This window comes from Burkholderia orbicola, from assembly GCF_900100915.1.
GTDB lineage: Bacteria > Pseudomonadota > Gammaproteobacteria > Burkholderiales > Burkholderiaceae > Burkholderia > Burkholderia orbicola.
The window spans coordinates 2334534-2392204 of record NZ_FNKW01000002.1 but is presented as its reverse complement, the minus strand read 5'-3'; the positions used below and the strand labels follow the sequence as shown (position 1 = coordinate 2392204).

Below are 57671 nucleotides of genomic sequence, written 5' to 3'. Positions count from 1 at the left end.
GAATCGGCCGCGGCCGCCGTTCATCGCGCGCGCTCGTCGGCGACATCGCCGAGCAGGCCGGCAAGCTCGGCATCGAGATCTGCGACGTGTCGGGCCACGTCGAGGAAGTCGCGGCCCGGGTCGCCCGACAGGCTGAGGTGTGCCACACGCTGCGCGAATCGGCCGCCCTCACGCTGCGCGGCAACCACCGGATCGCCGAGGCCGCGCAGCAGGTGCGCGACGTCAGCGCCAATGCGTCGAATGCGGTGCGGCAGTCGCAGCAGACGATCGAGGCATCGCTCGCGGACATTCACGGCCTCGTCGAGGGCGTCACCACGATCAGCGACCAGATGGGCGCGCTGCGCGATGCGCTCGACCACGTGCGGACCGTGTCCGAGGAAATCTCCGTCATCGCGCGCCAGACCCACCTGCTCGCGCTGAACGCCGCGATCGAGGCCGCGCGCGCCGGCGAGTCGGGTCGCAGCTTCGCGGTCGTCGCGGCCGAGGTCAAGAACCTGTCCGCGAAAACCGGGCAGGCGACGGCCCAGATCGAGACGACGCTCGCACGGCTCGCCGAGCAGACCGAGCACCTGCTCGCGGAAGGCACCGACAACGCCGCCCGCGCGCATCGCGTGCGCGAGGGCACGCGCACGATCGGCGAGGTCGTGCACGCGACCGGGCACGCGATCACCGAGCTGGCCGGCGAGGCCGAACAGATCGCATCGCTGACGGACGAGATCGAGGCGCAGTGCCATCGTCTCGACGAACAGGTGGGCGAGATGGCGTCCGGCGTCGAGAACTCGGCCGACAATTTCTCGCAGGCCAAGGACCGGCTCGGCAATCTGCTCTCCGTCTCCGAGACGCTGATCGAGCTCACCGCCGCGACCGGCATCGAATCGCCCGACACGCGCCTGATCGACACCGCGCGAAGCACGGCCGCCGCAATCAGCAAACTCTTCGAGGACGCGGTCGGCCGCGGCGACATCACGCTCGACGCGCTCTTCGACACGCACTACGAACCGATTCCCGGCACCGACCCGCAGCAGTTCATGACGCGCTTCACGGCGTTTACCGATCGCGTGCTGCCCGCCATCCAGGAGCCGGTGCTCGACGTCGACGCACGCGTCGTCTATTGCGCGAGCTTCGACCGGCAGTGCTACCTGCCGACCCACAACCGCAAGTTCTCGCTGCCTCAGCGCTCGGACGCCGCGTGGAACGCGGCGAATTGCCGGAATCGCCGGATCTACACGGACCGGACCGCGCGCATGTCCGTGGCGCATGACAAGCCGTTCCTGTTGCAGACCTATCGGCGCGACATGGGCAACGGCCAGTTCGCCCTGATGAAGGACGTGTCCGCGCCGATCGTCGTCGGCGGACGGCCATGGGGCGTGCTGCGGATCGGCTACAGCGTTTGAACCGGCGCGCGCGGGCCGCGCGCCTTACTGCTCCAGCCCCACGCCCAGCGGGCGCTGGTCGCTGCGGCCGTGATCGTCGACCACCCGCACCGTATAGCTGCCGGCCGTGCGCGGCTGCCAGAACAGCGCGTCGCCCGGCGCGCTGCGGCCGACGTACGCGTCGTTGACGAACCAGTACAGCGCATGCGCGCTCGCATCGGCAGTCGCGTTGAACGCAATGCGCGTTTCGTCGGTGGTCTTCACGCGCATCGCATACGTGCTGCCGCGCAGCGGCGACGTGATGCGCGGCGGGTCGCCTTCGACCTGCCCGGCATCGCGACACGCCGCATTCTGCGGCGGCCGCCGGCGCGGAATGCCGGCCTGCGCGAACACCTGCTGCAAGTCCGACGGCCAGAACTCGAAGACTTCCGTATGCGTGCGCTTGCCGTCGTACGGCGGGCACGCGGCCTTCCCCGTCGCGTCGTCGATCACGACGGGCCGATGCACGGTGCTCACGCGAATCGGCGACGTGCCCGGAATGAACCACGTCCAGCCCTGCTGCGGACACCATTCGTTCGGCAGGTCGCCGCTCGCGAGACAGACCCGCACGCGCTTCAGGTTCGGCGGCAGCGCGCGCGGCGGCTCGACGAGCGTACGTTCCGCATTCATCGCATCGACGACCTGAAAGAACAGCGGCGCGGCCGCATCGACCCCGACGAACGCCGTATTGGTCGAATTGTCGAAGTTGCCGACCCACACGACCAGCACGTACGGACCGAACACGCCGGCCGTCCACGCATCGCGGAACGACCATGACGTGCCGGTCTTCCAGTACACGGGCACGCTCGACGGCTGCGCGCCGCTCGTCTCGTCGGGGCGCAGGTGCTGGCGCAGCATGTCCATCGTCATGTAGCTCGCTTCGGCGCTCAGCAAGCGCCGGCCGGGCAGCGCGGGCTCGTCCGCGCGCAGCCGCAGCGGCCGGAACTCGCCGCGATTCGCGAGCATCGCGTAGAGCGCCGCGAGATCCTGCATCGTCACTTCGCCGCCGCCGAGCACGAGCGCGAGCCCGTAGTGCTGCGCGCTCGCGAGCCGGCGCACGCCGGCGTCCTGCAGGAAGCGGTACAGGTCCGGCGACTTGAGCTGCGATGCGACCCACACGGCCGGCACGTTGCGGCTGCGGTTCAGCGCGTCGGTCGCGGTGATCGGCCCGAGGAAATGGCCGTCGAAATTCTCCGGCGCGTAAGGGCCGAACGAAGTCGGCACGTCGCGCAGCACGGTCTGCGGATGCAGCACGCCCTGATCGAAGCCTAGCGCATAGATGAACGGCTTGAGCGTCGAGCCCGGCGAGCGCCGCGCGAGCGTGCCGTTCACCTGCCCGTCGATCGTCCGGTCGAAGAAGTTCGCGGAGCCGACCAGCGCCTTCACGCCCATGTCGCGCGTATCGACGAGGATGGCCGCCGCGTTGCGCACGCCGCGCGTATCGTTGCGCGCGACGTAGCGTGAAATCTGCCGTTCGAGCGTGCGTTGCAGGTCGAGATCGACGGTCGTCACGAGCCGCGCGCCGCCATCGCTGCCGTCATCGTGATCGCCATCGGCCGCCGTGGCGCCCGGCATCGTGCGCCACGCGCTGCGCGCGGCGAGCGCCTGGCCGACCGCATGCGGCGCGTCGAACGGCAGCGCGGACAGCGGCCGCATCGCGAGCGGCAATGCGAACAACGGCGCGAGCGACGCATCGCCCGGATGCTTCGTCAGCCAGCGCGCATACAGCCGGTTGCGCGACGCGGCCAGCGCCCGGTTGATCGCGTCCTGCCCGCCGCGCACGCGCCGCGCCGGGTCCTGCGGAATCACCGCGAGCGCGAGCGCTTCGGGCAGCGTCAGCGCGTCCGGCATCCGGTCGAAATAGACGACGCTCGCGGTGCCCGCGCCTTCGACGTTGCGGCCGTACGGCGCGTCGTTCAGATACGCTTCGAGAATCTGCCGCTTCGAGTAGAACAGTTCGAGCTGCACCGCGCGCGCGACCTGTTCGAGCTTGCCGGCCGGCGTGCGCGTGTTCAGCTTCCACAGCGAGCGCGCGAGCTGCATCGTCAGCGTCGAGCCGCCCTGCGGATTGCCGCCGCGCACGTAGGTGATCCACGCGCCGCGCAAGAGCCCGTACGGATTGAAACCCGGATGCCACCGGAACCAGCGGTCCTCGTGCAGCATCACCGCTTCGACGAGTTGCGGCGACATCCGGTCGAGCGGCACCCACAGCCGGTAGCGATCGTCCTTCGCGAGCGTCAGGCGCAGCAGTCGGCCCTGCGCGTCCGTCACCGCGACGGACGACGGTTTCCAGTCGCGCAGCGGCGGATGCGGCCACAGCCGGCACGCGGCCAGCGCGCCGAACACGAGCAACGCGCCCGCGAGCCAGTTCTGCCAGCGATGCAGCCAGCGGCCGGCGCCGTGCAGCCCGCGCCGGAGCAGGGATGCGTCAGCCACGCGCGGCCGCTCCTGGCGACGTGCAACGCGAAGGAAACCGCCTCGTCATCGCACGCGCTCCACCGTCAGCGCCGTGCCGCCCGGCGCCTGCGCCTGCACGCGGCGGTCGTACATCGATTCGCCGTAGGCCGGCGGCGCAACGAAGCGGCCCGCGTTGCTCGCCTTGATCCGGTAGACGAACTCGCGCACGTCGGTCGTCGCGGTGCCGTAGATCACCACGCGATCCTCGCGGATATCGGCGAACTGCGGCTGCCACGTCGAGCCCTTCACGCCGATCGGCGAATGCCACGGCGCATCGGCCACCGGCGCCGACGCACTGCCGTCGCCGTTGCCGTCCCCCTCCTGCGTATCGGTCGCGGGCGGCGGTGCGATCACCGGATCGAAGCCGCCCGGCAGCAAGTCGACGATCGCGACGTTGCCGATGTTCGCCGAACCGGTCGCGCGGATCTTCAGGTGCACGTCGATCTCCTGGCCGAGCGCGATCCTCGCGAGCGGCTTGCCGTCGGTATCCGTGTAGTCGCGCACGATCTCCAGCCCGTTCCGGATCGCCTTCGTCGACGTGCCGCGGTCGTAGCCCGACTGGCTCGCGACCCACCACGCCGGCAACATGCTGCCGTTCACGAAGTCGACCCGCGATGCGCCGGCCGACCACGTACCCGAGCGCACCAGGTTCGCCTGGATCGACGACACGTCCTTCGGCGCGGCGCCCGCGCGCACTTCGTTGATCGCAAGCTGGTCGAGCTGGCCCGCGTTCGATGCCGCGTACGCGTCGAGCGCGAGAATCGTCATCGCCGACGACAGCGTGTTGTAGCGGTTGTCGACGAGCGGCGCGGCGAGGTTGTCCATCGCACGCGGCGACAGCTTGCGCACGCGCTCGGGGAAGTGCTTCGCGAGCAGGTACAGCACGCTCGCGTCGCGCGTCAGCGGGTCGATGTAGTAGCCGGCCGAATAGTCGCCGTCGGACGCGCGCTTGCGTTCGAGCAACGCCTGCGGGCCCGCGATCAGCGCGGCGGCCTCCTTGTCCTGCTTGAGCAACTGATACGACGCGGCGAGCCACGCGGCCGCGAGATCGTTGCGCCATTCGTTCGGATAGGCCGCCTGCAGCCGCTTCTGCACGGCCGCGAGGCTGTTGGTCGTCACGTTGCCCTGGCGCGTCAGCAGGTACACCGCGTACGCGCGCTGCCGCAGCAGATCGAGCGAGCCGAGCGAATCGTTCGCGGCGAGCCGCTGCAAGTACGCATTGCCCGCATCGAGCATGTCCTTCGGCACCGCGACGCCACGGTCGCGCGCGTCGAGCAACACGTGCATCGCATACGCGGACACGAACGGATCGGCATCGGGCGTCGCGCTCCACAGGCCGAAGCCGCCCTGTGCGTTCTGCCGGCTGCGCAGCACGCCGAGGAACTGCGCGATCGCGCTCGCATTGGCCGCGTCGACGCCGGCCTCGGGCGCATGCATCGCGCTCGTCAGCGCGCGCACCGACAGCCATTTCGCCGCGAACATGCGTGGCACGGCCGCGCTCACCATCTGCTCGCTGCAGGCGTGCTCGAAGTTGACGAGATACGACGACAGCCCTTCGGACAGCACCAGCGGCGCGGTCGAAATGCTCGCGTCGCGCGACGCGTATGCGTCGTACATCGACCGCAGGTTCGGCACGCCGGCCTTCTTGCCCGGGTCGAGCCGCGCGATGTCGAGCTGCGTGCGGAACGCGGCGGCCGGCCGCACCGACACGTCGACACGCTGCTGCGCGCCCTTCGCGCCGTAGCGCGCGCCGAACGACAGCGCGCCCGAGCCGAGCGTGTCGGTCGCCTTCACGCGGAACAGCGCGACGCCTTCGTGCTGCGGCGCGAGCACGACGTTCTGCGTCGCCGGCCCGATCACCTGCAACTGCGGGCCCGTCTTCAGCGTGACCGCGACCGGCACCGGCTGGTTGCCGACGCCCGTCAGGTTGTTCGCGACGCCAACGCTGACGTCGGCCTCGTCACCCGGCGCGAGCGTCGTCGGCACGTTCGGCGACAGCACGAAATCGCCGCGCACCGTCGTCGCGCCTTCGAACGTGCCGACCAGATCCGGCGACACCGACACGGCCATCACGCGCAGCTTCCCGTTGAAGTAGTCGGGCACCGTGTAGCTCAGGCGCGTGTCGCCGTTCACGTCGACGATCCCCGACCAGTAGACGACCGGCTTGTCGCGCTTGCGCTTGAACGGGTTCAACTGGCGGCCGATCGCGTCGTCGGCGTCGCCGCCGGGCGCGGCCATCGCCATCAGCTTCTCGAAGTCCGGCAGGATCAGGTCGAGGATCTGCGACGTGCCCACTTCGAGCATCCGCTTGCGGAAGAAGAACTTCAGCGGATCGCCGAGCTTGTAGCGCGCGACCTGCAGAATACCCTCGTCGACCGCGAACACGACGACCTTCGCGGGCTTCGCCGAATGCACGGTGAAGTTGACGGTATCGCCCGGCTTCACGAGCGCCGGCGCATCGACGCTCACCGTGTTGCGGCGCGCGTCGAGGTTCACCGAGAACGGCACGACGCCGTAGCTCAGCGGGCTCATGAAGATCTCGTCCGACGACGGATCGCGGATGTACTGCACGTTGATGTAGCCGTTGCCTTCGAAGCCGGCCGGCACCGTGATGTGCTGGATGGAACTCGTCGTGTCCGCATGGAACCACGCATGCGCATACACCTTGTCGCGCTCGATCGTGATCAGGCCGCTACCCGCATACGGCGCACGGATCGCGATTTCCACCTGCTCGCCCGGCTTGAAGTCGTGCTTCGCGAGGCTCACCTGCAGCTCCGCGTTGCGGTCGAGCGAACGCGTGACGTTCGCGGCGCCCGTGACCGAATACTCGATCCGGTTCACCGCCGCGCCATCCGCGCGGCGGATCACGAGCGCATAGCTGCCCGGCTTGTCGGTGCGCAGCGCGTAGTCGAGCCCGGCTGCGGGAATCGACAGCGGCTTGTCGTCGACCGGCACTTCCTTCAGCCGCGAATCGTATTTGTATGCACCGGAATCCTGCCTGGTCAGCACCGACACGTAACGCTGCTCGACCAGCTGCGCGCGCAGGTCCTTCACGTCGATCGCCTTCGCGCCCGGGTCGATCGCGACGAGCCGCACCGTGCGCGGGCTGCCGCGCTTCACGTAGCCGAGATCGTCGACCGACTTGTAGCCGACGAGCCAGTCGTTGTTCGACACGAGCGTCTGCGCGTTCGCGGCGACGTTGCGCCCGCCTTCCGCTTCGTACGCCTTCGCCTGGAAGTAGAGCTGATAGGTCGCGTCCGCGTACTTGTCGAGATCGAGATCGAACTCGGCATGGCCCTTGTCGTCGGTCGTGCCGTCCTGCAACGTGGACGTATAGCCCTCCTTCGCGCGGCGTGCGTCGAAGAAGTGATAACCCTGCCAGCTGCGGAACGACGGCCACACGGGGCGCAGCGTCAGCGTCGCCGCGACGCGGCGTTTCTCGGCCGGCGTGCCGAACAGGTTCTGCGCATCGACGAGGCCCTTCAGCCCCTTCGGCTTCACCCACCCTTCGACGACCTGCTGCGACAGCTTCGCGTCGACCTTCATCCGGTCAGGCAGGAATTCCTTCACCTGCACCGTCGTGCTGCCGATCGGCTCGGCGCCCGGCTGGCCGTCCTTGACGATATACAGGTTGACCGTCCACGTCCCGGTCGGCGCCGTTTCGGCGGTCGTGTAGCCGAGCTCGGTGAAACCCGTCGCGTCGACGGTTACCGGCTTGCGCTCGACGGTCATCCCGCGCGGGTCGACGATCTCCGCCTGCAGCGGCACGCCGGCCGGGCTGCGCGCCCAGCTGGCCGCGCGCACGATCAGGCCGATGTGGAACGGATCGCCGGGCCGGTACAGCCCACGATCCGAGAACAGGTAAGCGGACAATTGCCCCTGGCCCGTCGCGTTGCGCTCGCCGTCGACGTCGAAGCGCGAGAAGTCGAGCTGGCGGTCGCGGCCGGCCACCGGCAGGAACGACAGGTCGGTGTCCTTCTTCACGACGTACAACTGCGGACGCTTCTCGCGGTCGAGCCCCTTGAACGCGGGGAAATGCACGACGCCGTAGGCGCTGGTCGTCTGTGTGAACAGCGCCTGGCCGTTCACCGCGAGCACCGACACGGTTGCGCCCGCAACCGGGCGGCCCGTGCGGACCGACTGGATGAACACGTCCTGGCTGCCATCCAGCGCCTTCTTGACCAGCATCCCGAGATCGGTCACGACGATCAGGCGGGTGTCGCCGAGCGTGTTGTCGCCGTCGTCGCCGTTGCCGCTGCTGTCGCCGGAATCGGCGTTGTCGGACTGATCCTGGCTGCCGTCATCCGATGCCGAATCGCCATCCTTCGCGTCGTCGGTTTTCTTCTTCTCGGCCGCCGGATCGTACTTCGACAGATGCAGCAGGAACACGCCGCGCTTGCCGTCCTTCAGGTACTGGCCGAGGTCGATGCCTTCGTAATGTGCCCGGCCGGGATCGCCGGCCGGGAACGCACGGGTCTGCACGAAGCGCTCGACGATGTGATCCTCGCTGAACGAATACGACAGCTCGGGCCGCGCGTACGTGCCGTTGTTGAAGCTCACGAGATGCTGGATCTGGTCGGGCAGCACGCGGCCGATCTCGACCTTCATGCCCGGCAGATTGCGCGACACGACCGACAGCCGCTTGCTGCCGCTCATCGACAGCAGCGAGCCGTCGGCCATGAAGCGCAGCAGCTTCGGATAATCGGGCACCGTGAAGGCGTTCGTCACCGGCGCGCCGAGCCGGTAGCCGCCCGCGGACTTCAGGTCGCCCTCGAAGCGCACGACGACGCGCTCGCCCGGCGTCGCGTGGTACTTGAAGCTCTGCAGCGTCGCGAAATCGTTCTCGGTCGGCACGACGTCGAGCGGCAGCGGCTTCGACTGCTTCAGCACCGCGTCGCTGATGTCGGCCACGTTCCATTCGTACGGCGGATCGTCGTCCGCCTGCTCGACGCCCGGCTTGCGCTTGGGCAGCACCCACGCCTTCGCGCGTGCGGCGAGCTCGGCGCCGCGCACGCCGTCGGAGGTTTCCGCGACGAGCACCTGTTCGGGCTCGTAGCGCTCGTTGTCGACCAGCGTCGGCGCGATATTGCCGATCGACAGGCTGTACAGCCCCGGCACGCCGACCGACGCGTGCAGCACGTCCGGCGTGCCGTTGCCGCCGCGCGCGCTCTTCACGCCCTTGTCGACGTCGAGCCGCACCGCGAGCGGATCGCGCGGAATCTCGAGCGGCTGCGAGTAGACCCACGCGCTCGTCTTCATCTTGTCGTAGTTGACCGTGTAGCGCAGCGGCGACACGGTCTTGCCGTCGCGGCCGACCAGCACGAGGCCGATGCGCTTCTCGAACTCGGCCGGATCGACCGGGTAGTTGAAGCGCAACTGCAGCAATGCCTGCTTCTCCGCCGGATTGTCGGGGTTCTGGTAGAACTGGCTGTCGCCGAACGCCGCGGCGAACGCCGGCACGTCGAACGCGAAACGGTCGTCGTGCATCGTCACCTGCGGCGCGAACACCCGATGCACGGCGAAGCGCACCTCCACGTGTGCGCCGACCGGCCAGTCGGCCGCCGGCGTGAAGCGCAGCGTCTTGTCGTCGGCCCACTCCCACGCGCCCTTCAGCGCGGGCGTCATCTCGATGCCGTCGCCGGCCGGCTTGCCGACCTGCTCGATCGGCGCGGCCGATTGCGAGAACGCCACTTCCAGCGGGTGCACGGTGATCTTCGGCTTGTCGGTGTCGTCGACCTCGTAGGTCGTGATCGCCGGCGCCTTCACGGTGAAGCCGACGGTTTCGGGCTCGGGCGGCTTCGGGCGATGCTTGAACCAATAGCCGCCGTAACCGAGCGCGGCCGCGAGCAGCACGAGGCCGCCGGCATGCCACGGGCGGCGACGCACGGCCGCGGCGGTGACGCCCATCCATGCGGGCGCCGTCCACGACACGTCGCCGACCAGCGGCCGCAACGCACAGCCGAGCAGCCACCAGACGAAGCCCGCCACGCGAATCGGCAGGAGCAGCAGGAAGCGCAGCAAATCCATTTTGTTATTTCCTTGTCAAGGACATGCTGCCCCAGCGGCAACCTTCCCCGAATCGTTATGGGTCTGTGACGGCGCGGCCCGGTTGCGCCGTGAATACTTGGTATGTTCGACCGGATGCTGCGCGCCATTATCGATCAGACCCGAAACGATGGAAACAGCGGTGTGCCGGCGCGCAACGCCGGCCGACGACCGGCCGGTCGGGCGGATTTCCACGGGTTCCCGGGTCCACCGCCCGATCTCTGCACATGGCGGCGCCGCGTTCGCTAGAATGCCCGGCTCGGCAGGATCGAATCGAATTGACGTCCCCCTCTCCCTAAAGGGAGAGGATTCCCACACCTGGCGATGCACGTCCGCATCGGAGAATGTTCAGCGCAGCGTTGATATCTCGATCATGCACGACACCACAGTCACTGCAGGCCCACTCTCTTATTCTCAGTCCCGCAATACCTTTCGGCCGCGCCGTGCTGTCTTGCGACCCGCACGCCGAACAGGACTGGGTAGAACCGCTTTCGTCGACTTCCTCGAACGTGGCCCCGTGCGCCATCGCCTTGTAACGGAGCTTGTTTCGGAAGGACGACCAGGATGCGTCGTAGACGCTCTTCGCCATCCTGGTTCTGGCGAGTTTTGCGGCCGACACGTTGCCAACCGCGATGTAATCGAAGCGCCGCACCAGATCGAGCGCGAGCTTGTGCTGGAAATCGGCACGGGCATTCGCGACCTTGGCATGCAGCTTCGCGATATGCCGCTTGTGCTTTCGCGCCCGTTGCGCTTTCGCCAGCTTCTCGGCCGCTCGTCGACCGAACTGGTCATTGGGCAGCTTCTCTCCGGTCGAAAGTGTGGCGAAGTCTTTCAGGCCGAGATCGATGCCCACACCGGAACGAACCGGGCGGGCCTGCACATCGGGCATCTCGATCACGATATTGAGAAACCAGTTGCCGCGTGCATCCTGCGCAAAGTTGGTCCCATCCTTGATCTTGCCTTCGGGAAGCGGTCGGCTGGTGAACACGCGAAAGGAGTTGCCGGCAAAGCGAAACGCGTCGCCTTCGCGCTTCAAGTCACGGCCCTTCAGCGGCACCCAGCCCAGCGATTTTCTGCCGCGATAACGCAGGTACGGGCGACGGTGCTGGCTGCGCGACTTCGCGTATTGCTCGCACGTCGCGTTGACCGTGCCGGAGTGAATACCGAGTTCCTTGCTGCTGCCGGTCGTCAGCACGTTCAGGTCGAATCCCGTCGGCCATTTCTTGCCCCACTTGAGCGCGTGCTTCTGCGTGTCGTTGCAGAAGTTCCAGACGTAGTTCACCGCGCGGCTCTGCTTGTTAAGCAGTCCGTTGAGCGACTTCACGCGGTAGCGATAGACAAGGATCATGCCGGCCATTTTAACGGTGGAATGCCGCTGGCAAACAGCAGCGCTCCTTTCCTCCCCGCCCTGAAGGACGGGGAGGAAAGGAGCAACTGATGAAAGGAAACCGCTTGAAACTCCCGTTCGAATGGCAGATCGGGCTGCGCTACGCGCGCGGCGGCCGGCGCTCGGCCGGCGACGGCTTCGTGTCGTTCATCGCCGGCGCCGCGATGGCCGGCATCGCGCTCGGCGTGGCCGCGCTGATCGTCGTGCTGTCGGTGATGAACGGCTTTCGCACCGAGGTGCGCGACCGGATGCTGTCGGTGCTCGCACACGTGGAAATCTTCTCGCCGTCCGGCGCGATGCCCGACTGGCGGCTGACCGCGCACGAATCGTTACAGAATGCGGCGGTGCGTGCCGTCGCGCCCTATGTCGACGCGCAGGCGCTGCTGACGAACGCGGGCAACGTGACGGGCGTCGCGCTGCGCGGCATCGATCCCGTGCTCGAGCCGCGCGTGTCCGAGATCGCGCGCAAGCTGAAGACCGGACGCCTCGACGCGCTCGTGCCGGGCGAGATGGGCATCGTGCTCGGCGCCGCGCTTGCGGACGCGCTGCACGTGAAGATCGGCGACCGCATCACGTTCTTCGCACCCGGCAACACCGCGCGCCTGGGCGACGCGATGCCGCGGTTCCGCCAGTTCAACGTGGTCGGTACGTTCGAGTCAGGCCACTACCAGTACGACAGCGCGCTCGCGTACATCCATATCCGCGACGCGCAGCAACTGTCCAACGTGAACGCGCCGACCGGCATCCGGTTGCGCATCGACGATCTGCAGCGCGCGCCCGAGATCGCGCTCGCGCTGTCGCGCACGCTGTCGGGCAACCTGTACCTGCGCGACTGGACGCGGCAGAACCGCACGTGGTTCGAAGCCGAGCGGCTGCAGAAACGGATGCTGTCGCTGATCCTGATGCTGATCGTCGCGGTCGCCGCGTTCAACCTCGTGTCGTCGCTCGTGATGACGGTCACGCAGAAGCAGGGCGACATCGCGATCCTGCGCACGCTCGGCGCGCCGCCCCGCTCGATCATGAAGATCTTCGCGATCCAGGGGATGGCGATCGGGCTCGCCGGCACGCTGGCAGGCGTCGCGCTCGGCTGCGCGATCGCGGTGAGCATCCCGGTGGTGCTGCCGGCGGTCGAGCAGTTGCTCGGCATCCGTTTCCTGACGCCGTCCGTGTACTTCCTCAGCTCGCTGCCGTCGAAGCTGTCGGCAATCGACGTGATCGAGATCGCGTCGGCCGCGTTCCTGATGTCGTGCGTCGCGACGCTGTACCCGAGCTGGCGCGCCGCGCGGGTGCGGCCGGCCGAGGCGCTGCGCGACGAGTAGGCGCGATCGGCACGATTGGCGCGAATGGCGCGGCGTTACGCGATCTCGTGGAAGCCGACGCTGTTGCCGCCGTCCGGCGTGTAGCCGGCGAGCACGTCGAAGCCGACGTTGACGAGCTCCGTGCGCATGCCATAGGACTTGTTGCCGGACGAGTCGACGAAGATCGCCGCGCCCGACGATAGCTGGCGCGCGGCGTCCAGCAACGCGAGCGTGCCGCGCGCGGTGCCGGCCGACGGCTCGATCGTCAGCGTCGTGCCGTCCTGCGTGGTGAAGTGCCCGCCGGGCGGCACGGGCGGCGGGTTCTCCGCGACCGATTGGTTGAGCAGGCTCATGAAGTGAAAGCGCGCGTCGGCGCCCTGGCTTGCCGCCGCGCGATCGCTGTCCGTGAACGTGTCGCCGCGCACGGCCGCACCCTGCGCGGCGATATCGACGGCCTGCTCGTGAAAATCGCGCGTCGCGAGCACGAGGCCGGCGTTCGAATTCAGCGTCGACTCGATCCATGCGCGATCGCTGTCCGTCATCGTCTTCGACACGACCTTGATCCGGCCGGCGTCTGTCGCGAAGTCGAACTGCGCATCGGCCAGATCCGGCCGCTTCGCGACGAGGTCCTGCAGGCTCGTCGCGAGCGCGTCGGTCACGCCGCGCAGCTTCATCGACAGGTCGCCCACCATCGACAACTGTTTCGTCATTGCCGCCTGCTGCGCTTGCGGATCGATTGCCCGGATGCTGATCGGTTCGTCTTGCGGTGCGCCGGACGCCGTCGTGTCCGTCGTCTGGCGCCCGTCGAGCGCCGCCTGTGCCATTTGTGCGAGCGTAAGGCCGCCCGCCGCCGTGACCGTAATCGTCATTGCCCTCTCTCTCGTTTTAAGCGTGTTTTTCATTGTTTACGGACGGATTGCCGGGAAGTTGAGCGCGCATGTCACACACGCGTCGAAACTTTGTTTGACTCGAACTAAAAAAGTTTGACACAGACATTTCACTGAGATAACTTTTGCGCAAGCTTCCGGAAAGCAATCCGGCCAGCGTGCCGACTCGCGTCGCGCTTTCCTGCCGTTGCAGCACCGCCGTTCGCAACACTCCCGCCTCATCGCATCGCGCCGTTCCGTTTCATCCGAACCCTGAAGGAAGCCCGGGCATGCCCGCATTTGATTCGCAGTCCTGCATTCGTAGCGCACCGCCGCACTGACGATTTCCGTTCGGGGCGACGCGTTCGCCTCGACGCCGGCCGGATGCGCGCCGCCGGACGCGCACCGGCACCGGGCGAGACGCTCATCCATCTCGCCCGCCGTTTTTGATGGTGCAGTTCCGCTTCATCCGACGCAGCACCCGGCCAGGCCGCAGGGGGCGTATCGCGAGCCGGCCGGTTCCAGACAAACACAAGAGACGAGGTCGATTCAATGAACATTCATCGAACCGGAGTGCGGCGCGCATGGCTGCCCGCGCTCGTGGCGGCCGCGACGCTCGCCGCGTGCGGCGGCGACGACGGCGGCAGCGTGGCGGGCGTGTCAGCGCTCGCGCAGGGCCAACAGGAGGGGGCCGCCGCGGCGGCCGATACAGCCGGTGCGCAATCGCTCGCGTCGCGCTTTTCGCCGTCGGGCGTGCCGTACGCGAACCCGGCGAGCGGCGGACGCTACAAGCCGGTGATCAGCAACGGCCAGGTGCAGCCATCGCTGTCGGGCGGCACGATCGAGGAGAACGCGTGGGTCGACACGCCGGTCGATTCCGACGGCGACGGCACGCGCGACCGCATCCACGTGCGCATCGTGCGGCCGTCCGAAACCGCGAACGGCGCGCGCACGCCCGTCATCGTGCTCGCGAGCCCGTATTACGCCGGGCTCGCCGACAGCCCCAATCACGACGTCGACGTCGAACTCGACGGCACGCCGCATCCGGCCGCGACCGCCGGTGCCGCGGCATCGGCATCCACCCGCATCCTGGCCGCCGCGCCGCAATCGCGGATGCTGCAGCAGGTCGAGGCGGCCGCCGCCGGCCGCTCGTGGATCGAAAGCTACTTCGTGCCGCGCGGCTTCACGATCGTCTACGCGGATTCGCTCGGCACCGCCGGCTCGGACGGCTGCCCGACGATCCTGACGCGCGACGAATCGGTGGCGATGGCGTCGGTGATCCGCTGGCTCGGCCGCGACGCGACCGCGAAGGACGCGAACGGCAAGACGGTCGTCGCGAACTGGTCGACCGGCCACGTCGGCATGTACGGGGTGTCGTACGACGGCACGCTGCCGAAGATGGTCGCGAGCCTGCGCACGCGCGGGCTCGACGCGATCGTGCCGATCGCCGGGCTGTCGAACATGTATGGCTACTACCGCTCGGGCGGCCTCGTGCGTGCGCCGGAAGGCTATCAGGGCGAGGATGTCGACGTGTACATCAAGGCGCTGCTGACCAACGCGCATCCGGAGCGCTGCACGCACCTGATCGACGAAGCGCTGCAACAGGAAGACCGCAAGACCGGCGACTATTCGCCGTTCTGGGCCGCGCGCGACATTCCGACCGCGTTCGCGGTCGCGCCGGCGCTCGTCGCGCAGGGTCTCACCGACGACAACGTGCGCGTCGATCAGTCGACGTCGTGGTATCTGGCGATGCGACGCCAGGGCGTGCCGACCCAGCTGTGGCTGCATCGGCTGAAGCACACCGATCCGACCCGCGTGCCGGGAATGGCCGACGCGTGGACCGCGGAGGTGAACCGCTGGTTCACGCGCTACCTGATCGGCTTCGACAACGGCGTCGAGCAGGATCCGCGCGCGGTGGTCGCGCAGGCGGACGGCACGCTGCTGAAGGAAGCGGACTGGGCCGCGCGCCACGCGACGCCGGTCACGTACTTCGCGGGCGGCGACGGCGCCGGCACCGGCACGTTGCTGCGGCTGCCGAGCGGCGGCCCGCTCGCTCGCTTCACCGACGATGCGCGCATTCCCGCGCTCACGCTGGCGAACACGGCGACCGGCGAAAACCGCAGCCGCTTCGAAACGGCCCCGCTGACGGCCGCGGCACGCCTGTCCGGCGCCGCGACCGCTCGCGTCAGGCTGACCTTCACGGGCGTCGCGAACGTGACGGCCTTGCTGGTCGACCGCGCGCCGGACGGCACGGCGACGATCGTCACGCGCGCATGGACCGACCCGCGCAACCGGCTGTCCGAGTGGGTGTCGCAACCCGTGCTGCCCGGCATGCCGTACGACCTGAAGCTGACCTTCATGCCGCGCGACTACAAGCTGGAGGCCGGGCACCGACTCGGGCTCGTCGTCCTCTCCAGCGACTACGAGGCGACGCTGCGGCCGACGCCCGGCACGGGCCTGACGCTCGATCCGGCCGGCACGTCGGTGACGGTACCGCTGGCTTCGCCGTCGACGGGCGCGTAGTCGTGCGCCGGCGGCCGTCGTAGCGGCGGCGCCGCCCCCCGCCTGCATGCCAGTCGATGTGGGCGGGGGATCGCTGCAAGAAGGGAGCACCTGCGCTAGGCTGCGGCAATCGAATGCCTACGGTGAGCCCCGATGATTCCCCTCAGCGCCAAAGCCATCGTCCGCGATGGCCGTTCCGTCCTGTTCCTGCGCAATCCCCGCGACGAGTGGGAGCTGCCGGGCGGCTGGCCCGAAGCGGGCGAATCGCTCGAAGACGCCGTCACCCGCGAAGTGCAGGAGGAATGCGGAATCGTCGCATCGGCGATCCGCTACGTGGGCAGCCGTTCGTGCGAGGTCGTGCCGGGCAAGCGCGTCCTGATCGTGTGCTTCCAGTGCGAGGTCGATCGCCGTGAAATCGTGCTGAGCGACGAGCACCACCAGTTCGGCTGGATCGACCTCGATGCCGCCAAGCCGGCGAACCTGCCGGATTTCTACTGGGCATTCTGCAGGCAGACGGACTGATTCGACGCCGCCGCCCGGCGCTCACACCGGCGTCAACACCGGCTGCCCCGTGAAATGCCGCGCTGCGTTGTCGAGAAACTGCCGCACCGAGCGATCGAGCGCCTCGGGCGACCAGCCGCCCATGTGCGGCGTGAGCACGACGCTGTCGAGATCGGTCAGCGCACGCGGCGGCTCCGGTTCCCCTTCGTACACGTCGAGCCCCGCGCCCGCGATGCGCTCTTCGCGCAGCGCGTCTGCCAAAGCAGCGGTATCGACAACACTGCCGCGCGACACGTTGACGAGAAAGCCGCCCGGGCCGAGCGCATCGAGCACGGTGCGATCGATCAGGTGCCGCGTGCCCGCGCCGCCCGGTGTCGCGACGATCAGGAAATCGGCCCACTGCGCGAGCGCGTCGACCCGGTCGAAATAGCGGTACGGCACGGGCTTCTCCGAGCGGTTGTGATAACCGATCTCGATGTCGAAGCCGGCCGCGCGGCGCGCGCACTTCTCGCCGATCTTGCCGAGCCCGACGATGCCGAGGTTCTTGCCCGACACGTTCGGCGGCATCGACAGCCCGTCGCGCCACACGCCCGCACGGGTCTTCGCATCGAGCTGCACGACGTTGCGCACCGCCGCGAGCAGCAGCGCGAACGCGTGATCGGCGACGCAATCGTCGTTGGTGCCGGCGCCCGTGACCACGGTGATGCCGCGCGCCTTCGCGTGCGCGACATCGATGTGCTCGTAGCCCGCGCCGAGCGCGCTGACGAACGTGAGCTGCGGCAGCCGGTCGATCTCGGCGGCGGTCAGCCCGGTGCTGCCGTTGGTCAGCACCGCGCGAATCGTGCCGCCGTGTTCGGCGATCGCGCGTTCGCGCGCATCGGGCGTCTGAGCATAACGCACGTCGAACGACGCGGCGATCTCGCGATGCGCGTCGCCGCGCAGTGCGATGAGGACCAGCAGCTCGGGCTTCATGTCAGCAAATGTCCGCAGGCGGGGAACGAATTTCAGTGTAACAAGCCCGCATGACGGATGCGGGTTATCCCCACACCGGCTGTGGACACGCCGCCGCACGCGGTTTGCCAAAGCCGGCTCAGTCAAGTAACTTTCGGCGTACGCCCCCGTCCTGGAGATTGGCCCCGATGAAGCTCGCCCTGCCCGCCCGGATCCTGGGCCTCGCGTTCGCCGCCGCCATCGTGGCGCCCGGCGCACACGCCGACACGCCCGTCGTGGTGTCGTCGAAGATCGACACCGAAGGCAACCTGCTCGGCAACCTCATTTCACAGGTGCTGAAGGCCCACGGCATTCCCGTCACCGAAAAGATCGCGCTCGGCACGACGCCGATCGTGCGCAAGGCGCTCACGAGCGGCGAGATCGACGTCTACCCCGAATACACGGGCAACGCCGCATTCTTCTTCAACAAGGCCGACGACCCGGTGTGGAAGAACGCGAGCCAGGGCTACGACACCGCGAAAAAACTCGACTACGCGGCGAACCATCTCGTGTGGCTCGCCCCGGCGCCCGCGAACAACACGTGGGGCGTCGCGCTGCTCGCGCCCGTCGCGCAGTCGCAGCACCTGAAGACCTTCTCCGATTTCGGCAAGTGGGTGGCCGGCGGCGGCAAGGTGAAGCTCGCGGCCTCGGCCGAATTCGTGAACAGCGCGTCGGCGCTGCCGTCGTTCGAGAAAGCGTACGGCTTCAAGCTGAAGCCCGAGCAGCTCGTCGTGCTGTCCGGCGGCGACACGGCCGCGACGATCAAGGCCGCCGCGAACCAGACCGACGGCGTGAACGCCGCGATGGTCTACGGCACCGACGGCGGCATCGCATCGAGCGGCCTCGCGGTGCTCGACGACGACAAGCACGTGCAGCCCGTCTACGCGCCGGCGCCGGTGATTCGCGAAGCCGCGCTGAAAGCGCATCCGCAGATCGCCGACTTGCTCAAGCCCGTGTTCGCGAGCCTCGACCTGAAGACGCTGCAATCGCTGAACGCCCGCATCCAGCTCAACGGCGAGCCGGCGGCCGGCGTCGCGAAAAGCTACCTGAAAGCGAAGGGTTTCGTGAAATGACGGAGCGCGCGGCCGCGTCCGCGCGGCGCGTCACGCTCGACAAGGTCGGCATCCTGATCGGCATCCTGACGATCGTCGCCGTGTTCGGCCTGTCGTTCGCGGTGCTGCGGCCGAACCGGATCGCGGCCGGCACCGGGCTGTCGGTGTTCGCCGCGCTGCCGCCGATGCAGGGCGCCGCACTCGCCGCGCTATGGACCGTCGGCGCGCTATGGGCGATGACGGCGAGCCGCCCCGCGTGGCGGCTCGCGGCCGGCTGCGCGGGGCTCGCGACGCTCGCGTATGCGGTCGGCGCGGCCGCGACGCATGTCGTCGCGCCCGACGACATGCTGGCCCGCGTGTCGCCCGATGCCGGCGTCTGGCTGCTGCTGTTCGCGTGGGCCGTGCTGATCGCCGACGCACTCGCGCGCCTCGCGTTCGGCCCGTGGCGGCGCCTCGCCGCGCTCGCCGTCGCGATAGCAGCGGTTTCCGTGCCGCTCGCGAGCGGCTGGTGGGACGGCCTCTCCGTGATGCGCGAATACGCGGTGCGCAGCGACGATTTCTGGCGCGAAGCGATCCGTCACGTGTCGCTCGCGGGCGGCTCGGTCGCCGCCGCGCTCGTCGCGGGCGTGCCGCTCGGCATCGCCTGCGCGCGCATCGCGGCGGTGCGCACCGTCGCGATGCCCGTGCTCAATATCGTGCAGACGATCCCCAGCATCGCGATGTACGGGCTGATGATGGCGCCGCTCGGCCTGCTCGCCGCGCACGTGCCGCTTGCGGCCGCGCTCGGCATTCGCGGGATCGGCGTCGCGCCGGCCGTGCTCGCGCTGTTCCTGTATTCGCTGCTGCCGATCGCATCGAGCGTCGTGGTCGGGCTCGAACAGGTGCCGCCGCACGTGACCGAGGCGGCCCGCGCGATGGGCATGACGCGCATGCAGCGGCTGCTGCGCGTCGATCTCGTGCTCGCGCTGCCGGTGATCCTGAGCGGCGTGCGCATCGTGCTCGTGCAGAACATCGGCCTGACCGCGGTAGCCGCGCTGATCGGCGGCGGCGGGTTCGGCACCTTCATCTTCCAGGGGATCGGGCAATCGGCCGCCGATCTCGTGCTGCTCGGCGCGATCCCGACGATCGCGCTCGCACTGGCGTCTGCGGTCGTGTTCGAAGCCGCGACGTCGCTCGCGAAAGGGCGTGCAGGATGATCGAGATCGAACGGGTCGGCAAACGCTTCGGCGACGCGCTCGCCGTCGACGACGTATCGCTGACGGTGCAGCGCGGCACGATCACCGCGCTCGTCGGCGCATCGGGCAGCGGCAAGTCGACACTCCTGCGCATGATCAACCGGCTGATCGCGCCGACCAGCGGCACGATCCGCATCGATGGCGTCGATACGGCGACCGTCGCGCCCGAGCAATTGCGGCGCGGTATCGGCTACGCGATCCAGGGGCACGGGCTGTTTCCGCACTGGAGCGTCGCGCGCAACATCGCGACCGTGCCGCGCCTGCTCGGCTGGCCGGCCGAGCGCATCGACGCGCGCGTGAACGAACTGCTCGACCTGTTCCACCTCGCGCCGGCCGAGTTCGCGGGCAAGCTGCCGCACGAACTGTCGGGTGGCCAGCAGCAGCGTGTCGGCGTGGCGCGCGCACTCGCCGCCGAGCCCGCGATCCTGCTGATGGACGAACCGTTCGGCGCGCTCGATCCGATCATCCGCAACAAGGCGCAGGACGACCTGTTCGCGCTGCAGCGCCGCCTCGGCATCACGGTCGTGATCGTCACGCACGATATCGAGGAAGCGCTGAAGCTCGGCGACACGATCGCGGTGATGGACGGCGGGCGGCTGCTGCAGGTCGCGTCGCCGGCCGAGATTCTCGGCGGGCCGGCACCGGGTGTGGTCGAACAGCTCGTCGCGGGCGTCGACCGGCCGCTGCGCCTGCTCGCGCTGACGCCGATCGACACCGTGGCCGAAGCCGGCCACGTCGATGGCGAACCGATCGCCGCGACGCGCACGCTGCGCGATGCGGTGTCCGAATTGTTGTGGCGTGGTGTCGATGCGCTGCCCGTGGACGATACGGCCAACGGCACGCCCAACGCACGCGGCCCCCGCCGCATCACGCTCGACGCGATCCGCGCACACGCGAGGAAGCCCGCATGACGACCCGCGGCAGCGTGCAGTTCAAGCAGTCGTCACTTCCCGCGTACGTCGCCCGCGCGGCCGCGCTCGCGCTGCTGCTCGTGCTGCTGTTGCGCCCCGCGTGGCTGCAGGGTCTGTTCGCGCCGTTCGCCGACAACGGCGCGCCGGTGATCTACGATCGCGCGAGCCTGCTCGATCTCACGCTCGCGCATCTCGGCACGGTTGCGCTGTCGAGCCTGATCGGCACGATCGTCGCGGTCGCGGCCGGCATCGCGGTCACGCGGCCGTTCGGCGCGGATTTCCTGCCGGTCGCGCGCAGCGTCGTCGATATCGGCCAGACCTTCCCGCCGGTCGCCGTGCTCGCGCTCGCCGTGCCGGCCGTCGGCTTCGGCTTGAAGCCGGTGCTGATCGCGCTCGTGCTGTACGGGCTCCTGCCGATTTTCGAAAGCACGATCGCGGGGCTCGAGGACGTGCCGCGCGACGTCGTCGACGCCGCGCGCGGGATGGGGATGAGCGGCTGGCAGCAACTGGTGTCCGTCGAGCTGCCGCTCGCGTTCCCGGTGATCGTCAACGGCATCCGCCTCGCGGTCGTGATCAATCTCGGCACCGCGACGATCGGCTCGACGGTGGCCGCGCGCGGGCTCGGCGACGTGATCATCGCGGGCCTGCAGACGTCGAACACCGCATTCGTGCTGCAAGGCGGCGTGATCGTCGGCTTGCTCGCGGTGCTCGTCAGCGATGCGATCGGCGCGATTGCGCGGGCGGCGAGCGCGCGGCGCGCGTAGAAGCCGTCACGCAATTTTTCGAAGGAGCAACCATGGCTGTTCTCGACACCGGCCCGTTTTTTCATGGCACGAAAGCGGATTTGCGGATCGGCGACTTGCTGACGGCAGGCTTCCGATCGAACTACCGGGATGACGTCGTGATGAATCACATTTACTTCACGGCCCTGCCCAAAGGCGCCGGCCTGGCTGCGGAAATGGCCAAAGGCGATGGTCGGCCGCGGCTCTACGTCGTCGAGCCCACCGGCGAATTCGAAAACGACCCGAACGTCACGGACAAGAAATTCCCCGGCAATCCGACGCGATCGTATCGAAGCACATCGCCTTTGAAGATCGTCGGCGAACTCGATAGCTGGGAACCGTACGATCCGGCGTTCATCGAGCAGCTCAGAATCCGCATCGAAACCGGTATCGGCGAGATCATCAACTAGCGTTCCTTTCGCGCCGATTCGCAAATCGGGCCCGAACTGCCGCCGGAATCGGACACGCGTGCCGACGACATTTCCGCGATACCGCGGGCGAATCGCAGGAAAGGACGGAAGCGCCCGGTTCATCCGGACTCCGATGCGTGTCCGCGCAACGATCGGCGCGTCGATCATCGCGAACGTGACAAGCCTACACGTCGCTTTCATTCGAACCCGCCCTCGACCACCCGCCGCGATTGGTCGATATACTATGCGCCTCCCATTTCCCCACACTCCACCATGCGACGACGGTTCTTCTGGCTGATCGTGCTTTCGCTCGGCATTGCGCAGCACGCCGCGGCGCAGCAGACGCCCGCCTTGCCTGCCTCTGCGCCCGAAGCAGCCGCATCCGCGCCAGGCGACGCATCCGCACCGCTCGCCAACGATCAGCCCAACGAAGCAAACCGCCGCATCACGTCCTACCTGACGAAGAAATTCGGCGTCGCGAAGGAACGCGCCGCGAAGCTCGCCGATATCGTGAGCGTCACTGCGACGAAATATTCGCTGCCGCCGGCACTCGTTTACGCGATTATTTCGATCGAATCGCGCTTCCAGGAAAAGGCGCGCGGCCAGCATGGCGCGACCGGGTTGATGCAGGTCGTGCCGTCCGCGCACCGCGGCATGCTGCGCAACGTGAAGGATCTGACGGAGCCGAATGCGAACGTCGAAGTCGGCTCGCGCATTCTGTCGGGCTACGTGAAGGCGGCCGGCGGAAACGTGCAGGCAGGGTTGAAGAGCTACAGCGGCGGATCGAGTGCGTATGCGGCGAAAGTGATGCAGCGGGTCGATTCGTTCCGGTTCGTGCTCGAACCCGAGGACGACGCGAAAAGCGCGAATACCGCGAACGACGCGAACAACGCGAAGGCGCACATGGTGCCGGTCAGCGATCCGTCACCGGCGCCGGCCGCGAACCGCAACACGAAGTAAGTGCATGCAGGAACGTAAACGAGTACGGCGACGCATTCGCGCCGCCGCCCCATGGAATCGCCGGATCACCTCCCTCGTGCCTTGATCCGGCCCCCTCTGATCAAAGCTGCCCCGCCGCCCCCGTCCACCGCAGGTAATCCCCGCGCGTCCAGTCGAGCGACACGCCGACGCGCTTCGTCCCGGGCCGGATCTTCGGCTTGTACATCGACAGCGTCAGCGATTCCAGCGCCGGCCATTCGCGGAACGACAGCACCGCGAGATCGGCAACGAGCGTTTCCAGCAGCCGCGTATGCGGCTTGTGCGCCAGAAACGACGCCACGCGTGCGCAGTACCCGTCGTAGTCGATCCACTCGCCCTGCTCGCTCGGCTCGCAGCGATAGCCGAGCCGCGCGTCGATCACGACCGGCTGCGGCGCTTCATGCTCGTGCGCATGAATGCCGATCCGCGCGGGCACCTTCAGTTCGTCGACGAACACGCTCCAGCCGCGCCCGCGCAGGCGCGGCGCGTCGATCGCCACGAACGGTTCGTCGAACGGCTTCATGAGACGAGCGGCGCCGCGGCGTCGAGCATGATGCGCACGAAATAGTCGGCGAAGCTGCGACGCAGGACGATCTCGAACGTGTCGTCGCCGGTCGGAATCAGCGTGATCGGCGACTTGAAGTAGTGCGACTGCGCGCACTGGCCCGGCTTGAACACGCGCGGATGCAGATCGAGCGGGCAGCCGCGCGCGATCACGTCCCGCACGCGTTCGCCGCTGATCTCGACCACCGTGTAGCCGCTGCCGACGTCGACAGCCGCCGCATACGAGCCCTGCACGGCCTCGGCCAGCTTCGCTTCGAGCACGCCGGCCTGGACCGGCCCGTTCGATCGCACGAGCCATTCGTCGGGGCCGAGCCACAGCACGTCGTATTCGGCGCCGCGCGCCACCGTGTTCGGCGCCGCGGGCGGCAAGCAGCCGACCACGCGCTCGAACGCGGCGACGAATGCCGGATCGCTCAACTCGCCGCGCACGTTGACGAGATCGAGGAACGGCCGCTCGCGCAGCGTGAACTTCTTCGACGCACGCGCCTGGTGCGCCTTCAGCACGTCGGCCGCGCCGACGAACGGCGATTCAAGCGTCACGCCGCCCGCACCCGCCACCTGCGTCTGGTTTCTCGTTTCATTCCACATGCTGACGCACCCCTTCGGTATCGTAGAAAACCGGGCTCGAGATCTTCGCGGTGATGCGGCGGCCGTTGGCCAGCGGAATCACGACGCTCTCGCCCATCTTGTTCAGGCCGCCCTTCACCACCGCCAGCGCGATCGAGCGCTTCAGGATCGGGCTGTAGTAGCTCGACGTCACGTGGCCGATCATCGGCGTCGGATCGACCGCCGACACCTGCGTGTCCTTCGCGATGATCTGCGCGCCTTCCGGCAGCACGAACTGTTCGTCTTCGGTCAGCAGGCCGACGAACTGCTTGCGGCCTTCCTTCGCGGTATCCGAACGCGACAGCGAACGCTTGCCGAGGAAGTCCTTCGACTTCGCGACGACGCCGCCCATTCCGAGATCGAACGGCGTGATCGAGCCGTCGGTATCCTGGCCGACGATGATGTAGCCCTTCTCCGCGCGCAGCACGTGCATCGTCTCGGTGCCGTACGGCGTGATATCGAATTCGGCACCGGCCGCCATCAGCGCTTCCCACACCGCGCGGCCCGCGTTCGCCGGCACGTTCACTTCATAGGCCAGCTCGCCCGAGAAGCTGATCCGCATCACCCGCGCCTTCGCACCGGCGACGGTGCCGTTGCGGTAGCTCATGAACGGGAACGCTTCATTGCCGAAGTCGATGTCCTGGCACACCTTCTGCACGACCTTGCGGCTCTTCGGGCCGACCACCGCGAACGTCGCCCAGTGATCGGTGACGGACGCGAGCCGCACCTTCATGTCGGGCCATTCGGTCTGCAGCCAGCGCTCGAGCCACGTCAACACGCGCGCCGCGCCGCCGGTGGTGGTCGTCATCATGAAATGCTGGTCGGCGAGGCGCACGGTCACGCCGTCGTCGAACACCATCCCGTTTTCGTCGAGCATCAGCCCGTAGCGGCACTTGCCGATTTCGAGCTTGTTCCACGGGTTCGTGTACATCCAGTTCAGCAGCTTCACCGCGTCCGGCCCCTGGATGTCGATCTTGCCGAGCGTCGACGCGTCGAGAATGCCGACGCCGTTGCGCACCGCGAGGCATTCGCGCTTCACGGCAGCATGCAGATCCTCGCCGTTCTTCGGGAAGTACCACGGGCGCTTCCAGTTGCCGACGTCCTCGAACATCGCGCCGTGCTCGACGTGCCATTCGTGGACGGCCGTCTTGCGGATCGGGTCGAGGAAATCGCCGGTCTCGCGGCCCGCGAACGTGCCGAACGACACGGGCGTGTAGTTCGGGCGGAACGTCGTCGTGCCCGTTTCCGGAATCGTCTTGCCGAGCGCGCCCGCGAGGATCGCCATCCCGTTGATGTTGCCGAGCTTGCCTTGATCGGTGCCGAAGCCCATCGCCGTGTAGCGCTTCACGTGCTCGACCGACTCGAAGCCTTCACGCGCGGCGAGCAGGATGTCGGCCGCCGCGACGTCGTTCTGGAAGTCGACGAACTGCTTCGGCCCGCGCGCGGCCGCCTCGCGGCTGCCGACGAGCCACAATGGCTGTAGCGCACCTTCGACGGCTTCGGCTACTTGCGGTGCGGCCGGACGCTGCGCGGCCGTGAAGCCCGCGGCCTTCGCTGCTTCCACGCCCGCATCGACCGCGAGCCGCAGCGCACGGGCGAGCCCGAATTCGCCGGCCGCCGCACCGATGCTCGCTTCCGCCTGCACCGGCTTGCCCGGCAGGAAACACGCCTTCTCGTCGTTCCAGCACGCCTTGCCGCCCGACTGCGCGAACAGGTGCAGCACCGGGCTGAAGCCGCCCGACATCGCGACGAGGTCGCACGGCAGCGTCTGCAGCTTGCCGCCGGTCTGGCCGTTCGAGTAGGACGCGACGTCGACCGACGATACGCGCCACTTGCCCGAAGCGGCCGTGACGACCGCACCGCTCATCACCGTCACGCCCTGCCGCTTCGCAGCGGCCGGCAGCGCGCCGTTCGACGATGCGCGCGAATCGACGACCGTCACCTTCGCGCCGCACGCCTTCAGGTCGAGCGCGGTCTGGTATGCACGATCGTTGTTCGTGAACACGACCACGTTGCGGCCCGGCAGCACGCCGAAGCGATGCACGTAGGTGGACACCGCGCCCGCCAGCATCACGCCCGGCAGGTCGTTGTTGCCGAACACGATCGGCCGCTCGTGCGCGCCGGTCGCGAGGATCACGCGCTTCGCGCGGACCTTCCACAGCAACTCGCGCGTGCCCTTGCGCATCGACACCGGCAGGTGATCGGTCAGGCGCTGCGTGACCGTCACGAGGTTGTGGTCCTGGTAGCCGAACGCGGTGCTGCGCGACAGGATCGTCACGTCGGGCAGCTTGCGCAGTTCGGCTTCGATCTTCTCGACCCACTGCAACGCGGGCTTCGCGTCGATCTCCGCGCGGCACGACAGCAGGCTGCCGCCGAGTTCGCGCTGGTCGTCGACGAGGATCACGCGCGCGCCGGCCGTCGCTGCCGCATGCGCGGCGGCGAGGCCCGACGGGCCACCGCCGACCACGAGCACGTCGCAGTGCGCGTAGCACTTGTCGTAGCGATCGGCGTCGAGCACTTCCGGCGCCTTGCCGAGGCCGGCCGCTTCACGGATCTTCTCTTCGTACTTCGGCCACATGTTGCGCGGCCACATGAAGGTCTTGTAGTAGAACCCGGCCGGCATGAAGCGCGAGAGCTTCTGGTTGATCGCGTACTTGTCGTTCTCGAGCGTCGGCTCGGCATTCACGCTCGTCGCGACGAGCCCCTGGTACAGCTCGATCTCGGTCGCGCGCGCGTTCGGCACCGTATACGGGCCGGTTTCGAGCTGCACGACGGCATTCGGTTCCGCCACGTCCGCCGTCACGATCCCGCGCGGACGGTGGTACTTGAAGCTGCGCGCGACGAAATGCACGCCGTTCGCGAGCAGCGCGGACGCGAGCGTGTCGCCCTGGAAGCCCTGGTACGTGCGGCCGTTGAACGTGAACGTCAGCGGAATCGCGCGATTGATGCGGCCACCGGTGCCGAGGCGGTCTTTCTGGCTCATTTGCTCGTGCCCTCTTCGTGTGCGTTGCCGGCAGCGGCGCCCTGGTTGGCAGCCCCGCCGAACTTTTCGTAGCCCTTGATATCGTAGGTGACCGTGTCGCGCGTCACCTTGAACCAGCGGCGGCAACCCTGCGTGTGCAGCCATTGCTCCTTGTGCAGCCCGCGCTTGTTCTCGCGCATGAACACGTATTCGCCCCATTCGCGGTCGGTCATGGTCTCGTTCGCCACCGGGCGCACGATGTCGGCTTCACCGCCGCACGTGAACTCGGATTCGGCGCGCGGCCCGCACCACGGACATTCGATCAGCAACATGTTTCTTTCTCCAATGGTGACTGGGTTAGTGCGCGACGGCGGCGGCGCCGTGCTCGTCGATCAGGTGACCCGTATAGAAGCGGTCGAGTGCGAACGGCGCGTTCAGCGGATGCGGTTCGTCGCGGGCGATCGTGTGCGCGAACACCCAGCCCGAGCCCGGCGTCGCCTTGAAGCCGCCGGTGCCCCAGCCGCAGTTGAAATACAGGCCCTTCACGTCGGTCTTGGTGATGATCGGGCACGCGTCCGGCGACACGTCGACGATGCCGCCCCACTGGCGGTTCATCCGCACGCGCGAGAACACCGGGAACATCTCGACGATCGCCTGCAGCGTGCTTTCGATGATGTGGAAGCTGCCGCGCTGACCGAAGCCCGTGTACTGGTCGATACCGGCGCCGATCACGAGGTCGCCCTTGTCGGACTGGCTGATGTACGCGTGCACCGCGTTCGACATGATCACGGAGTTCACCACCGGCTTGATCGGCTCGGACACCAGCGCCTGCAGCGGATGGCTTTCGATCGGCAGACGCACGCCGGCCATGTCGGCGAGCGTGGTCGTGTTGCCGGCGGCCACCACCGCGACCTTCTTCGCCTTGATGAAGCCCTTCACCGTATCGACGCCGACCACCGCGCCGCCTTCGCGGCGAATGCCCGTCACCTGGCAGTTCTGGATGATGTCGACGCCGGCGCGGTCCGCGCCGCGTGCGAAGCCCCAGGCCACCGCGTCATGGCGCGCGACGCCCGCACGGCGCTGGATCGATGCGCCGAGCACCGGATAGCGGCTGTTCAGGTTGATCGTCGGCTCGATTTCCTTGATCTGCGCGGGCGTCAGGAATTCCGCGTCGACACCGTTCAGCCGGTTCGCGTTCACGCGACGCTCGGTGTCACGCACGTCCTGCAGCGTGTGCGCGAGGTTCATCACGCCGCGCTGGCTGAACATCACGTTGTAGTTGAGATCCTGCGACAGCCCTTCCCACAGCTTCATCGCCTTCTCGTACAGCGCGGCCGATTCGTCCCACAGATAGTTCGAGCGCACGATCGTCGTGTTGCGCGCGGTGTTGCCGCCGCCGATCCAGCCCTTCTCGAGGATCGCGACGTTCGTGATCCCGTGCTCCTTCGCGAGGTAGTACGCGGTCGCGAGGCCGTGACCGCCGCCGCCGACGATCACGACGTCGTATTCCTTCTTCGGCTCCGGGCTCTTCCACTGCTTTTCCCAGTTCTCGTGATACGAGAGGCCGTTGCGGAACAGGCTGAATATCGAGTAGCGGCTCATGTTTGGATCCTTCGTTAGCATTCGATGACGTTCACGGCGAGACCGCCGCGCGACGTTTCCTTGTATTTCGTCTTCATGTCGGCGCCGGTTTCGCGCATCGTCTTGATCACGGAATCGAGCGACACGTAGTGCTGGCCGTTGCCCTTGAGCGCCATGCGCGACGCGTTCAGCGCCTTGATCGCGCCCATCGCGTTGCGCTCGATGCACGGGATCTGCACGAGCCCGCCGACCGGGTCGCAGGTCATCCCGAGGTTGTGCTCCATGCCGATCTCGGCCGCGTTCTCGACCTGGTCCGGCGTGCCGCCCATCACGGCGGCGAGCGCGGCGGCGGCCATCGAGCACGCGACGCCCACTTCGCCCTGGCAGCCGACTTCCGCGCCGGAGATCGACGCGGTTTCCTTGTAGATGATCCCGATCGCCGCGGCCGTCAGCAGGAATTCGACGATGCCGGCTTCGTTCGAGCCCGGCACGAACTTCACGTAGTAGTGCAGCACCGCGGGGATCACGCCGGCCGCACCGTTGGTGGGCGCGGTGACAACCCGGCCGCCGGCCGCGTTCTCTTCGTTCACGGCCATCGCATACAGGTTGACCCAGTCGAGCATCGACAGCGGGTCGCGCAGCGACTCTTCCGAACGCGAACGCAGGCGGCCGTTCAGCTCGGCCGCGCGGCGCTTCACGCGCATCGGCCCCGGCAGGTCGCCCTCGACCTTGCAGCCGCGCTCGACGCAGGCGGCCATCGTGCGCCAGATCGCGAGCAGCCCGGCGCGCACTTCGTCGGCGGGGCGCAGCGCGCATTCGTTGCGCAGCATCAGTTCGGCGATCGACAGCCCGTGTTCGCGGCACTGGCGCATCAGGTCGTCGCCGGTGCGGAACGGATACGGCACCTCGACCGCCGCGCGCACGCCGTTCACGCGATCGCCGTCGCGGTTCACGACGAAGCCGCCGCCGACGGAGTAATACTCTTTCTCGACGAGCAGCTGGCCGTGTTCGTCGAATGCCTGGAAGCGCATCCCGTTCGGATGCACGATGCTCGTGCCGCTCATCAGCTTGCGATAGAAGCCGATGTGTTCCTTCTCGTCGAAGCGCACCGTCTGCTTGCCGAGCAGCGACAGCGACTTCTCCGCGCGGATCGCGGCGAGCCGCGGCTCGATCAGGTCCGGATCGATCGTGTCCGGCAGGTGGCCCTCGAGGCCGAGCAGCACCGCCTTGTCGGTGCCGTGGCCCTTGCCGGTCGCGCCGAGCGAGCCGTACAGCTCGACCCGCACGCGGCGCACGAAGCCGAGCAGGTTCGCGTCCTCCACGTGCGACGCGAAGCGGCACGCGGCGATCATCGGGCCGACCGTATGCGAACTGGACGGGCCGATGCCGATCTTGAACAGGTCGAACGCGCTGACGTTCATCTGGCTTCCTTTGGGTTGCATGCGTGAAATGTCGTTGGGCCCCAGTACATCAAAGCGTAAAATCGGCCGATAGAACAAAAACGGCATCGGCGTGGGATAGCGCCGCCAAGCGCCGCGCCGGCCGGCCCGAAAGTGCGTTTTGGCGATGGTTCGCGACGGAAAACCACAAGTCCGGCCACGGCCGATCGGCGACGCTGGCTGCATCCGCGCCGCCTCCGGCCGCCGCAACCCGCAAACCGAGTGAAACGAGTGAGACCGCCTGCCCGGCGTGACGAGATTGGCCGCGATGACCCCCGACGTACCCGCTTCCCCCCTCGCAGAACCCGCGCCGCGGCGCATCCGCTTCGGCATCGTGCTGCTGCCGAACTTCACGCTGACGGCCTTCTCCGGCTTCGTCGACATGCTGCGGCTGTCGGCCGACGACGGCGACTACAGCAAGCCGGTGCGCTGCGCATGGAGCGTGATCGGCGAGACGCTCGCGCCGGTGCGCGCGAGTTGCGGGATCCAGATCACGCCGTGGGAGACGTTCGACGCGGCCGAGCCGTTCGACTATGTGGTGGTGGTCGGCGGGCTGCTGCATTCGGGGCCGCAGGCCGGCCCTGAAACACTCGACTTCATCCGCCGCGCGGCGGCGGGCGGCGCGACGGTCGTCGGCATCTGCACCGGCGTGTTCACGCTGATGCGCGCCGGCGTACTCGACGGCTACCGCACCTGCGTGAGCTGGTTTCATTACTGGGATTTCATCGAGCGCTTTCCGTCGGCCGATCCCGACCTGCTGATCGCCGATCGGCTGTTCGTGATCGACCGGCGCCGGATCACGTGCTCGGGCGGCCGCGCGTCGATCGACGTCGCCGCCGCGATCCTGCTGCGCCATTTCGATCATGCGACCGTGCAGAAGGCGCTGCGCATCCTGCTGGTCGGCGAGATGCAGAAAGGCAACGCGCCGCAGCCGCATCCGCCGGGCCTCGAACCGGCGACGCATCCGAAGGTCAAGCGCGCGATTCTTCTGATGGAACAGCACGTCGGGCGTGCGCTGCCGCTCGAGGAACTGGCGTGCAAGCTCGACCTGTCGACGCGGCAGCTCGAACGGCTGTTCAAGGCGGAAACCGGCAAGAGCCCGCAGGCCTTCGCGAAACAGGTGCGGTTGCGCACGGCCGCCTGGCTGCTGACGAGCTCGGACCGCACGGTCGCCGATATCGCGTCGAGCTGCGGATTCGCCGATGCGTCGCACCTCGGGCGCGAATTCCGCAAGCAGTTCGGCGTGCCGCCGGCGACGTATCGCGAGCGCGGCGGCGACGTGGCCGAAGTCGATGCGGCGCTCGATGCGTCGGCCGACCCGGTCGAGGACATCGCCGACTGACGCCCCCGGGACACTCGCCCCCCTTCTTGGCCAATCGCAGGAACGGCGCACGTTCGCATCGGTTTCGAATCTTTTGGAACCGGTTCCAATAAACTTAGCCGACGTTGACTTCCGTAAACGAGGGTTATCCCGGATGCTGTCATTCGCTCAAATTTGTATGATGACCACATCACCTTACAAACCTGAGCATCATGTTCGAGAAAATTCCCGCCCGCGCGATGAGCGACCATGTCGCGCAGCAACTGCTCAAGCAGATCGAAGTGGGCAGCTTCTCGGCCACCGGCAAGCTGCCGACCGAAGCCGTGCTGGCGCAGGAATTCGGCGTGAGCCGCACCGTGATCCGCGAGGCGATCTCGCGGCTGAAGAACGAAGGCGTGGTCGAGCCGCGCCAGGGCAGCGGCGTATTCGTGAACCAGCACGGTGCGATCCGGCCGCTGCGGATCGACTACGCGGAAGCCGTAGAGGCGAGCTCGCTGCCGCACCTGCTCGCGGTGCGCCGCGCGATCGAGGCTGAAGTCGCGGCCGAAGCCGCGCTGCACCACACCGCCGACGACATGGCCGACATCGACGACGCGCTGCGCAAGATCGACGCAGCGGTGGCCGAAGGGCGCGACGGCGTCGCGGAAGACGTCGCGTTCCACCGCACGATCGCGGCCGTCACCGGCAACCCGTATTTCCTGAAGACGCTGCAGTTCCTGAACCAGTACCTCGAAGCCGGCGTGAAGGTCACGCGCAGCAACGAAGCGACGCGCGAGGATTTCTCGCGGCAGGTGCGCGAGGAACACGCGGCGATCGCCGACGCGATCCGTGCACGCGACCCGATGGCCGCCCGCAACGCGGCGCGCACGCACATGTACAACGCCGCCCGCCGTCTCGCGGAAGCCGGCATCTGCTGAAGCCGGCGGCGCCCGCCGCCGTTGTCCAGAACCTCTCTCGAATCGATCAAGGTTGACCATGTCACGAAATGTTGGAGTCATCGGCCTCGGCGCGATGGGCCTCGGCGTCGCACGCTCGCTGCTGCGCGCCGGCCTGCGCGTGCACGCATGCGACGTGCGCGACACCGTGCTGCAGGCGTTCGCCGCCGAAGGCGGCATCGCGTGCGCGACGCCGGCCGAACTCGGCGCGCAGTGCGACGTCGTCGTCACGCTCGTCGTCAATGCCGCGCAAACGGAAACGGTGCTGTTCGGTGAACACGGCGCGGTCGCGGCGATGCAGCCGGGCGGTGTCGTGATCGCGAGCGCGACCGTCGCACCCGAATTCGCGGTCGCGCTCGGCGCACGCATCGAAGCGGCCGGCCTGCAGATGCTCGACGCGCCGGTGTCGGGCGGCGCCGCGCGCGCCGCCTCCGGCGAGATGACGATGATGACGTCGGGCCCGGCCGCCGCGTATGCCGGCTGCGAGGATGTGCTCGCCGCGATCGCCGGCAAGGTGTACCGCCTCGGCGACGCGCACGGCATCGGCTCGAAGGTGAAGATCATCAACCAGCTGCTGGCCGGCGTGCATATCGCGGCGGCCGCAGAGGCGATGGCGCTCGGCCTGCGCGAAGGCGTCGATGCCGATGCGCTGTACGACGTGATCACGCACAGCGCGGGCAATTCGTGGATGTTCGAGAACCGCGTGCCGCACATCCTGAACGGCGACTACACGCCGCTATCGGCCGTCGACATCTTCGTGAAGGATCTCGGCCTCGTGCTCGATACCGCGCGCCGCAGCAAGTTCCCGCTGCCGCTGTCCGCCACCGCGCACCAGATGTTCATGAGCGCGTCGAGCGCCGGCCACGGCGGCGAGGACGATTCCGCCGTGATCAAGACTTTCCCCGGCATCACGCTGCCGCCCGCCCGCTGATTCGAACGACGTTTCCGCCATGACCGCTTCCGCTTCCCGTCCCCTGCTCGGCTGCATCGCCGACGATTTCACCGGCGCGACCGATCTCGCGAACATGCTCGTCAAGAGCGGCATGCGCACCGTGCAGACGATCGGCGTGCCCGCCGACGGCGCCGCTGCCGATACCATCGTCGACGCCGACGCGATCGTCGTCGCGCTGAAGTCGCGCACGATCCCCGCCGCCGACGCCGTTGCGCAATCGCTCGCCGCGTACGCATGGTTGCGCGCGCAAGGGTGCCGGCAGTTCTTCTTCAAATACTGCTCGACCTTCGACTCGACCGATGCGGGCAATATCGGGCCGGTGGCCGACGCGCTGCTCGATGCGGCCGGCGGCGACTTCACGATCGCGTGCCCGGCGTTCCCGGAAAATGGCCGCACGATCTACCGCGGCCACCTGTTCGTCGGCGACGTGCTGCTGAACGAATCGGGGATGGAAAATCATCCGCTCACGCCGATGAAGGACGCGAACCTCGTGCGCGTGCTGCAACGGCAGACGAAGTCGCCGGTCGGCCTGATCCGCTACGACACGATCGCGCTCGGCTCAGCCGCCGTGCGCGCGCGGATCGACCAGCTGCGCGCGGAAGGCGCCCGCTTCGCGATCGCCGACGCGCTGTCGGACCACGATCTGTACGTGCTTGGCGAAGCGTGCGCGGGCCTGCCGCTCGTCACCGGCGGCTCGGGCATCGCGCTCGGCCTGCCGGCGAATTTCCGCCGCGCGGAGCAGTTGCCCGAGCGCGACAACGCGGCGTCGCTGCCGCGCATCGACGGCCTGTCGGCCGTGCTCGCCGGCAGCGCGTCGAAAGCCACCAACGCGCAGGTCGCCGCATGGCGCGCGACGCGTCCGAGTTTCCGCATCGATCCGCTCGCGGCCTCGCGCGGCGAGCCCGTCGTCGATCAGGCGCTCGCGTTTGCGCGCTCGCACCTGCCCCAGCCCGTGCTGATCTATGCGACCGCCACGCCCGACGAAGTGAAGGCCGTGCAGCAGGCGCTCGGCGTCGACGCGGCCGGCCATCTCGTCGAAAGCACGCTCGCGGCGATCGCCCGCGGGCTGCGCGAACTCGGCGTGCGCAAGTTCGTCGTCGCCGGCGGCGAGACGTCCGGCGCGGTCGTGCAGGCGCTCGACGTGAAGTCGCTGCAGATCGGCGCGCAGATCGATCCGGGCGTGCCGGCCACGGCCACCATCGACGCGCAGCCGCTCGGCCTCGCGCTGAAATCCGGCAACTTCGGCACCACGGACTTTTTCGACAAGGCGCTGCGCGCGCTGGACGGAGCCGCACGATGAGCGACGAAGCGAAACTGCGCGAAGAGATCTGCGTGGTCGGCGCGAGCCTGTATGCGCGCGGCCATGCGGTCGGCAGCGCCGGCAACATCAGCGCGCGCCTGCATGACGGCTGGCTGATCACGCCGACCGACGCCTGCCTCGGCCGGCTCGACCCGAACGACATCGCGAAGGTCGGCACCGACGGCCAACCCGTCTCGGGCGGCAAGCCGTCGAAGACGCTCGCGCTGCATCGCGGCATCTACGCGCGCAACGCGGAGGCGAACGGCGTCGTCCACACGCATTCGACGCATCTCGTCGCATTGACGCTCGCCGGCGTGTGGCGCGACACCGACGTGCTGCCGCCGATCACGCCGTACTACGTGATGAAGGTCGGCCACATCCCGCTGATCCGGTATCGCCGCCCCGGCGACCCAGCCGTCGCGGCCGAAGTCGCGGCGCTGGCCGACCAGGTGCGCGGCGTGCTGCTCGATCGCCTCGGCCCCGTGATGTGGGGGCCTTCGGTATCGCACGCGTCGTATGCGCTCGAGGAGCTCGAGGAAACGGCGCGCCTGTGGCTGATGACGCAGCCGAAGCCCGAACCGCTGACCGACGCGGCACTCGACGAACTGCGCCAGACCTTCGGCGCGCGCTGGTAACGCGTCGTGCCCTGATCGCACAGTAGTCCATACCGATTTACATGCCCGCCGTGTGCGCGGGCCTTTCCGTCAGCACACACACGATCCGGCGGCGTACGCGCCGCCGGCACACCATAGTCCTGGAGACGACGATGACTGCTCTCGACGCGGCCGCAAGCCGCTCGCCCGCCGCGGCCGCCCAATCGGGCGAACTCGACCGCACCTACAAGAAAGTGTTCTGGCGCATCGTGCCGTTCCTGATGCTCTGCTACGTGATCGCGTATCTCGACCGCGTGAACGTCGGTTTCGCCAAGCTGCAGATGTCGCAGGATCTCGCGTTCAGCGAAACCGTGTTCGGACTCGGCGCCGGCATCTTCTTCCTGGGCTACTTTCTGTTCGAACTGCCAAGCAACCTGCTGATGCACCGCCTCGGCGCGCGCATCTGGATCGCGCGGATCATGATCACGTGGGGCCTGCTGTCCGCGCTGTTCGCATTCGTGCAGACGCCGACGCAGTTCTACGTGCTGCGCTTTCTGCTCGGCCTCGCGGAAGCCGGCTTCTATCCGGGCGTGATCCTGTACCTCACGTACTGGTTCCCGTCGCATCGCCGCGCGAAGATCATCGCGGTGTTCATGTCCGCGATTCCGGTGTCGGGCATCTTCGGCAATCCGCTGTCGGGGTGGATCATGGAGCGCTTCCACGGCGGCTCGGGCTTTCACGGCTGGCAATGGATGTTCATGATCGAGGCCGTGCCGGCCGTGCTCATCGGCATCGCGACGATCCTGTATCTCGACAACAGCATCCGCGGCGCGAAGTGGCTCGACGAGCGCGAGAAGCAGCTGCTCGAGGACGAAATCGCCGCGCAGCCGCAGGAACAGCAGCAGCACGGCCATTCGCTGAAGGCCGTGTTCTCGGACCCGCGCATGTGGTGGATGTCGCTGATCTATTTCGCGTTCGTCACCGGCCAGTACGGGCTCACGTTCTGGATGCCGACGCTCGTCAAATCGACCGGCATCACCGATACGCTGCAGATCGGCCTGCTGTCGGCGATTCCGTTCGTCGTCGCGATCGTCGTGATGAACCTGTTCGGCCACAGCGCGGACAAGCGGCGCGAACGCCGCTGGCACCTGATCGTGCCGGCGCTGATGGGCGCGATCGGGTTTGCGGTCGCCGCGTCGTACTCGCACAATACGGCGGTGTCGATCGTATTCCTGTCGCTCGCGGCAGGCGGCGTGCTGACCTGCGCGCCGCTGTTCTGGTCGCTGCCGACCGCGTTCCTCGCGGGCTCCGCGGCCGCGGCCGGGATCGCGATCATCAACTCGGTCGGCAACCTCGCCGGTTTCGCGAGCCCGTACGTGATCGGCTACCTGAAGGACGCCACGCACAGCACCGCGTCCGGCATGTACGTGCTCGCCGCAATGCTCGTGATCGGCGCGATCGCCGTGTGGCTCACGCCGGCCAAGCTCGTGAACCGCTGATCCGCCGCTGGACGACTCATCATTCGACGCGGGGCGCCCGGCGCCCCGCCCCATTCATACACAGGACCCGCTGCCATGCCACGCTTCGCCGCCAACCTCTCGATGATGTACACCGAGCATGCGTTTCTCGAACGCTTCGCCGCTGCCGCCCATGACGGCTTCAAGGCCGTCGAGTACCTGTTCCCGTACGACTTCGCCGCCGAGGACATCCGCGCGCGCCTCGACGCGCACGGCCTCGAACAGGCGCTGTTCAACGCGCCGCCGGGCGACTGGGCCGCGGGCGAGCGCGGCATCGCATCGCTGCCGGGCCGCGAGGACGAATTCCGCCGCGGCATCGACCAGGCGCTCGACTATGCGCGCGTGATCGGCAACAAGAAGCTGCACGTGATGGCCGGCATGGTGCCGCCGGGCGCCGATCGCGCGCGCCATCGCGACACGTATCTGGCGAACCTGCGTCATGCGGCGCAGGCGGCCGCCGCGCACGGCATCACGATCCTGATCGAGCCGATCAACCAGCGCGACATGCCCGGCTACTTCCTGAGCCGCCAGGACGACGCGCAGGCGATCCGCGCGGAAGTCGGCGCGCCGAACCTGAAGGTGCAGTTCGACTGCTACCACTGCCAGATCGTCGAAGGCGATCTCGCGGTGAAGCTCAAGCGCGATTTCGCGGGCATCGGCCATATCCAGATCGCGGGCGTGCCGGAACGCCACGAGCCGGACGTCGGCGAACTCAACTACCCGTACCTGTTCGCGCTGATCGACGCGCTCGGCTACGACGGCTGGATCGGCTGCGAATACCGGCCGAAGGCCGGTACGTCGGAAGGCCTCGGCTGGCTCAAGACATACCTGTAACTCCCTTATTTCCCAGAGGGTCAACAACATGAAAGTACTGATCACCGGCGGCGCCGGCTTTCTCGGCCAGCGTCTCGCGCGCAAGCTGCTCGAGCGCGGCGAACTGACCGGCCCCGATGGTCGTATCGAGAAGATCGACGAGCTGGTGCTGCTCGACGTCGTCAAGGGCAGCGATTTCGGCGATGCGCGCGTGACGTCGATCGTCGGCGACATCGCCGATCGCGCGGTGCTCGACAGCGCGATCGACACGCAGACGGGCGCGATCTTCCACCTCGCGGCGATCGTCAGCGGGCAGGCCGAAGCCGATTTCGATCTCGGCATGCGGATCAACCTCGATGCATCGCGCACCCTGCTCGAAGTGTGCCGCGCCCGCGGCCACCAGCCGCGCGTCGTGTTCACGAGCTCCGTCGCGGTGTACGGCGGCGCGCTGCCCGACGTCGTGCAGGACGACACCGCGCTCAACCCGCAATCGTCGTACGGCGCCGAGAAGGCGATCGCCGAACTGCTGCTGTGCGACTACGCGCGGCGCGGCTTCGTCGACGGCCGTGTGCTGCGGCTGCCGACCATCAGCGTACGGCCCGGCCGCCCGAACGCGGCCGCGTCGTCGTTCGCGAGCGGCATCATCCGCGAGCCGCTGAACGGCGAGGAAAGCGTGTGCCCGGTGCCTGGCTCGACGCGGCTGTGGCTGCTGTCGCCGCGCGGCGCGATCGACGCGCTCGTCGCCGGGTGCGAGATCGACGGCGCGAAGCTCGGCAACAAGCGCGTGATCAACCTGCCGGGGCTGTCGGTGTCGGTCGACGAGATGATCGCGGCGCTGCGCGAAGTCGCGGGCGACGAGGTCGTTAAGCTGATCCGTCACGCGCCCGACGAACGCGTCGAGAAGATCGTCGGCAGTTGGCCCGGCCGCTGGGATACGTCGCGCGCGGAAGCGCTCGGGCTGAAGGGCGACACGTCGTTCGCGGACGTGATCCGCAGCCATATCGCGGACGAACAGCGCTGATTTGTGCCGGGTCGGGCCGCATCGACGCGGCCCGGCCGAACGTGGCCCGGCCGAACGTGGCCCGACCGATTCCCCGACGCGCAACGACGCGCGTTGCATCCCGGCCGCCCGCCTGAAGTGCGCATCGGCGCCGGGACAACACCGCACCACCGCTCCACCCGATTCGTCTCCGCGCGACACGCCGCGCGCGTGCCTCATTCCGTCGCGATGCCGACGGTCTCTCGCAACACGGATACATGCCGGCACCTAGTTGCCGACCTGCGCCGGCATGCCGGGCTCGGCCGCCCGCGTCGCCGACGCCGCCATGCGCGCGCGGTCCTGCTCGGCGAGCTTCGCTTCCGCGGCCTGGATATCGGCCGGATACTCGCCGTCATCGCCCTTCGCCGGGTCGTACCCGGCCGCTTCGAGGCGCATCAGTTCGTCGCGAACCTGCGCACGCGTCAACGGTGCGGCCGATTGCGCGAATGCCGACTGACCGACGATCGCAACGATCATCGTCAGTAGTGCGATATATGTTTTCATCATGAACTCCTTCAATTGGACGTATCGATCAACCACGGGATTTGCGTGACCTGAGAATGCAGGCCGGCGGCTCAGCTTCCGAAATAGATCGTGCAGAAGCTCGCGGGGCCGACGCATGCGGCGGCACCTCGACGCGGCGACATCGCCGCCGGCTTGCCCGCGTCGGACGACACGGCCGGATCGCTGCCGACTGCCGTGCTGGCCTGCCGCTGCGGCATCCGCTCGGCCTGCTGCTGGAACAGCGGGCTCACGTCCGGATACGACGTATCGGTCACGAAGCGCAGCCCGTTGTTTTGTGCATCGATCAGTTCCTGCCGGACCTGTTCGCGCGTGAGCGCCTGTGCCGACGCTTGCGTCGCGACACCTGCGAGAGACATCGCCGCCACCGTGGCGGCTACCAGCCAGTGCGTGTTCATGCTCCACTCCTTCATCAGTCAACGAAACGATGTGCTACACCCGTATGACGACGGAGGGGCCGGGTTTATTCCCGGCTTTCCATGCGCACCTGCCGGACCTTCATCGAACTGTCATTCATTCGTCAGCCGGCGTAACCTGACGTAACGCAATGCCCGCCGTGCTTCGGGCAGACTGACCCCCACTTCATCCGGGCCGCCCATCGATCGACATGTCCGCCGCTTACGACCATGCAGCCGCCCTGCTGCGCACACTGTACGACCGCCATATCGACAGCGGTGCGGTGCTCGACGCGTCCGCATTCCCGGATGCCGAGCGTTTCGTGCGCGCGTGGCCCGCGATCCGCGCGGAGGCGCTGGAGGTAGCACGCGACATGCCGCGCATCCCGCGCTTTCACGAAATCATGCGCGAGCAGTACGACATCTCGGCCAACGATGCACGCGACTGGCGCATGTTCATCATGCAGGCGTACGGCCAGCCGTTTCCGCGCAATCTGTCGCGCTGCCCGACCGTCGCATCGCTCGTCGCGACGTCGCCGGACGTGCTGTCCGCGTCGCTGTCGTTCCTCGCGCCCGGCAAGCACATCCCGCCGCATCGCGGGCCGTTTCGCGGCATCCTGCGCGGGTATCTCGTGCTGTCGATGCCGAAACGCGCCGACGGCACGCCGGCCGCCGTGCTGAAAGTCGACGGACACGAATACCGGCTCGACGAAGGCCGCTTCCTGCTGTGGGACGACACGTTTACGCACGAGGTGTGGAACGACAGCGATGCCGTGCGGATCGTGCTGCTGCTCGATATCCGTCGGCGCGGAATGCCGCGCTGGCTCATGTGGCTGTCGAATGCGGTGATCGGGGTCGTGCGGCTCGGCATCCGGATCAGGGGGCGGTCGATTCCGGTTTAGCCGCCGCCAGCCCGCGCAGACGCCATGGCAAACGCCATCGCTTGCGGCCGCTCCGTTCCGCCTTTCGACACCCGCCGGATCGCCTACACTACAAGCCGTCCCTTCGTGCGGCTCCTGCCAGCTACCGCCATGGCGCATCTCTTCTTCGCCGCGTCGATCCAGCGGCATGTCGAAACGCCCGAACGCGACGTCGACGCGCATACGGTCGGCGAGGCATTCGACACCATTTTCAGCGAGCAGCCGCGGCTGCGCGGCTACATCGTCGACGACCAGGGTGCGCTGCGAAAGCACCTGTCGGTGTTCATCGACGGCCAGCCGATCCGCGACCGGCAGCGCCTGTCCGATGCGCTCGGGGCCACCAGCCGCGTGTATGTCGTGCAGGCGCTGACCGGCGGATAAAGGGACCGATGCACGAGCACATCCCCATACCAAGCGCCGTCACGCCAAGGCGGACCATCCGGAGACATCGCAACATGAACGATCGACTGCTCGTCGCCACCCGCAAGGGCCTGTTCGTCCTGCAACCCGACGGTCATGGCGGCTGGACGCCCGGCGAACCGCATTTCATCGGCGAGCCCGTCAGCATGGCGCTCGCCGACCCGCGCGACGGCACGCTGTATGCGGCACTCAATCTCGGCCATTTCGGCGTGAAGCTGCATCGCCTGCGCGCCGGCGCCACCGACTGGGAGGAATGCGCAGTCCCGGTTTATCCGCCACAGCCCGCCGACGCGTCGCCCGCCCGCGCCGACACGCACGCAGGCAGCGGCGACACCGCCGACGCGCCTGCCGGATCGCCGCAGCCGCCGTGGACCCTTCAGCAAATCTGGTCGCTCGAAACCGGCGGCGCGGACGAACCGGGCGTGCTGTGGGCCGGCACGATTCCCGGCGGCCTGTTCCGCTCCGACGATCACGGCGATTCGTGGGTACTCAACCGCGCGCTGTGGGATCGCCCCGAACGCGCCGAATGGGGCGGCGGCGGGTACGACGCGCCGGGCATCCATTCGGTGATGGTCGATCCGCGCGACAGCCGGCACGTCACCGTCGGCATCTCGTGCGGCGGCGTCTGGCAGACCGCGGACGGCGGCACGACGTGGCGCGTGACCGCGGAAGGCATGGAGGCCGACTACATGCCTCCCGAGCGGCGCGGCGAGCCGAACATGCAGGACCCGCACCGCGTCGTGCAGTGCGCGGCCAACCCGGACGTGCTATGGACGCAGCATCACTGCGCGATCTTCCGCTCGACGGATAGCGGTGAACACTGGCGGCGCATCGAAGCCGAGCCGTCGAGCTTCGGTTTCGCGGTGGCCGTGCATCCGCACGAACCGGATACCGCGTGGTTCGTGCCGGCCGTGAAGGACGCGTGCCGGATTCCGGTGAACGGCCGGTTCGTCGTCACGCGCACGCGCGACGGCGGCCGCAGTTTCGAAACCCTGTCGAACGGGTTGCCGGCCGCGCCCGCGTACGACCTCGTGTACCGGCACGGGCTCGCGGTGGACGATTCCGGCACGCGCCTCGCGATGGCGTCGACGACCGGCGGGTTATGGACGTCCGCCGATGGCGGCGAGCACTGGCAACAGGTATCGGCGCACTTGCCGCCGGTGTATTGCGTGCGCTTCGGTTGATCACACGCGGACACCGAACGAAACGCAACCATCCGCACGTTGCCGAACGGAATTCGCGCGCCGGCGTAACCGACCGGCGCTTCACGCAGCCGGCGCTATCCGCCCGACCGACGCACGCGTCCGGGCGATTTCCGCTTCGAGCCAGTCGAGAAACCGCCTGACCTGCGGCTCGCGCTCCCGCCCCGGCCGGCACAGCGCGACGAAGCGCGCACCGGCGAGCCGCACCGCGGGCTCGATCGGCTTCAACGCGCCGCGCTCGACATGCTCGGCGGCCAGCACGGAACTGAGCAGCGCGACACCCTGCCCGTGCAGCACGGCCTGCAACGCGTAATGCTCGTCGTCGTAATGGCGAAACACCGCGCGCTCGAGCCACGCTTCCCGGCCCGCCGCGCGGCACCACGACGCCCAGTCGACCGACACGGGCAGCGGCGTATCCCACACGGTCTCGATCAGGTCGAGCGGCTCGTCGGTGCGATGCGCGTCGAACCCGGCCGCCGCATACGCACCGAAATATTCGTCGATCAACGCGATCTCGTGCAGCGCGGGAAACCGGCGCGACGTCGCGCGAATCGCGAGATCGATCCGTGCATCCCGTTCGAGATCGACGAGCGCGTTGCCCGTTTCGACCTTGATGTGCAGATGCGGATCGACGCGACGAAACGCGCCGAGACGCGGAATCAGCCACATCGCCGCAAAGGCGGGCGTGGTGGTCAGCACGAGCGCACGCTCGTCGGCCGCATCCGGACGCACCGCGTCGAGCCCGCGACTCAACGCCAGCAACGCATCGTGACTCGCGCGAAACAGCCGCTCGCCTTCTTCCGTCAGCCGCACGCCGCCCGCGCCGCGCTCGAACAGCAGCACGCCGACGCGGCTCTCGAGCGACTTGATCTGGTGCGACACGGCGGCCGGCGTCACGGACAGTTCATCGGCTGCGGCCTTGAACGTGCCGAGCCGTGCCGACGCTTCGAATACACGCAATGCGGTCAGGGGAATTTTCGAGAACACGGAGCCTCGCGGGCCGGACGCGGCCAGGTTGAATTCGATTCAATCGGGGTGAGATTAGGTGAATTGAAGCAGGTGCGCAACGCGGCTAGCCTTGCGGGACGTCGCGGCATGCCGCCGCGGCGGTTGCCCTCGAACCGGAGGAACCCGTGCAAGGCCTACCGCGCAGGATCACGCAGGCGGTGCTCTACGAAGCGATCGCCATTTCCTGCATCTCGCCCGTGATCGCGGCGATCTTCAAGCAGGATCTCGTCTATTCAGGCGCGCTGTCGGCGACGATGTCGGCGATCGCGATGCTGTGGAACCTGATCTTCAACGCGCTGTTCGAGCGCTGGGAAGCGTCGCGCCGGCAGCCGGCGCGTACGCTCGGGCGGCGCATACTGCACGCCACCGGATTCGAGGGCGGACTGATCTTCATCCTCGTGCCGGTCGTGTCGGGGTGGCTCGACATCTCGTGGTTCGACGCGTTCGTCGTCGATATCGGGCTGTTCGCGTTCTTCTTCTGCTACGCGTTCGTGTTCCAGTGGGCGTTCGACCGCGTGTTCGACGTGCCGGCGGCGACGAAGCAGTCGTGAGCCGGGCGCCTATGCCCCCGCGGCAATTTTCGGCAACTGCCAGCCGAACCTCACCGCCGCCATCCGCAGCGCAAAGCACGCGACGCCGCCGAGCACGGCCGCGACAACGGGCGGGCAACCGAGTCGCCGGCACAACACGACAACGACCGCGCCGAGCAGTGCCGCGCTCGCATAGATGTCCGTGACCAGCACGACGGGAATCCGCGCGAGCAGCACATCGCGCACCACGCCGCCCCCACAGCCGGTCACGGCGCCCATCAGCGTGGCAATGAACGGATGGACGCGGAATTCGAGCGCCTTCACCGCGCCCGCTACCGCGAACAGCGCGAGGCCGGCCGCATCGAGCGTCGTCAGCAGCGACGGCGAGAACGACGCGACCCGCGCATGAAACACGAAGGCGAACAGCCCGGCAGCGAACGCGAGCGCCGGATAACGCCAGTCGCTCACGGCGCTCGGCGGGCGCGCGCCGATCAACAGGTCGCGAATCACGCCACCGCCGAGCGCGACGACGAGCGACAGCACCATCACCCCGAACAGGTCGAGGCCGGCGCCGATCGCCGCATTGGCGCCCTCGATCGCGAACACCGCCGTGCCCGCGAGATCGGCGGCGAGCACGACTTGCTCGATGCGCTTCATGCGAGTGAATGGCCGATGTGAAGCATCGTCCGGTTGCTGCGTGCGCCGACCGAAGCCGACGGATTGTTCGGCCGCGTGCCGGCTGCGTGTCGCCGTCCGGATGCATCGAGCGGGTTGCGGGTCATCGTCGTCTCCTCGATCGGGGATCGAGCAGTCTAGCGCATCGTCCGGCGACCGTCGGCCGAAGCGCGAAGCAGATCCGTCGAACGGCGCGTGTCGTTATCTGAGCGGCGCGAATCCGTATTGCGACGGATGCCCGGCCAGAATCCAGTTCGGATACGCATCGATACATGCGCGTTCGATGCAGTCCGCGACGCGCTGCGGCGCGTCGGCCTGCACGAGATCGATCGGCGCGAAAATCCGGTGATCGACTCGGCCGGCCGTCAGCGTCAGATGAAACGGCAGCAGCACGGCACCGGCACGCGCGCCGATCGTGAACACACCGCGGTGAATCCGTGCCGGCCGCCCGAACATCATGACCTCGATCGTCGCCATCGGAAAGCGCTGCATCAGGTACGGCGGCGCGTCGGCGAACACGGCGGCCACGCCGTCGCGCCGGAGTGCCTGCAACACGCGCAGCCCGAGCGCATTCCGGTTGGTTTCGTCGTAGGTGTGCAGCACGCGCAGGTTCGGCACCAGCGTCGCCTCCAGGCCGCCATACGCTTCCCGCGCGACACCCGATACGATCGCGATCCCCGGCAATCGCAACGCGTCGCGCAATGCGTCGATCACGCACACGTTCGCAAACTGCGATACGTAGTGAAACGGCGACACGATCACCGGGCGCCCACCCGCGTCGTCGCGGATTGTGCCGATCGCCAGCGCGAGCGCGTGTGCAGCCGCTTCGAGGCCCGACCAACCTGGCGCGCGCCCGGCGGCACGCTCCACGAGCAGGCGCCGATCGACGAGGGATTCGAGCTCGCGTGCCGCCATCGTCCGCCACGCGTGCGCCGGGGAAAGCGCGACATGCTCGCGTCCCCATTCGTAGCGCAATCGTCCGGCCCAGCGCGCGCGCGGGCTGCTAACGCTCCGCATGAGCCATGTCGCGAGCGCCAGCCGTTCGAGCGCGCGGCCCGACAGGCGCAGCAGGCATCGATCGCGCCAGCCGGCGCGGCACAGCACCTTATCGCCCATCGTTCGCCAACCATCCGCTGATCCGCGCGATGTCGTCGAAATCCAGCGACGCAACGTCGGCTTTCAACGTGAGGTATGCGGCCAGCATCTCGTAATGCGCGTCCAGCCGCGCCTTGCGGCTCGCAAACAGCGTCTCGTACGCGCGCAGCACATCGAGATTCGACCGGCTGCCGACCTGATAACCGATTCGCGTTGCATCCAGCGTGCGCACGTTGGCCTGCACGAGCCGGCCGAGCAGCTCGCCGCGCTGCCGTGCCCAGTACAGCCGCTGAAACGCCTCGCGCGTGTCCGCGCCCGCCTGCCTGGTCGCAGCCTGCAGCAAGCTGCCCGCCTTGTCTTCCGCCGCCAGCGCCTGCCCCAGCCGCGCCTGGATGTCCCCGCCGGTCAGCAACGGAATCGAGATCGTCAGCATCGCGGTCGTCGTGGTCGTCGGCTGGGCGAAGCCGGCCGCCGCGCCCGCCGGCGTATGGCTGGCGGTCAGGTTCACGACCGGATAGCGTTGCGCGCGCACCCGACGCGCGTCGTCGCCCGCATCGCGTACGTCGAGCTGGCCGATTTGAACCGGGTAGCTCTTCTGCTCGGCCTGTGCCACCCAATAGCCGCTATCGTCCGGATCGATTCGAAGCACCGGCTGCTCGTCCGGCACGCGCGCTATCGTGCCGAGCGGCCGGCCGGTCAGCGTTTCGACGATCCGCCGCCGCGAATCGACCGCCTGCTGCGCGTCGATCTGCTGCAGTCTCGCGGCATCGAGCTGCGCCTGCGCCTCGCGTACGTCGATCAATGTCGCTTCGCCGGCCGCCTGTCGGCGCACTGTGATCGCATGCTGCTCGGTCACTGCCTCCAGGTAATCGGTCGCTCGCGTGAGTTCGTCGGTCGCCGCCAGCACGTCGAAATACGCGCGCCCGGTGCGCAGCATCAGCGCCTGCCGTGCACGCGCATACGTAAGCTCGGCCTTCGCGGCAGCGGTGCCGGCCTGCCGATACGCGATCCAGCGCTCCCAGTCGAACAGCGGCTGCGTCAGCGATACGGTCCAGCCGTTCTGCCAGTAGCGCATCGGCGGAACATCGCGCATCACGATACGGTTGTACGTCCGCCCCCATCCGGCGTCGATCCTCGGCAGCAGCGCCGCCCGCGCACGCGGCACGCCGAGCCGGCCGATCTCGACGTCGGCGCGCACGCCGGCAAGCTCCGCATCGTGGTCGAGCGCGTCCGTCACGACGGACATCAGGTCATCGGCATAGGCGTAAGCCGGCGCCAGCACGACCGCCGCGACCAGCACGACGCGTGCGACGATCATGCGGCCCCCGCGCGATCGCCCGGCACCAGCACGCCGTCCACCAGTTCGTAGCAGCGCTCGAACGTGGCGGCAAGCGAGCGATCGTGCGTGATGACCACCACGGTTCGCCCGATGCGTTGCAGGAGCGCCCCGATACGCCGCACCGACGCCGCATCGAGATTCGACGTGGGCTCGTCGAGCAGCATCAATTCCGCCGGCTGATACAGCGCGCGCGCCAGCAGCAGCCGTTGCCGCTGGCCGGCCGAGATGTTCGCGATCGAGTCGCTGATGATCGTCCGCGTGCGCATCGGCAGGCGCATCACGTCGTCCAGCAGACCGACTTCGTCGAGCAGACGATTGATGCGCGCATGATCGATCCGTGCGCTGAACAGCGAGATATTGTCGGCAATCGAGCCGCGCAGGATCAGGTCGCCCTGCCGCATCTGCGTGATGTGGCGGCGAACCTCGTCGACCGCGAGGTTCGCATAGCCCACGCCGTTCAACCGGACGTCGCCCTGCTGCGCATGCTCGGCGGCCGCCAGCAGCTTGAAGATCGTCGACTTCCCGCAGCCGGACGGCCCCACGATCGCGATCCGGTCGCCGCGCCGGATCGTGAGATCCACGCCGGTCAGCACCCGGCGATCCGACGCGCCATACGAGAACGAAACGTTGCGCATCTCGATCGACTCGAAACGCTGCGTCTCGGCCGCGCGGCCCGCCTGCTCCAATGGCGTGTAGCGCTCGGGTTCGCCCTCGACGATATCGGCGACGCGCGCAGCCGGCACCGTCAGCATCAGCCGCCCGAACAGCGCATTGATGGCCTGCGCGAGCCGCTCAGACGCGAGCGACTTGTAGATCATGAACGAATAGAACACGCCGACCGAGATCTTGCCGTCGAGCATCAGCCCGGCCGACAGCCAGGTAATCGCAATCGCGTCGGCGTAGTCGACGAACTTGAGCACCGCATCGCGCCCGGCCGTGAGCTTCTCGCTGTGCAGCGCCGTGGCCGCATAGGCCTTGAACTTCGCCATGTAGATCGCCGTGCGCCGCGTCTCGCCCGACGCGAGCTTGATCAGCGACGCACCGCGGATCGTCTCGAACAGCAGGTCCTCGCATTCGGCGGTTCGTTCGAGCACCAGCATGTGCGCGTCGCGCATCGGCGGATAGAGCGCGAACGCCACGCCGACGTACACCGCGAAGATGGCGAGCGCGACACCCGCCAGCAACCGGCTCTGCACGAGCATCAGCAGCACCGCGATGACGCCTACCGCGGCGTCGATCCGCAGCGAGATCGCGGTCCGCACCGCGAAGTCGTTGATCTCGTCGTGCGATTTGACGCGCGCGAACACGTCGCCGACGTTGCGCTTCTCGAAATAGGGAATCGGATGGCGCAGCAATTGCCCGATCAGCCCTTCGGTCATGTTCACGCTGACCAGCGTGTGAATCAGCGCGCTCAGATACGACTCGACGAAGCGGCCGAAGACGCCGATCGCGAAAATGCTCGCGAACGTCACAGCGAGGATCTGCAGCAAGTTGCGGTTGTCGCTGGTCACGACCTGGTCGAGCACCAGATTGCCGAAATACGGCAGCGCCAGGATCGCGCACTGGCTGCCGAGCGCGACGAACAGCAGCTTGCCGATCTGCGCGCGCAACTGCGGGTTCAGCGCCCTGACACGCGCCAGCGCGGCCGGCACGCGCGAACGGGCGCGGATACGCGGCAGGCCGGGGGTGGGCGCACATTCGAGCAGGTAGCCGGACACGCTCGCCAGGAACATGTCGAGCGCGACGCGGCGTCGCCCGACGGCGGGATCGATCACCTGCACGTAACCGCGCCGCACGCGCTCGAAGACCACGAAATGCGCGCCGCCGAAATGGACGATCGAGCCGGGCTTGATGTCCGCCAGATCGCCGGCATCGAAACGGTATGCCTGAACCGCCAGCCCAAAATCGGTCGCGACGTCGTACAGGTCCATCAGCGACAGGCCGTGAGACGACACCGGCCGGCTCGCCGCGATCTCCCGCACGTCGGTCGCGCGCCCGAGATGGGTGAGCACCATGGCCAGACACGCATATCCGCAGTCCGCGACTTCATTCTGGTAAATCACGCGCACGCGTCAACTCCGGATCATCTGGAACAACGGTTCGAACACCCATTCCGCAATCGTGCGGCGCTCGACGACGACGCTCGCCGTCCCGCGCATGCCGGGCAGGATACGCAGCGGCGGGTGCGACGAGCCGAAGGTCGTGCCGCGCAATGTCGCCCATGCCATGTAATCGACCGGCCGCGCGCCGGCCGGCGCCGATGCAGGCGATGAAGCGGTGGCCGCGGTCATCGTCGTATCCGAAATCGAATCGATGCGAGCGGCGACACTGCCGAAACGCGCATAGGGAAAGGCGTCGAGCTTGATTCGAACCGTCTGCCCCTCCCGGACGAAGCCGCGCTGGCGGGACGGAATGCGAAGCGCCGCGGACAGCGCCGGTTTCGGGCTGGTGGAAATCACGAGTGCGACGTCGTCGGATTCGAGCGTATTGCCCGGCACGAGACCGGAAAACGTCACGACGCCGTCGCCGGGCGCCGATACGGTCACGTCGCGCCGGGCCGCCTCGTAACGCATGTCGATGTCCTGCACTTCGCGATCGCGCTGTGCACGCAACTCGCGGATTTGCGCGTCGAGTTCGCGGCGACCGCCGCGCAGGGTTTCGAGATCGGCTAGCAGCGCCTGATGCCGCGCATCGCCCTGCGCAATCTCGGCTTCGTTCTGACGGACTTCGATGCGCGCCTGCTCGATACGATCGGCGATCACGTAGTCGGCCGCGCCCTCGAGACGCGCGAGCCGGCGCCGCGCATCGTCACCCATCTGCCGCATGCGGAATTGCCGGTCGCCGAGCGCAGCGAGCTCGCGCATGCGCGCCGCCTCCGTACGCTCGACCGCGTGCATTCGCGCGGTCAATGCGGTCACGCGATCGTCGAACTGGGCATTCGTCGCCGCGGTCTGCCGGTCGCGCAGCGCCTCGTCGAAGACCGGCCTCGGGCGACCGTCGGTCGACAGCGTCAGGTCACGTGTCAGCCGGAACAGCGGCTGCCCCTTGCGTACCGTCGCGGCCGGCGCGACGTACACCGCGGTCACGAGACCGTCGTGACCGGTGATTCTGACGTCGGACGGGGAGATGATCTCGCACGGCACGTCGCGCTTCAGCTCGATTTCCTTGACGAACGCGAACACGACACCCACGACGACGATGACCGATGCGCAGTATGCGATCCAGCGCCACGACACATCCGTGAAGCGCGGTATTTTTCCAGCTTCCCAATCCAATTTCGATATTCCGCGGTCGAACTGCCTGTCGCGGCGAGATGTGCGCGCATCACGCGACACCTGCGCCGTACGTGAACGCGCCGGCGCGATGCCGGCGCGTTGCTCCCGATGGGCGGGATCAGGCCGGTGGCCGAACCGTCCCGCCGCCACCGCCGGTGGGCGGCTTCGTGGTCGGAGGCGTCGTCGGTGGTGTCGGTCGAGACGGCGTCGAGCGGGTCGTCGGGGGCGACGCACGTCGCTTGCAGCACCCCCCTGCCAGTTGTGACTGCGCCAGTGAAGCACGATCGATTTTCTGCACCTTCATACTCCTTGCGTTGGAAAGAACTGATGGAAACATGCGGCAGCGGCGCGGCATGTCACTGGTACGACATCGTGAACGTCGCGGCCCCGTTGGCCGTGCCGCCCGTGATCGTGGACGCGGTGCGGATATAGCGCGCCGAAAACGGCGCCTCGTACACCGTGTTGTTGACGGTGCGGATCGGCACCTGGTTCGGATTGCCCGCCGCCGCGGAATCGGGGCCGAACGAGATCGGCTGCGTGCCGGACAGGATCTGGATACCCAGGCCCGTCGCACTCGAAGCGCTCGTCAGAGACAGCACGTTGGAACGGTTGCCCGGCGACGTGACGTCGGTAAACGTCACCGCGACCCGTGAAGACACGCCGCGGCAATCGATCGAAATGCCGAGCGGCACGGAAGGCGACACGCTGCCGACCTTCTGGAACGTGTTCGCGCCGACCTGGCCGAATTGCACGCTGATGCTGCGCGACGTGACGGTGCAACTCTGCGGGACGACCTTCACCTGCGGCGTCGACAACGTCACCTTCGACGCCGTCAGGCCACCGAGACGCTGCGTGAAAAGCAGGCCGCCGGACACCGATGTGTTGGGCGATACTTCGCCCGTCTTGACGAGCTCCAGCACGATCGGCGTACCGAGGTAGATGTAGCACTTGCCGCTCGCCGGATAGCCGCATCGCGACGGTGTATTGAAGACCGACACGGGAACGGTGTACGAACCGGTGTCGGGAACATAGTCGTCCGCGCCGAGGCGCAACCGGAAACCGAGACCCGGCGCATTCGTCGGGATGATGCCGTTGGAAGAACTCGCGCCCGAACCGCTCGTGTTGTCGACGGTCGTTCCCGTCGTGCAGTAGACACCGACCGGGTACGACTGATTGAACGCGTAGGAAAACCGGGTGCTCGCGACGACGGCGCCAACCGGCGCATCGCGCGGGACCGTGACGCTCGCCGGCAGCGACAGCGAAGCGAGATAAATGCCCCCGCTGCCGAGTTCGCAAGCCGCCCTCGCACTCGACGGCAACACCCCGCACGCCAGCAGCAGCCCTCCGATGCAGAACCCGGGCAGATGGCGGCGCACCCGCCCCGCCTTGACGGATGTGTCGCTCCGCGCGTTGAAACGACTTCGAGCATTCATTCGGTGTCTCCTCGACTGGTAACCGACTCGCGAGCCGCCGACGCTGCCTCGTCAGGCTCGCTACGATGCGCAGGAACCGTGTGTTCGCCGTGGCCGATACGTCACGCGGCTGCGTGTCGTTTCCGGTGTTGCCCGCTCCGATCTTCGGTCGGTTGTGCAGGAAGTCGCTACCCCATCCTCGGCGGAAACATGGTCGCCAGCAAAAAGCACTCGCAAACAGCGATGCGGCACCTGGCCGCCAGCTTTTTATGCGAAGCGACCATTCTCAGTCTTCGTGGGACCGAATCCAATCGTACGAGTCAGAAATGTTTACCGAATATTCATGCGCGGGACATGCATCGATCCGCAGCCGTCGTGTCGTATTTTTGATCTCGGACGGCAATGTCGAACATGTCGCAACGTGTCCGTGGGACAGAAGAGGCGGAGCACCGGGTGCGCACCAATGTAAAACGCCCGTCCCGTTTTCACGGTGACGGGCGTTTGCCGGTCGGGCCGGGCTACGCGTCGTTCAATGCACGCCGAGATACGCCTTCACCGCCGGCAGGCCGGGCTTGCCGTCGAGCGTCGTCACGCCGGCCAGCCACTTGTCGAGGGCTTGCGGGTTCGCCTTCAGCCAGTCGGCGGCGGCCTTGTTCGGGTCCTGCTTGTTCATGATCGGCACCATCACGTGGTTCTCGATCGACGTCGTGAACTGCAGGTTCGACACGAACTTCGCGACGTTCGGGCAGCGTTGCGCGTAATCGGGCGGGGTTGCCGTCAGCACCTTCGCTTCGCCGTAGTTCGGGCCGAACACGTCGTCGCCGCCGGTCAGGTAGTCGATCTTCATCTGCACGTTCATCGGATGCGGTTCCCAGCCGAGGAACACGATCCACTGCTTGTCGCGGGCCGCGCGATTCACTTCGACCAGCATCCCGGCCTCGCTCGACTCGACCAGCTTGAACTTGCCGAGGCCGAACTGGTTGCCGTCGATCATCTTCTTGATCAGCGCATTGCCGTCGTTGCCCGGCTCGATCCCGTAGATCTTGCCGTTCAGCTTGTCCGCGTACTTCTGGATGTCCGCGAACGACTTCAGGCCGCCCTGGTACACGTAGTCGGGCACCGCGAGCGTGTATTTCGCGCCGGTCAGGTTCGGCGTCGCGAGCACCTTGATCGTGCCGGCCTTCGTGAACGGCTGGATGATCGGGTCCATCGTCGGCGACCAGTAGCCGAGGAACACGTCGATCTGCTTGCTCTTGATCCCCGCGAACGTGATCGGCACCGAGGCGATCGTCTTCGTCGGGTTGTAGCCGAGCCCCTGCAGCATCGTCGACGCGAGGCCCGTGGTCGCCGCGATGTCGGACCAGCCGACATCGGCGAAGCGCACGTTCTTGCATACGGGCGGATCGGCCGCATAAACGGCCGACATCGGCGCGGTCACCCCGATCCCGCACACCGCTGCGATCAATAGGCGCTTCATCTTGCTTCTCCTCAAAGTGATGTCGTTTGCTTGAATGCGGGATCGTTTATTGAAGCCGCGCGCCGCGATCCCGGCGACGTCGCGGACCGACGGATTGCCGCGGCTCAGCGCCCGGGCAGCCGGCGCTCGTAGCTCGGCGCATGGCCGAACTGCGCGCGGTATGCCTTGCTGAAATGACACGGCGAATGAAAGCCGCAGACCGTCGTCACGCGTGCGATCGATGCATCGGTCGTGCGCAGCAGGTCGCGGGCGCGTTTCAGGCGCAGCGTCAGGTAATAGTGGGTCGGCGATACGTTCAGGTACACCTTGAACATGCGCTGCAGATGCCGCTGCGACAGCCGCACGAGCCGCGCGAGCTCCTCGAGCGACAGCGGCTCCTCGATGTTCGCCTCCATCAGCCGCACGACCTCGATCAGCTCCGCGCGCGAGAAGCCGACCCGCGCATCGACCGGAATCGGCTGCGTATCGGTCGAGCTGCGAATGCGCTCCAGGATGAACTGCTCGGATACCTGCGCGGCCAGTTGCTGGCCGAACCGCATGCCGACGAGGTTCAGCATCAGGTCGAGCGGCGCGGTGCCGCCCGTGCAGGTCAGCCGGTCGCGATCGACGACGAACAACTCGTCGGCGAAGCCCACTCGCGGGAATTCGGAATGAAGCGCGGACAGGTTCTCCCAGTGCACGGTGCAGCGATAGCCGTCGAGCAGCCCGCTCGACATCAGCGCATAGGCGCCCGTGCAGATGCCGCCGAGCGGCAGCCCGCGTTCGGCGAGCGCCGCGAGCGTATCGCGCGCGCCCTCGTCGACCACGTCGCGGATGCGGATGCCGCCGCACACGATCATCACGTCGGGCAGGTTGTCGTAGTCGAGCGCCTGCGTGGGCCGCACCGCGATGCCGTTGCTGGCATGCGCGGGCGCGCCGTCGAGCGAGTAGATCGACCACTTGTAGTGATCCGCCCGCCCGACGTAGTTCGCCATCCGAAGCACTTCGACCGCGCTCGAGAACGCGATCATCGAGAAGTTCGGCAGCGTCAGGAAGCCGAAATGGGCGAGGGACGAAACCGGTGAAACGCAGGCGGCGGGCGCGACAGCGACGGCGGACGTCACATCGGTCTCCTGGCGAGGAGGTTGCAGAAGGTCAGCCCCGCGGCCGAAGCCGCAGGAGCCGTTATCCATTCAGGGTGAGCGGCCAGCGTGTTGCCGGCCGCCGGAGATCAGGCCTGCGCGGGCGCAGCCTTCACGCGAAAGAGTTGCTTGAGGCCGGAGAACAGCGGCGCCTTCACGGTGCCCGGCGCGCGGCCGAAGCTCTCCGTGATGCGATCCAGAATGATCGCGAGCAGCACGACCGACAGGCCGCTCTCGAAGCCGAGACCGATGTCGAGACGCTGGATACTCGCGAGCACGTCGTTGCCGAGGCCGCCCGCGCCGACCATCGACGCGATGATCACCATCGACAGCGCCATCATGATCGTCTGGTTCACGCCCTGCATGATCGACGGCAGCGCGTTCGGGAACTGCACCTTGTACAGCAGCTGCCACGGCGTGCAGCCGAATGCCTGGCCGGCTTCGACGATCTCGCGGTTCACGTGACGGATGCCGAGGCTCGTGAGACGCACCGCGGGCGGCATCGCGAAGATCACCGTCGACAGGATCCCCGGCACGCGGCCGAGACCGAACAGCATCGCGGCCGGAATCAGGTAGACGAACGCGGGCATCGTCTGCATCAGGTCGAGAATCGGGCGCACGATCGCGGCGACCCACTTGCTCTTCGCGGCCCAGATGCCGAGCGGGATGCCGAGCACGAGGCTGATGATCGTCGACGACAGCGTGAGGCCAAGCGTGATGACCGTCTGATCCCAGAAGCCCGTCGCGAAGATCAGCAGCAGCGACAGCGTGGTGAACAGCGCGAAGCGCCAGCCCACCCGCCACAGCCCGACGCCGATGAAGATCGCCATCATCAGCCACATCGGGATCGCCTGCAGGCCATGCTCGACGAATGCCGCGAGCCCCTCGATCGCTTGACCGATCGCGTCGAACGTCTTCGCGTCGTGGTCGAGCAGGTAGTGAACGGACTGGTCGACCCAGGTACCGAGCGGAATCATTTCAGACATGGGAGCCTCGCGAACGCGTGATGGCCTTCAGGATGAGCGCACGATCGACCGAGCCGCAGTAGCAGCCGTCGTCGTCGACGACGGGCAGTGCATTCGGGCTCGCGACCACGCGCGCGACGACATGTTCGAGCGACGCATCGCGCCGGATGCTTTCGATCGGCCGCACGGACGGCGTGTCCTCGCCGAGCGCCTCGCGCGTGACGAAGCCGCGGATCTTGCGTGCGGCGTCGAGCACGAACGCGTATTCGGCGCTGCCGTTCAGCGAAGCCGCGACGTTCGCGGCATCGCACTTCGACACGAGCGGCACGGCGCCCGTCTGCATCAGGTCGCCGGCGGTGAGGTAGCGGCTGGTGTCGATGCCGTCGAAGAACGCGCGGACGTAATCGTCGGCCGGGTTCGCGATGATGTCCTGCGGCGTGCCGACCTGCACGAGGCGGCCGCCCTCCATGATCGCGATGCGGTTGCCGATGCGCAGCGCTTCCTCGAGATCGTGCGACACGAACATGATCGTGCGGCGCTGCTCCTTCTGCAGTTGCAGCAGCACGTCCTGCATTTCGCGGCGCTTGAGCGGATCGAGTGCGGAGAACGCCTCGTCCATGATCATCAGCGACGGGTTCACGGCCAGCGCGCGGGCGAGGCCGACGCGCTGCTGCATCCCGCCCGACAGCTCGGACGGCAGCTTGTGCGAGAACGGCGCGAGACCGACCTGCTCGAGCACTTCCATCGCACGGCGCTCGCGCTCCTTCTTGCCCATGCCGCCGACTTCGAGCCCGAACGCGGCATTCGACACGACGGTGCGATGCGGCATCAGCGCGAACGACTGGAACACCATGCTCATGTCCTTGCGGCGCAGCGCGGTCAGCGCCGAGCGGCGCGCCGACGCGACGTCGAGCCCGTCGATCAGCACCTTGCCGGCGCTCGGATCGACCAGCCGGTTCACGAGGCGGATCAGCGTGGACTTGCCGGAACCGGACAGGCCCATCAGCACGAAAATTTCGCCTTCCTGCACATCGAAGGAGACGTTGTGCACGCCGACGACCTGGCCGGTGCGCTTGAGCACATCGTCCTTCGTCGCGCCGGCGGCGAGCATGTCGAGCGCCTGCTGCGGATTGCTTCCAAACACCTTGCACAGACCTTCGACCACAACCTTGGGGGCATCCATCGAAACCTTCTCCTCGTGTAGCGGGGACTCGCGCTTGTCATAGCGTGCCTACATAGTTGCCAGAAAAAACCCCGGCCTGCCGACGAATTACGACAAACGCTTGCGCAAATACGACACGCCCGACAGCCCCGCCGGGCGGCCCGCGCAGCCGATTGCGGCGGCGCAATACGCGCACCGCCAGCAACGACGGGCGTCACCCGGCGGCCTTGTGCGCAGCAACGCGCCAAACGACACATGAGGTTTTGCGCCAGGCCGCCTCCGGCACGCGTCGCTTTACGACAAGTTCACGTCCGTTCCGGCGCCGATCTATTCAGACGAAAGCGCGCGCCGCATTCGCCAGTAAAAAGCATGACCGTGCAAAAAACCGGATGGCGACACCGGACGGCGCACGCCGCGATACCGCGTCAAACCCGGGAATCGGCGAATGCACGCTGTGATACATTCGCCGCAAACACGCCGATCGCGACGTTGCCGTGAGCCTTTCTCCAGCAGGCTCAGCCGCACGACGCGCGCATGCCGGTTCGCCTGCCGGCCGTGCTGAAACCACCTCGATCCGGTGCGATCCGCGATCGAAGGACGATAACGACAGTGAGAGGGAGCAAGGCGTTGAACTGGGCATTCGCCGTAATCGGTTTCATCGTGGGCGGCATCGCCGCGTTGATCGGGGATTTCTCGGCCGGGAGCGGCTCGCTGCTCGGGGCCGCCGTCGGATTCTGCATCGGGCACGCGCTGCGCCAACGCAAGCAGCAAAACCAGCGAGCTACGACCGACGCGTTCGCGCTCTCCGCGACGCCGCCGACCCCATTACCGCTCGCCGATCGCGTCGCGCGCCTCGAGGCAACCGTCGACACGCTCACGCGCGAACTCGACGTGCTGCGCGCCCAACTGGCGGGCGCGAAGGCTGGCGCGGCGACCTCCGGCGACATCGCGCAAACGGCTTCGGCCGGTGCCTCCGCCGCGCCGCTGCCAGCCCACGTTCCGGCCACGCCCACGCCACGACCTGTCGCCGCACGGGCCGACACACCGGCATCCAGTTCGACGCCGGCCCCTGCCGTGGCACCCGCACCGGCAACCGCAGCCCGCACCGCCGCTGCGGCCGCTCAGGCCAATACCACCGCCAGCCCACCCGCCACTCCGACCCGCCTTGCCCCGCCCGCACCACCCGCACCACGCGAACCCGGCCTCGCCGAACGCGCGTTCGGCGCCGCGCGCGACTGGCTGCTCGGCGGCAATACGGTCGTGCGTGTCGGGATCATCGTGCTGTTCTTCGGCGTCGCGTTCCTGCTCAAGTACGCGGCCGACAACGACATGCTGCCGATCGAATTCCGCCTCGCGGGCACGGCGCTCGCCGCGGCCGCGCTGCTCGCGATCGGCTGGCGCGTGCGGGCGCGCCGCGCCGCATACGGCCTCGTGCTGCAAGGCGGCGGCGTCGGCATCCTGTACCTGACGATCTTCGCCGCGACCAAGCTGTATGCGCTGCTGCCCGTCGGCGCCGCGTTCCCGCTGATGGTCGCGGTCTGCGCGCTGGGCGCGTTCCTCGCGGTGCGGCAGAACGCGCTGCCGCTCGCGTTCATGGGCAGCGCGGGCGGCTTCCTCGCACCGATCCTGCTGTCGACCGGACAGGGCAACCACGTCGCGCTGTTCAGCTACTACGCACTGCTGAACGCGGGCATCTTCGCAATCG

General features: G+C 67.7%; 46 protein-coding genes and 1 pseudogene (2 of these 47 cut by a window edge). 23 read left to right on the top strand and 24 right to left on the bottom strand.

Translation table 11 applies throughout. From position 1 onward, the window contains the following. Positions 1 to 1394: the 3' portion of a methyl-accepting chemotaxis protein gene (locus tag BLS50_RS27590; protein ID WP_074805664.1), read on the top strand. The gene continues 13 nt to the left of window position 1, outside the view; 1394 of the gene's 1407 nt are visible here — the last part of the coding sequence; the start codon falls outside the window, past its left edge; the stop codon is at positions 1392 to 1394. A gap of 24 nt (positions 1395 to 1418) precedes the next feature. Here BLS50_RS27590 and pbpC read toward each other — a convergent pair whose 3' ends face one another. From pbpC to BLS50_RS27575, 3 genes are all read right to left on the bottom strand, one after another. Further along, on the bottom strand, positions 1419 to 3848 hold the full coding sequence (pbpC, locus tag BLS50_RS27585) for a penicillin-binding protein 1C (protein WP_074805661.1): 2430 nt from the start codon (positions 3846 to 3848) through the stop codon (positions 1419 to 1421). A gap of 45 nt (positions 3849 to 3893) precedes the next feature. Continuing rightward, a complete protein-coding gene (locus BLS50_RS27580) occupies positions 3894 to 9896 on the bottom strand; it encodes an alpha-2-macroglobulin family protein (RefSeq protein ID WP_074805659.1) in 6003 nt (2000 codons plus the stop codon). A 313-nt stretch (positions 9897 to 10209) separates the two neighbouring features. Next, positions 10210 to 11262, bottom strand: coding sequence for an RNA-guided endonuclease InsQ/TnpB family protein (locus BLS50_RS27575; protein WP_074806763.1), 1053 nt, complete (start codon positions 11260 to 11262; stop codon positions 10210 to 10212). Between the two features lie 89 nt (positions 11263 to 11351). Between BLS50_RS27575 and BLS50_RS27570 the strand changes: the two genes are divergently transcribed. Further along, entirely contained in the window at positions 11352 to 12620 is a 1269-nt protein-coding gene (locus BLS50_RS27570) for a lipoprotein-releasing ABC transporter permease subunit (RefSeq protein ID WP_080486929.1), read from the top strand. Between the two features lie 35 nt (positions 12621 to 12655). On the opposite strand, the gene BLS50_RS27565 is transcribed toward BLS50_RS27570, so the two are convergent. Then, positions 12656 to 13468 carry a hypothetical protein gene (locus BLS50_RS27565; protein WP_256334182.1) on the bottom strand — a complete coding sequence of 271 codons (813 nt, stop codon included), beginning with the start codon at positions 13466 to 13468 and terminating at the stop codon, positions 12656 to 12658. A 549-nt stretch (positions 13469 to 14017) separates the two neighbouring features. On the opposite strand from BLS50_RS27565, the gene BLS50_RS27555 reads away from it, so the two are divergent. Beyond that, the gene (locus BLS50_RS27555; protein ID WP_074805649.1) at positions 14018 to 15988 is read left to right on the top strand and encodes a Xaa-Pro dipeptidyl-peptidase; all 1971 of its coding nucleotides are present in this window, start codon (positions 14018 to 14020) and stop codon (positions 15986 to 15988) included. Between the two features lie 132 nt (positions 15989 to 16120). Beyond that, a complete protein-coding gene (locus BLS50_RS27550; protein ID WP_074805646.1) occupies positions 16121 to 16489 on the top strand; it encodes an NUDIX hydrolase in 369 nt (122 codons plus the stop codon). A 21-nt stretch (positions 16490 to 16510) separates the two neighbouring features. On the opposite strand, the gene BLS50_RS27545 is transcribed toward BLS50_RS27550, so the two are convergent. Next, positions 16511 to 17440, bottom strand: a complete 930-nt coding sequence (locus BLS50_RS27545) for a 2-hydroxyacid dehydrogenase (protein WP_074805643.1) — start codon at positions 17438 to 17440, stop codon at positions 16511 to 16513. A 167-nt stretch (positions 17441 to 17607) separates the two neighbouring features. On the opposite strand from BLS50_RS27545, the gene osmF reads away from it, so the two are divergent. From osmF to BLS50_RS27515, 6 genes are all read left to right on the top strand, one after another. Further along, entirely contained in the window at positions 17608 to 18531 is a 924-nt protein-coding gene (gene osmF / locus BLS50_RS27540) for a glycine betaine ABC transporter substrate-binding protein OsmF (RefSeq protein ID WP_006493662.1), read from the top strand. After that, complete coding sequence (locus BLS50_RS27535; RefSeq protein ID WP_074805639.1) at positions 18528 to 19706, top strand: ABC transporter permease; 1179 nt, start codon at positions 18528 to 18530, stop codon at positions 19704 to 19706. Before osmF ends, BLS50_RS27535 begins: the two co-directional genes overlap by 4 nt. Then, complete coding sequence (locus BLS50_RS27530; RefSeq protein WP_011547042.1) at positions 19703 to 20656, top strand: ABC transporter ATP-binding protein; 954 nt, start codon at positions 19703 to 19705, stop codon at positions 20654 to 20656. Before BLS50_RS27535 ends, BLS50_RS27530 begins: the two co-directional genes overlap by 4 nt. Beyond that, a complete protein-coding gene (locus tag BLS50_RS27525) occupies positions 20653 to 21420 on the top strand; it encodes an ABC transporter permease (RefSeq protein ID WP_034175156.1) in 768 nt (255 codons plus the stop codon). The genes BLS50_RS27530 and BLS50_RS27525 overlap by 4 nt, the downstream gene beginning before the upstream one ends. Positions 21421 to 21452: 32 nt before the next feature. Beyond that, a complete protein-coding gene (gene arr / locus BLS50_RS27520; protein ID WP_074805636.1) occupies positions 21453 to 21848 on the top strand; it encodes an NAD(+)--rifampin ADP-ribosyltransferase in 396 nt (131 codons plus the stop codon). Between the two features lie 273 nt (positions 21849 to 22121). Beyond that, positions 22122 to 22808, top strand: coding sequence for a lytic transglycosylase domain-containing protein (locus tag BLS50_RS27515; protein WP_074805633.1), 687 nt, complete (start codon positions 22122 to 22124; stop codon positions 22806 to 22808). Between the two features lie 100 nt (positions 22809 to 22908). Here BLS50_RS27515 and BLS50_RS27510 read toward each other — a convergent pair whose 3' ends face one another. Genes BLS50_RS27510 through BLS50_RS27485 form a run of 6 tightly spaced genes read right to left on the bottom strand, consistent with a single transcriptional unit; the run spans position 22909 to position 29960 of the window. Continuing rightward, complete coding sequence (locus tag BLS50_RS27510) at positions 22909 to 23349, bottom strand: dihydroneopterin aldolase (RefSeq protein WP_012339474.1); 441 nt, start codon at positions 23347 to 23349, stop codon at positions 22909 to 22911. After that, entirely contained in the window at positions 23346 to 23978 is a 633-nt protein-coding gene (locus BLS50_RS27505) for a sarcosine oxidase subunit gamma (RefSeq protein ID WP_012339473.1), read from the bottom strand. The genes BLS50_RS27510 and BLS50_RS27505 overlap by 4 nt, the downstream gene beginning before the upstream one ends. Continuing rightward, on the bottom strand, positions 23968 to 26979 hold the full coding sequence (locus BLS50_RS27500; protein ID WP_074805630.1) for a sarcosine oxidase subunit alpha family protein: 3012 nt from the start codon (positions 26977 to 26979) through the stop codon (positions 23968 to 23970). Before BLS50_RS27500 ends, BLS50_RS27505 begins: the two co-directional genes overlap by 11 nt. Then, positions 26976 to 27290, bottom strand: coding sequence for a sarcosine oxidase subunit delta (locus tag BLS50_RS27495; RefSeq protein WP_027808690.1), 315 nt, complete (start codon positions 27288 to 27290; stop codon positions 26976 to 26978). The genes BLS50_RS27500 and BLS50_RS27495 overlap by 4 nt, the downstream gene beginning before the upstream one ends. A 25-nt stretch (positions 27291 to 27315) precedes the next feature. Next, complete coding sequence (locus BLS50_RS27490) at positions 27316 to 28560, bottom strand: sarcosine oxidase subunit beta family protein (protein WP_006480591.1); 1245 nt, start codon at positions 28558 to 28560, stop codon at positions 27316 to 27318. A gap of 14 nt (positions 28561 to 28574) precedes the next feature. Further along, complete coding sequence (locus BLS50_RS27485; protein ID WP_011694831.1) at positions 28575 to 29960, bottom strand: L-serine ammonia-lyase; 1386 nt, start codon at positions 29958 to 29960, stop codon at positions 28575 to 28577. A 286-nt stretch (positions 29961 to 30246) separates the two neighbouring features. Here BLS50_RS27485 and BLS50_RS27480 point away from each other — a divergent pair, with 286 nt between their 5' ends. The 8 genes from BLS50_RS27480 to denD all read left to right on the top strand — a co-directional run bounded on the left by BLS50_RS27480 (position 30247) and on the right by denD (position 38430). Next, positions 30247 to 31320 (top strand): GlxA family transcriptional regulator, encoded by a 1074-nt coding sequence (locus tag BLS50_RS27480; RefSeq protein WP_041489669.1) that lies wholly within the window; start codon positions 30247 to 30249, stop codon positions 31318 to 31320. A 191-nt stretch (positions 31321 to 31511) separates the two neighbouring features. Continuing rightward, the gene (locus tag BLS50_RS27475; protein WP_006480587.1) at positions 31512 to 32216 is read left to right on the top strand and encodes a FadR/GntR family transcriptional regulator; all 705 of its coding nucleotides are present in this window, start codon (positions 31512 to 31514) and stop codon (positions 32214 to 32216) included. Between the two features lie 52 nt (positions 32217 to 32268). After that, positions 32269 to 33165: an L-threonate dehydrogenase gene (gene ltnD / locus BLS50_RS27470; RefSeq protein WP_349292516.1), complete on the top strand. Its 897-nt coding sequence runs from the start codon at positions 32269 to 32271 to the stop codon at positions 33163 to 33165. A 19-nt stretch (positions 33166 to 33184) separates the two neighbouring features. Next, entirely contained in the window at positions 33185 to 34486 is a 1302-nt protein-coding gene (gene otnK, locus BLS50_RS27465; protein WP_074805626.1) for a 3-oxo-tetronate kinase, read from the top strand. Continuing rightward, on the top strand, positions 34483 to 35121 hold the full coding sequence (otnC, locus tag BLS50_RS27460) for a 3-oxo-tetronate 4-phosphate decarboxylase (RefSeq protein WP_074805623.1): 639 nt from the start codon (positions 34483 to 34485) through the stop codon (positions 35119 to 35121). Before otnK ends, otnC begins: the two co-directional genes overlap by 4 nt. Before the next feature lie 131 nt (positions 35122 to 35252). Continuing rightward, positions 35253 to 36578: an MFS transporter gene (locus tag BLS50_RS27455; protein WP_074805618.1), complete on the top strand. Its 1326-nt coding sequence runs from the start codon at positions 35253 to 35255 to the stop codon at positions 36576 to 36578. A gap of 75 nt (positions 36579 to 36653) precedes the next feature. Next, positions 36654 to 37430: a 2-oxo-tetronate isomerase gene (otnI, locus tag BLS50_RS27450; RefSeq protein WP_074805614.1), complete on the top strand. Its 777-nt coding sequence runs from the start codon at positions 36654 to 36656 to the stop codon at positions 37428 to 37430. Between the two features lie 28 nt (positions 37431 to 37458). Next, positions 37459 to 38430 (top strand): D-erythronate dehydrogenase, encoded by a 972-nt coding sequence (gene denD / locus BLS50_RS27445; RefSeq protein ID WP_027808685.1) that lies wholly within the window; start codon positions 37459 to 37461, stop codon positions 38428 to 38430. A 246-nt stretch (positions 38431 to 38676) separates the two neighbouring features. Here the strand turns inward: denD and BLS50_RS27440 are convergent, their stop codons facing one another. Beyond that, complete coding sequence (locus tag BLS50_RS27440; protein ID WP_027812614.1) at positions 38677 to 38952, bottom strand: DUF4148 domain-containing protein; 276 nt, start codon at positions 38950 to 38952, stop codon at positions 38677 to 38679. Between the two features lie 71 nt (positions 38953 to 39023). Next, positions 39024 to 39368 carry a DUF4148 domain-containing protein gene (locus BLS50_RS27435; protein ID WP_027808683.1) on the bottom strand — a complete coding sequence of 115 codons (345 nt, stop codon included), beginning with the start codon at positions 39366 to 39368 and terminating at the stop codon, positions 39024 to 39026. A gap of 209 nt (positions 39369 to 39577) precedes the next feature. On the opposite strand from BLS50_RS27435, the gene BLS50_RS27430 reads away from it, so the two are divergent. From BLS50_RS27430 to BLS50_RS27420, 3 genes are all read left to right on the top strand, one after another. Continuing rightward, complete coding sequence (locus BLS50_RS27430; RefSeq protein ID WP_074805610.1) at positions 39578 to 40267, top strand: aspartyl/asparaginyl beta-hydroxylase domain-containing protein; 690 nt, start codon at positions 39578 to 39580, stop codon at positions 40265 to 40267. Positions 40268 to 40396: 129 nt separating this feature from the next. Then, on the top strand, positions 40397 to 40666 hold the full coding sequence (locus BLS50_RS27425) for a ubiquitin family protein (protein ID WP_006480577.1): 270 nt from the start codon (positions 40397 to 40399) through the stop codon (positions 40664 to 40666). 74 nt (positions 40667 to 40740) lie between these two features. Continuing rightward, positions 40741 to 41889 (top strand): WD40/YVTN/BNR-like repeat-containing protein, encoded by a 1149-nt coding sequence (locus tag BLS50_RS27420; RefSeq protein WP_027812616.1) that lies wholly within the window; start codon positions 40741 to 40743, stop codon positions 41887 to 41889. Positions 41890 to 41970: 81 nt separating this feature from the next. On the opposite strand, the gene BLS50_RS27415 is transcribed toward BLS50_RS27420, so the two are convergent. Next, positions 41971 to 42894: a LysR substrate-binding domain-containing protein gene (locus BLS50_RS27415; protein WP_074805606.1), complete on the bottom strand. Its 924-nt coding sequence runs from the start codon at positions 42892 to 42894 to the stop codon at positions 41971 to 41973. A gap of 146 nt (positions 42895 to 43040) precedes the next feature. On the opposite strand from BLS50_RS27415, the gene BLS50_RS27410 reads away from it, so the two are divergent. Beyond that, positions 43041 to 43466: a PACE efflux transporter gene (locus tag BLS50_RS27410; protein ID WP_011547019.1), complete on the top strand. Its 426-nt coding sequence runs from the start codon at positions 43041 to 43043 to the stop codon at positions 43464 to 43466. Positions 43467 to 43475: 9 nt separating this feature from the next. Here BLS50_RS27410 and BLS50_RS27405 read toward each other — a convergent pair whose 3' ends face one another. The 10 genes and pseudogenes from BLS50_RS27405 to BLS50_RS27360 all read right to left on the bottom strand — a co-directional run. After that, positions 43476 to 44102 (bottom strand): trimeric intracellular cation channel family protein, encoded by a 627-nt coding sequence (locus tag BLS50_RS27405; protein ID WP_074805603.1) that lies wholly within the window; start codon positions 44100 to 44102, stop codon positions 43476 to 43478. A gap of 219 nt (positions 44103 to 44321) precedes the next feature. Beyond that, complete coding sequence (locus tag BLS50_RS27400) at positions 44322 to 45236, bottom strand: lysophospholipid acyltransferase family protein (protein WP_074805600.1); 915 nt, start codon at positions 45234 to 45236, stop codon at positions 44322 to 44324. Then, positions 45226 to 46533, bottom strand: a complete 1308-nt coding sequence (locus BLS50_RS27395; RefSeq protein ID WP_074805598.1) for a TolC family outer membrane protein — start codon at positions 46531 to 46533, stop codon at positions 45226 to 45228. The genes BLS50_RS27400 and BLS50_RS27395 overlap by 11 nt, the downstream gene beginning before the upstream one ends. Then, positions 46530 to 48623 (bottom strand): peptidase domain-containing ABC transporter, encoded by a 2094-nt coding sequence (locus tag BLS50_RS27390; protein WP_074805595.1) that lies wholly within the window; start codon positions 48621 to 48623, stop codon positions 46530 to 46532. Before BLS50_RS27390 ends, BLS50_RS27395 begins: the two co-directional genes overlap by 4 nt. A gap of 3 nt (positions 48624 to 48626) precedes the next feature. Beyond that, a complete protein-coding gene (locus BLS50_RS27385) occupies positions 48627 to 49829 on the bottom strand; it encodes an HlyD family secretion protein (RefSeq protein ID WP_256334176.1) in 1203 nt (400 codons plus the stop codon). A 356-nt stretch (positions 49830 to 50185) separates the two neighbouring features. Then, positions 50186 to 51262 carry a fimbrial protein gene (locus tag BLS50_RS27380; protein ID WP_080486928.1) on the bottom strand — a complete coding sequence of 359 codons (1077 nt, stop codon included), beginning with the start codon at positions 51260 to 51262 and terminating at the stop codon, positions 50186 to 50188. A 508-nt stretch (positions 51263 to 51770) separates the two neighbouring features. After that, a complete protein-coding gene (locus tag BLS50_RS27375; protein ID WP_006480573.1) occupies positions 51771 to 52718 on the bottom strand; it encodes a choline ABC transporter substrate-binding protein in 948 nt (315 codons plus the stop codon). Positions 52719 to 52822: 104 nt separating this feature from the next. Next, the gene (locus tag BLS50_RS27370; protein WP_027808672.1) at positions 52823 to 53821 is read right to left on the bottom strand and encodes a GlxA family transcriptional regulator; all 999 of its coding nucleotides are present in this window, start codon (positions 53819 to 53821) and stop codon (positions 52823 to 52825) included. 107 nt (positions 53822 to 53928) lie between these two features. After that, on the bottom strand, positions 53929 to 54825 hold the full coding sequence (gene choW / locus BLS50_RS27365) for a choline ABC transporter permease subunit (protein ID WP_006480571.1): 897 nt from the start codon (positions 54823 to 54825) through the stop codon (positions 53929 to 53931). Then, a pseudogene (locus BLS50_RS27360) lies at positions 54818 to 56163 on the bottom strand (quaternary amine ABC transporter ATP-binding protein); the annotation flags it as partial. The pseudogene BLS50_RS27360 and the gene choW, both read right to left, overlap by 8 nt. A 430-nt stretch (positions 56164 to 56593) precedes the next feature. Here BLS50_RS27360 and BLS50_RS27350 point away from each other — a divergent pair. Further along, positions 56594 to 57671, top strand: partial view of a DUF2339 domain-containing protein gene (locus BLS50_RS27350; RefSeq protein WP_074805590.1) — the start only. Its footprint extends 2300 nt past the window's final position; the window shows 1078 of its 3378 coding nt (coding positions 1–1078); it begins with the start codon at positions 56594 to 56596; its stop codon lies beyond the right edge, outside the window.

What these genes read in the sequence shown, in the direction of transcription:
- BLS50_RS27500 (WP_074805630.1), bottom strand. Translation starts at nt 26,979, where the DNA reads ATGAGCCAGAAAGACCGCCTCGGCACCGGTGGCCGCATCAATCGCGCG.
- BLS50_RS27510 (WP_012339474.1), bottom strand. Translation starts at nt 23,349, where the DNA reads ATGAAGCCGTTCGACGAACCGTTCGTGGCGATCGACGCGCCGCGCCTG.
- BLS50_RS27580 (WP_074805659.1), bottom strand. Translation starts at nt 9,896, where the DNA reads ATGGATTTGCTGCGCTTCCTGCTGCTCCTGCCGATTCGCGTGGCGGGC.
- denD (WP_027808685.1), top strand. Translation starts at nt 37,459, where the DNA reads ATGAAAGTACTGATCACCGGCGGCGCCGGCTTTCTCGGCCAGCGTCTC.
- BLS50_RS27480 (WP_041489669.1), top strand. Translation starts at nt 30,247, where the DNA reads ATGACCCCCGACGTACCCGCTTCCCCCCTCGCAGAACCCGCGCCGCGG.
- BLS50_RS27380 (WP_080486928.1), bottom strand. Translation starts at nt 51,262, where the DNA reads ATGAATGCTCGAAGTCGTTTCAACGCGCGGAGCGACACATCCGTCAAG.
- BLS50_RS27435 (WP_027808683.1), bottom strand. Translation starts at nt 39,368, where the DNA reads ATGAACACGCACTGGCTGGTAGCCGCCACGGTGGCGGCGATGTCTCTC.
- BLS50_RS27495 (WP_027808690.1), bottom strand. Translation starts at nt 27,290, where the DNA reads ATGTTGCTGATCGAATGTCCGTGGTGCGGGCCGCGCGCCGAATCCGAG.
- BLS50_RS27550 (WP_074805646.1), top strand. Translation starts at nt 16,121, where the DNA reads ATGATTCCCCTCAGCGCCAAAGCCATCGTCCGCGATGGCCGTTCCGTC.
- otnC (WP_074805623.1), top strand. Translation starts at nt 34,483, where the DNA reads ATGAGCGACGAAGCGAAACTGCGCGAAGAGATCTGCGTGGTCGGCGCG.
- BLS50_RS27555 (WP_074805649.1), top strand. Translation starts at nt 14,018, where the DNA reads ATGAACATTCATCGAACCGGAGTGCGGCGCGCATGGCTGCCCGCGCTC.
- BLS50_RS27425 (WP_006480577.1), top strand. Translation starts at nt 40,397, where the DNA reads ATGGCGCATCTCTTCTTCGCCGCGTCGATCCAGCGGCATGTCGAAACG.
- BLS50_RS27375 (WP_006480573.1), bottom strand. Translation starts at nt 52,718, where the DNA reads ATGAAGCGCCTATTGATCGCAGCGGTGTGCGGGATCGGGGTGACCGCG.
- BLS50_RS27420 (WP_027812616.1), top strand. Translation starts at nt 40,741, where the DNA reads ATGAACGATCGACTGCTCGTCGCCACCCGCAAGGGCCTGTTCGTCCTG.
- BLS50_RS27485 (WP_011694831.1), bottom strand. Translation starts at nt 29,960, where the DNA reads ATGAACGTCAGCGCGTTCGACCTGTTCAAGATCGGCATCGGCCCGTCC.
- BLS50_RS27440 (WP_027812614.1), bottom strand. Translation starts at nt 38,952, where the DNA reads ATGAAAACATATATCGCACTACTGACGATGATCGTTGCGATCGTCGGT.
- BLS50_RS27535 (WP_074805639.1), top strand. Translation starts at nt 18,528, where the DNA reads ATGACGGAGCGCGCGGCCGCGTCCGCGCGGCGCGTCACGCTCGACAAG.
- BLS50_RS27395 (WP_074805598.1), bottom strand. Translation starts at nt 46,533, where the DNA reads ATGATCGTCGCACGCGTCGTGCTGGTCGCGGCGGTCGTGCTGGCGCCG.
- BLS50_RS27530 (WP_011547042.1), top strand. Translation starts at nt 19,703, where the DNA reads ATGATCGAGATCGAACGGGTCGGCAAACGCTTCGGCGACGCGCTCGCC.
- BLS50_RS27405 (WP_074805603.1), bottom strand. Translation starts at nt 44,102, where the DNA reads ATGAAGCGCATCGAGCAAGTCGTGCTCGCCGCCGATCTCGCGGGCACG.
- BLS50_RS27545 (WP_074805643.1), bottom strand. Translation starts at nt 17,440, where the DNA reads ATGAAGCCCGAGCTGCTGGTCCTCATCGCACTGCGCGGCGACGCGCAT.
- BLS50_RS27575 (WP_074806763.1), bottom strand. Translation starts at nt 11,262, where the DNA reads ATGATCCTTGTCTATCGCTACCGCGTGAAGTCGCTCAACGGACTGCTT.
- BLS50_RS27565 (WP_256334182.1), bottom strand. Translation starts at nt 13,468, where the DNA reads ATGACGATTACGGTCACGGCGGCGGGCGGCCTTACGCTCGCACAAATG.
- arr (WP_074805636.1), top strand. Translation starts at nt 21,453, where the DNA reads ATGGCTGTTCTCGACACCGGCCCGTTTTTTCATGGCACGAAAGCGGAT.
- BLS50_RS27505 (WP_012339473.1), bottom strand. Translation starts at nt 23,978, where the DNA reads ATGTGGAATGAAACGAGAAACCAGACGCAGGTGGCGGGTGCGGGCGGC.
- otnK (WP_074805626.1), top strand. Translation starts at nt 33,185, where the DNA reads ATGACCGCTTCCGCTTCCCGTCCCCTGCTCGGCTGCATCGCCGACGAT.
- BLS50_RS27400 (WP_074805600.1), bottom strand. Translation starts at nt 45,236, where the DNA reads ATGGGCGATAAGGTGCTGTGCCGCGCCGGCTGGCGCGATCGATGCCTG.
- BLS50_RS27570 (WP_080486929.1), top strand. Translation starts at nt 11,352, where the DNA reads ATGAAAGGAAACCGCTTGAAACTCCCGTTCGAATGGCAGATCGGGCTG.
- BLS50_RS27455 (WP_074805618.1), top strand. Translation starts at nt 35,253, where the DNA reads ATGACTGCTCTCGACGCGGCCGCAAGCCGCTCGCCCGCCGCGGCCGCC.
- BLS50_RS27475 (WP_006480587.1), top strand. Translation starts at nt 31,512, where the DNA reads ATGTTCGAGAAAATTCCCGCCCGCGCGATGAGCGACCATGTCGCGCAG.
- BLS50_RS27490 (WP_006480591.1), bottom strand. Translation starts at nt 28,560, where the DNA reads ATGAGCCGCTACTCGATATTCAGCCTGTTCCGCAACGGCCTCTCGTAT.
- BLS50_RS27515 (WP_074805633.1), top strand. Translation starts at nt 22,122, where the DNA reads ATGCGACGACGGTTCTTCTGGCTGATCGTGCTTTCGCTCGGCATTGCG.
- BLS50_RS27430 (WP_074805610.1), top strand. Translation starts at nt 39,578, where the DNA reads ATGTCCGCCGCTTACGACCATGCAGCCGCCCTGCTGCGCACACTGTAC.
- osmF (WP_006493662.1), top strand. Translation starts at nt 17,608, where the DNA reads ATGAAGCTCGCCCTGCCCGCCCGGATCCTGGGCCTCGCGTTCGCCGCC.
- BLS50_RS27525 (WP_034175156.1), top strand. Translation starts at nt 20,653, where the DNA reads ATGACGACCCGCGGCAGCGTGCAGTTCAAGCAGTCGTCACTTCCCGCG.
- otnI (WP_074805614.1), top strand. Translation starts at nt 36,654, where the DNA reads ATGCCACGCTTCGCCGCCAACCTCTCGATGATGTACACCGAGCATGCG.
- choW (WP_006480571.1), bottom strand. Translation starts at nt 54,825, where the DNA reads ATGTCTGAAATGATTCCGCTCGGTACCTGGGTCGACCAGTCCGTTCAC.